Genomic DNA, 57671 nt, shown 5'->3' on the forward strand with positions numbered 1-57671 from the left:
CTCTTTGGTGTCCGCGCTTTGTCCCGGCGTGACTCGCCGAACCAGTGACCGGCCACGCCCTTCACCGAGCAGGTGGACTTTGGTGGTCAGTCCACCCCGGGACAGACCGATCGCCTGCGCGGCACGTGATTCATCCGCGCTGAGCCCCCTTTGCGGGCCCCCGAAGCGTCCTGGTGGGCCCGCACGATGGTGGCGTCGGCCTGGGCCCGCCAGTCCAACTCGCCGGCAGCGTCCGCATCGGCCTGCAACCGCTGCTCGATACGCGCCCAGGTCCCGTCCTGCTCCCATCGGGAGAACCGCTCGTAGCAGGTCTGCCACGGCCCATAGCGTTGCGGGACCTCACGCCACTTCGCGCCGTTGTCGATCCGCCACAGAATCCCGTTGATCACCTGACGGTGATCACGCCACCGCCCACCACGCTGCGGCGCCACAGACGGCAGCAACGGCGCCAGCCGTACCCACTCCGCATCAGATAGATCAACAGCCACGCCGCAGCACACTACCGCCCACAAGATCCGTCAGACAGGCCCTAAGACTCGATGGCCAGCGGTGATCCTGGGCCAAGTTTAGATGGTGGTGAGCTCGGTTGAGGCTTTGCCGCGCTGTCGGTGGGTTGGTCGTCGAAGTCGTGTGCAAGCTAAGGGTTTTCCACGATGCTATCCCGCGAATACGCGAAGGACACTGTCGCAGTCAGTGATCGCAATCGATCTAGCAAGCGGTGCGGGATTGCCCGCGTGTGCCCGCGCCAGGAAGGAGAGTTCATGCACTTTCCCATCCGGTCCAGAGGTATGCGGCATCTATCCGGGATCGTGGTGGCGATCATCGCTGCCGCGCTCCTAGTGCCGTCACCGGCCGCCGCCGCGGCATCGACGTCCACGGCGCTGACGCTGGGAACCCCGAGCCTGTCGGCACGGCCTGGCGAGAACGTCACGCTGCGCATGAGGTTCGATGCGGTGCCGATGAGCGAGGATTATCGGGTCTTTGTGCACTTCGTCAACAGCAACGGTGCGATTGCCTTCGGCGGCGACCACTATTCGCCGCAGGCGCCCACGACGTGGAACGGCTCGGTCAGCTATGACCAGACCGTTGCCATTCCGTCCACAGCGGCGGATGGGCAGTACACCATCCGTGTCGGCCTGTTCCAGGACCATTCACCGTGGGACCGCGCCACCCTGCTGCCCGGAGATGGCGTCACGGTCGACGACGAGCTGCGCTACATCGTCGGAACCTTGACCATCGGCTCCACGCCCCGGGTTCTGACGCTAGGCACCCAGGCACTTTCCGGCCAGGCCGGTCAGAACGTCACGCTGCGCATGAGGTTCGATGCGGTGCCGATGAGCGAGGATTATCGGGTCTTTGTGCACTTCGTCAACAGCAACGGTGCGATTGCCTTCGGCGGCGACCACTATTCGCCGCAGGCGCCCACGACGTGGAACGGCTCGGTCAGCTATGACCAGACCGTTGCCATTCCGTCCACAGCGGCGGATGGGCAGTACACCATCCGCGTCGGCCTGTTCCAGGACCATTCACCGTGGGACCGCGCCACCCTGCTGCCCGGAGACGGCGTCACGGTCGACGATGAGCTGCGCTACATCGTCGGAACACTCACGATCGGAGCGGTCGGAGCCACGAGGGTCCTCACCTTGGGTACGCCGTCGTTGTCGGTTCAGGCTGGGCAGGCTGTGACAATGCGGATCCGGTTTGATGCGGTGCCGATGGCCGAGGACTATCTGGTGTTCATTCACGTGGTCGATACCAGCGGCGCGATCGTCCTCAACGGCGGCTATCATTCACCGCCCACCGGGACGTCTGCCTGGAGCGGTCTGGTCAGTTACGACCGTACTGTGACTGTTCCTTCCACGTTGTCCGCTGGGAAGTACGACATCCGTGTCGGTCTTTTCCAAGACCACTCGCCGTGGGACCGGGTCGCGTTGCAGGCGGGCTCTGGCGTTTCCGTCGACAGCGGCCTGCGCTACCTCGTCGGAACACTCACGGTCGGAGGCGCCACCACCCCCCCTCCCACCACCAGCGGACCCTACGGCCAGAACGCGGCGAACTACCGCGCGACCTTCACCGAAGAGTTCACCTCTGGAGGAGTCGACACCAGCTTGTGGAACGACCACATCTGGTACGAGAACTCCAACTCCACGATCAACTACAAGGTGACCAACGGAGCCCTCAAGATCTGGCCTCAGCGGGACGCCAGCGGCAACTTCTTCAACCGCACCATCGACACCGACGGCAAGTACTACCAAACGTACGGGTTCTTCGAGATGGAAGCGAAACTTCCCGTCGGAAAGGGCGCCTGGCCCGCGTTCTGGCTCCTCAACCACGATGGTGACACACGCCCGGAAATCGACATCATGGAGGCGTATTCCGGCGGCGGCCCGACCAGCGGATGGAGCGACTCCAACCTGCACCCCACGACCTTCGCCGCCACCGTGTGGCCCACCGGAGCCGCAAACCCCTCGGCGGGGCAGCAGAAACTCGCCACTTCTGACCTGTCTGCCGCCTTCCACAAGTACGGACTCAAGTGGGAACCCAACCGCCTGACCTTCTACTTCGACGGGCAGCAGTTCTACACCGTCAACGTCAGCATGTCTAACCGCATGTACATCCTGCTCGACCTTTGGTTCGGCAGTGCCAGCGGACAGCCCGACGGGACCACCCCGACCGGGGAAAGCAATTCATACATAGTGAACTACGTTAAAGCCTGGCAATTCCAGTAACAATCGCTTCAGCCGGGGCGGGGACAACAGGACTGTCCCTGCCCCCGCAGCCCTCTGTGTCATCCTTTGGGAAGGCAGGGTGACACAGAGGGCTGCAACTTTGACCCGTGAGGGCGTGCAAGGAGAATTACCCCCGTGACATCAGGCGCGGCATCGCTGGTCGCTGAGGCCGTTGCCACCACCAAAGCGGTCCTGGCCGACCAGCGTGCGGCCACCCCGCACGCGGCGGCGGCGGGTGAGATCGTGCTGCGCGCGGACTCGGCGTTCTACTCACGTGCGGTCGTCACCGCCTGCCGCCGGGCCCGGGTGCGGTTCTCGATCACGGTCCGCGTCGATGCCAAGGTCCGCGCGGCGATCGCCACGATCGGCGAGGACGCCTGGACCGAGATCCGCTACCCGCAACCGGTCTGGGACGACGAGCAGCAACGGTTCATCTCCCGCGCGCAGATCGCCGAGACCGCTTACACCGCGTTCGAAGGCACCCGGCACGAGGTCACCGCCCGGCTCATCGTCCGCCGCATCCCCGATCTGAAGAAATCCACAGTGGACGAACAGGGTGAACTGTTCACCGTGTGGCGCTACCACGCCGCGTTCACCGACAGCCCGTACCTGCTGGTCCAAGCCGAGGCCCAGCACCGCGGTCACGCCATCATCGAACAGGTCTTCGCCGAACTCATCGACGGACCTCGCGCACCTGCCATCCGGCCGGTTCAACGCCAACAACGCCTGGCTGACCTGCATCGCCATCGCACACAACCTCACCCGCGCCGCCGCCACCCTCGCCGGACGACCACACCACACCGCCCGCGCCGCCACCGTCCGCCGGCCGGATCACCCGACACGCCCGCGAGATCACAATCCATCTGCCGCAACACTGGCCGTGGCAACACAACTGGCGACGTGCCGCGCAGGCGATCGGTCTGTCCCGGGGTGGACTGACCACCAAAGTCCACCTGCTCGGTGAAGGGCGTGGCCGGTCACTGGTTCGGCGAGTCACGCCGGGACAAAGCGCGGACACCAAAGAGCTGGTGGCCCTGCTGGACGCGGTCAAGGTTCCCCGTCCCGGCGGCAAAGGCCGGCACCGCAAGAGACTCGCGCACCTGACCGCGGACAAGGCGTACGGGTCCAAGGCCAACCGCCGTTCGCTGCGCGCCCGGGGGATCCCGCACACCATCCCGGAACGATCAGATGTGCAAGCCAGCCGAGCCCGTAAGGGATCCCGTGGCGGTCGACCTCCGACCTTCAACGCGGTCCGCTACAGAGACCGCAACCAGATCGAACGGGCCTTCAACCGGCTCAAACAGTTCCGGGCGGTCGCGACACGCTACGACAAGCTCAAATCCCGTTACGAGGCAACAATCGGGATCGCCTCGATCATCATCTGGCTCCGCGCGAAACCCGACCGCAAGAAACCATGATCCGTCAGACAGGCCCTAGTAGTGCTTTGTTAGGTTTGTCGATGGTTGTTGCGGCGTAACGGTTTCACCGTTTGGTGGCAGGTGGGGCATGCGCCGGTCCAGGTTGCGAGCAGTAGTTGCAGCTCGTGGATGACCTTGTAGAGGGTCAGGCCGGCGCATCCGCTTTTGGGTCGAGTCGCAGCATGGTGATGAACAGGTGCGCGGCGGTGACGAGGGTGACGTGGCGGTGCCAGCCCAGCCAGGAGCGGCCTTCGAAGTGGTCCAGGCCGAGGCCGGTTTTCAGTTCACGGTAGTCGTGTTCGATCCGCCAGCGGATCTTCGCGGTCCGGATCAGGTCGGCGGGGTCGGTGTCGGCGGGTTGGCTGGACAGCCAGTAGGTGACGGGCTCGGGCTGGTCGTCGGGCCATTCGGCGATCAGCCACCGTTCGGGCAGGGTGCCGTCGGGGTCTGGGGTGATGCGGTGGCCGGCCGGGCGGACGCGCAGGAACACGAATTGTGAGGTGAGGGTGCCTTTGCTGCCTTCGCGCCAGGCGACGGTGATCGCTGCGGCGCGGCCGGCGTCGGTGATGTGCTGGGCCACGCTGATCGCATCGTTCGGGTAGTCCGGGCGGGTGCGGGTCGGTGGGCGGCCGCGTCCGGACCAGGTGCGTGCCACGGGTGTTGCGTCGGCGGGGTGGGCGAGGGTTTCGCCTTTGACCTGGACGTTGTAGGCGATGCCGCGTTCGTCCAGCGCGGCCCGGAACGGGCCGCTGTCGCCGTAGCCGGAGTCCGCGGCCACCAACGGTGGCCGCAACCCGTGCCCGGCGAGCCCGTCGAGCATCTCGATCGCAAGTGTCCACTTCGGACGGTGGCCTTCACCCTCTGGTATCCCGGACTTGCGGCGCCGTTGCCGTGCCGCCTCGGTCGCCGCCTCGACATCGACAGCAACCGCAGCGGGCGCGGCCGCCGCGGCGGCGGCCCGCGGGGCGTTCGTCAACCGCTTGCGCTGCTTGGCGTTGGCCGCCTTCACCGCCGCCGGTCCAGCCTTGACGGCGTCCCACGACTCCGGCAGAAACAACCGCCAATCGAGGGGACACGACGCCGTATCGGTAACCGCGTGGACGCTCACCCCGATCTGGCAGTTCGCGACCTTCCCCAAGGTCCCGGAGTACTGCCGGGCCACCCCAGGCGAGCCGACACCGTCCTTCGGGAACCCGGTGTCGTCGATCGCCCACGCGACCGGCCCGATCAGCTCGACCGCCCGACCGGCCAGCCGGGCCCGCACCGCCGCCGTGTCCCACGTCGAGGTCGTCACAAACTGCTGCAACCCCTGATGATCCACCCCAAGACGTTCCGCCATCGGCTGCATCGACTTGCGCCGGCCGTCCAGCAACAGCCCACGCACATACGTCACGCCTTTCGCCCGCTGGTCCGAACGGGCCAAAGGCGCGAACACGTCCGCCGCGAACGCCTCAAGGCGTTGCCGCACAACCGAAAGCTCGTCAGGGGTCACCAAGGCATGAAACTACCCGCACCGCCCCGACGACCCCACGACACGCCTAACCTAACAAAGCCCTACTAGTCAAGGGGTCCAACAGCGGCGTGCTAGACGTGGCAGCGGTGCCAAGCGATGGACTTGAGGCCTCCGCGAGTCGCTGACCTGTGGAAACCCCCTACGCTGTCGGAACGGCGAAACTCGGACTCACGACCCTTTGACACGCAATCAAGGTGTGGGAGGCGGTGGCGTGTGTTGCGCTCGACGCTGTCTCGCTGCCGCTGAACGCTCGGCGAGTTGCAGCATGTATGCCTTCCGCGCGTGCTGGGCCATGACCGTGCGCACGTCGGCGGGCAGGACGCCTTGGGGGTCAACCTGCCGTTCGAACCGGTCGAGGAACGCCTTGGTGGCGGCAGCGGTGCGGGCGGCGCGGTCGGCGGTGTTGGCCCACGAGGCGTGTGCCGCGATGCGGGCCCGTCGGCGCCGCCGCTCGGGTGTCAATCCGGCCCGTCGCCGTCCCACTCCACCGCCGTCAGACGCCTCGTGGCTGTTCGTCCGGTCAGACACGTTCACCGATCCCCATCCGGGCCTGAACCTGCTGAGCACGCTCCGCCGCCGCGCTGGCTCCGTAGTGGCGGGGCATGTCCTCGGAGGACCAGCCCAGCACGAGCATCAAGTCGCCGGTGTCTCCTCCGGCCAGCTTCCACTCATGTGCGTAGGTGTGTCGCCACCGATGGGCATGCACGTCGCTGACCCCGGCGCGCTGGCCGCGCCGCTTGAGCATCAGCTTGATCCCGTTGGCGGACAGCCGCTGCGCGCCACGCGCGGCCAGCCACAGGTCGGGCAGGCCGAAACCACGGTGGCTGGCGCGTGCCCGCAGGTACCGGCTGACCGCTCGGGCGGTCTTGGGGCCGACGCGAACTCGCCGGTCCTTGGCGCCCTTGCCGTGGTAGCGCACCGTATCGAGCGATAGGTCGACATCGCCGAGTTGCACGTTGGCCACCTCGGACAGTCGGGCGCCCGTGTTGGACAACAACCGGATGATCGCCTCGTCACGGACCTGGACGAAGTCCTTCCCCTTGCAGTTGTCCAGCAGCTTCTTGGTGTCCCCATCGCGGATGATCGGGATCAGCTTGACCGGCGTCTTCGGCTGGCGTACCCGCAGCATCGGAGACTGCGCGATCTCCTCCTCGTCCAGGGCCAGCCATTTGAAGAACTGCTGCAGGGCCTTGTGCTTGTTTAGCGCGGTCGCGGCCGAACGGGTCTGCACCATCCACGCCTGGAACGCTTCGATATGGCGGCGAGTTACCGCTGTCGGTGTGGACGCCGCCTCGCCCGCATCCAACTGACTGGCCTCGTCAGCCAGGTACCGGCCAAGCTGAGCAACACCGAGGAGGTAGTTGTACCGGGTGGTTGGCGGGTAGTTTCCCGATCGCAGCGAGCGGTCCCAGTCCGTGAGGAACGCCGCCCATGCCGGCGGCAGACCCGTTGTCATCTTGGGAAGATCCGACCTCATGGTCGGACACCCTCCGCCTGCGTAACCGCATCGTGTCGGTATGGGCGCCAGTGGTTCGTAAGGTCCGGACGAATGAATACCCAGCTCGATTGGTTCAACTGGGTGTGCCGGCTCCTGGGAGTTTGGTGCCGGGTGATCGGGCGGGCGCGATCGTCGTCAGCAGCAGCGATGTCGGTCGCCCGATTGGTTTTGTCGCGGCTGATCATCGCGGTGGTGCGTTTCTGCGCAGCCAGATCGTGGTGCGTCGTTGTGGAACTGTGCCCAAGGAGTGCTACCGAGTTCGTCTTCATGACCACAAATGGCCTGCCGGAGTGCCAGTCCACGGCGGCTGTGATCAGCAGGCTGCCCAACAGCCACCCAACAGCCGAGAGGCGTGAAGCGGCTTTTACCCAACAACTCCTCGTTGTCCACCGAACACCTCGGCGAATAGCCAACTGCGGACAGCGGAGAGCAGCTCGACGCACGTGTTGGTTGGACAACGGCGCGTCTCCTGAGCTAACCCGGATCGTTCATGAAGGCGGCCGGGGTTCGTGATCGAAAATGAGGTGGGTGCCTTCCATCTGGGAGGATCTGGCTTGTCGAAGGCTTGATCGTCCGTCACGGAAGGCACCCGCCGAGTGCAGGCTACCGGAACACGTCCGAAGATCGTTGTGAGTGCCGACGGGCGGGGTGTGGTCGGTCATGCCGGCGCCCGGCTCCTGGCTGATGTGGCCGAGGTGACCGGGCTGACCGCCCGGTTCGGTGAGGTCCTCGCGGTGTTGCGGCAACGCCGGGGTGGGCACGATCCGGGCCGGATCGCGGTGGATCTGGCGGTGATGCTCGCCGACGGCGGTGAGGCCATCGCCGATCTGGCGGTGTTACGGGACCAGGCCCAGGTGTTCGGGCCGGTCGCCTCTGGCCCGACCGCATGGCGACTGCTGTCCAAACTGGACAGTCGAGTCCTGGGCGAGCTGGCCCTGGCCCGGGCCCAGGCGCGGGAAATCGCGTGGGCGCAACGGATCGAGACCCACGGCGGCCTTCCGCAGACGACGGCGGGCGGCTCGACGGTGCCGGGTCTGGTCCTGGACATGGACGCCACGATCGTGCTCTGCCACTCCGACAAGGAGTCCGCGACCCCGACGTGGAAGTCCACCTTCGGGTATCACCCGTTGCTGTGTTTCCTGGACAACACCCGCGAAGCCCTCGCGGGGATGCTGCGGGAAGGCCGGGCCGGGTCGAACACCACCGCCGACCACATCACGGTCCTGGACGAGGCCATCGCCCAGATCCCCGACGTCTATCGGCACGGCACCCCGGTCCTGATCCGGTCGGACTCCGCCGGCTGCACCCACGGCCTCCTCGCCCACATCCGCAGCCTGCGCGAACACGGCCTGGACACCCGATTCTCCGTCGGAGTCGCGATCACCGAACCGATCCGCCAGGCCATCCTGACCGCCAAACAGCACAGCCAGTGGGTGCCCGCCGTCGATACCAGCGGCGAACCCCGCGACGGTGCGCAGGTCTGTGAGCTGACCGGCCTCGTCCCCGATGACGGCTACCCGGCCGGGACCCGGTTCATCGTGCGCCGGGAACGGCCGCACCCCGGCGCCCAGCTCAGCTTGTTCGACACGATCGAGGGCATGCGTCACCAGGTCATGGCCACCGACACCCCATCCGGCGACCCCACCAACGGCCCGATCCAGTACCTCGAGGCCCGCCACCGCGCCCACGCCCGCGTCGAAGACCGCATCAGAACCGGCAAAGACACCGGCTTCGGCCGGTTCCCGTCCCGCGCCTTCGCGATCAACCAGGCCTGGCTGCAACTCGCGCTGACCGGCATCGACCTGCTCGTCTGGACCCAGATGCTGCTCTTGGACGGCGAACTCGCCGCCGCCGAACCCAAGAAATTGCGTTACCGGCTCCTGCACGTCGCCGCCCGGCTCACCCGCACCGCCCGCCGAACCCACCTGCGCATCGCCGAAACCTGGCCCTGGGCAACCGACCTCGCCGCCGCGTTCGCCCGCCTCGCCGCACTGTCCCAGCCGATCACCTGAACCGCGCACCACAACCCGACGAGCCATCCGGAGCAGCCCGGCCAAGGGCCGGGCCGTCACCGTGCCCCGCGCACGCAGACAACCTCAACGAAGATCAACTCACCGTTGAACAACGTTGATCAACAGCTAGCGAAAGGCCGGGGCTAACAGCCGCCGACGAGCCCGTGCATACGACGGCGCTGGTGCTGCGCGCATGAGTCTGGCCGGCTAGGTCAACCGCAACCCCGGCAGGATCGACCGGCCGGCTGATCGCACATCGGCCTGAGACGGGTGCCAAGCGGTGAATGGCGCCGGAGAGTCGACGCGGCGGAAGGGCTCCGGCGGCAGCACACGCCGCGGCAGCGGCTGCAGGCTGCAGGCTGCAGGCTGCAGGCTGCAGGACCATGGTCTCCGGCACCCCGTACTCGGTCGCGACCCTGGTCCACCTCGCGCCGTACGTCCATACATGCCTGTCGAACGCGGCGAGCTGTGTGGCATCTGCGCTCGATGGGCGCGCAGGGCAGTGCCTGCGGACCCGTCAAGCTGGACGAACCCGATGCGCACCTCAAGCGGTGCATCCTCGGCGAGGCGAGCCGGTGGGGGAGCGGCTGCAGTCCGGCCGGTTGGCGGCGGCAGGGTAGCTCGACTCAGCCGGCACCGTCGACGCCGACTTGTCGCTGTCAGCGGCCTCGTGGTCGCGGGCCGCCCGGCTCAGGTGTGCTGGCCGGGCGTCCACGGGCCGCTCGGGGCCGCGGCTATCCACTGGGATGTGCCTTAGTGAAGACCAACAGATCGACGTGGTAGCTCGGGCCGCTGCCATCGTTCGGCCGGTCCCGTCGCGCCGCCTCAGCCTCGGCTCTCGTGGCGTAGTAGACGAACTCGTCGCCGTGGCCGGGACCGGTGATTGCCACGATTTGTAGGACGTGGGTCAGGCCCGCGGCGCGGGCAGCGGGCAGCAGCTCGCTCGCGTGCTCGGCGTATGTCGTGCCGGGTTTGCCAGGTGCGGCGGAGCTGACGGCGGCGATCGCGCAGGTGTCGGCCGTCATGATGAGCCGGCACGCGGTGAACAGGTCGGCGATGCTGGCCCGGGTTCGGGTGGTGTGCTGTGGCGGCCACCGTAGGACGATGAGGCTGACGGGTGCGGTGAGGGTGTCGAGGTCGGCGACCGTGCTGGGGTCGGTGATGGACAGGTACGTGCGGGACGTGTGGGCGCTGGCGTGCTCCAGCTGCGGGTCGCTGTCGAAGTCGACGACCGCGTCGCCGCGTCGGGTGTACACGAGGACGAGTCGCTGCGCCAACCGCGACGCAAGCCGGGTGCCCGGGGCGGTGACGGTTCCGGCGTCGTCACGGTCGTCGAGCCGCCACACGGCGATCGGGACATCGCCACCGACGAGGACCTCCTCGTCGTCGTGCTGTCGTGCGACGTGATCGGACGGGTTCGGGCGTGCGGCGCCGTTCGGCGTGAAATCGGGTAGTGCTGTCATGTGCGGGTTGGCTCCCGCGCTGACTGGCCGTGTTCGCACCTACGAATGGCCTCGTCGGTGCAGTCGAGAGCATCTCCGCTGATGGCCACGAACCCAACAGCGCCCAACAGGGTTCGGCTCTGTTGGCGTTGTTACCCGACAGTAGGAGGGTGTTCTCCCAACAGCTTCTCAGGTTCGACCCAACAGCTGTCGGTGTTGGCCAACAGCCTCTGTGTTGAGTCGAACAGCAGATTCCGTGTGCGCTGTTGGCTAGCCAACAGCCGGCCTCCTGTGATCGGCGCATCCTGGCGGCGGCCGTGGCAGCGACGGTAGGGCAGCCAGGGCCGACGTCGGTATCAGGCTCGACACGGCGGGCGTTCGCTATGCGAGCGTTGAGCCTCGCGGACGGCTGCAGCACCCGCCGCGTTGAGGTCACGTTTGAGCTTGTAGATGACTGTGGGGCGCCGCGACGACGGCCAGCTCGAGCAGAGAGCCCGCCAGCAGGAACGATTCGGCGATCCAGGCCGCCCAGATCGGCCCGGCAGGCGGCCGGCTCGGGCGCTACGTGCCCGACCACCCAGGCACTGCCGCCTGCCAGGCCGGCGGGGGTCAGGCCGAACCTGCCCATGCCAGCCGTGCGCTTGAGCCGTGCCCGAATGCGGGCGGTGTGGTCTCAGGGTTGTAGATGCGTAGGGAACATGCTCAGTGCGCCACTGCGCCTCCTCCCAGGGGAGCGAACACCAGAGAGGCGGCTCGAGGGACGTCGAGGGTCGTCGGTCTGCGGATCTTCCCACCCAACAGCACCCAACAGGGCTGTGAGCTGCGCTGCTTGGCCGCCGCGCCCGATATTGCCGGGCGCCGTGTTCCTGTTGGCTGTTGGGTGGACATGCCCCCCTGAGCAGGCCCAACAGGCGACCGGCTCCGCTCGCGTGATCTTGGACTGTTCGGTAGGCGTGCGCGGATGGAGGTCTCGCACCGCCGTTAAGGTGCGGTGCCCTTCGGCTCGCAAGGGATGCCATGTCTGCTCGATCCTGGCCGTCGTCGCCGCTGGCCGCGGCCGGCCGTGCCTTCACCCTGCTGGTCCAGCCGCCCACGCAGGTCGGCTTCGACGGCCGCGGGTTCGACGGCCTACCGGATGAGATCCTGCCGCTGGAACGGCTCCGCGCGCTGCTCCTGGCGCCGCACACAAGCGTCGAGGCCCGCGACGCGGTATGGCGTGAGCTCGTCATCCGCGCTCGCCGGGACGGCCCGGCCTGGGTCGTGGCCGCGGTGGGCATCGCCCTGCCCGGCCTGCGACACGTCGCCGGACTGCTCGCGGCGGGATGGCGCGGCGACACCCGCGACCTGGACGCGGAACTGCTGGCCGGCTTCGTTGAACGGCTCAAGACCATCGACCTGCAGCCACCCAGGGTGGTCGGCCGGCTCATCGACGCCGGTCTGCGCGCCGCCCGCAAGGCCCGCGACGCCGAATCCGACGCCCAACTCATCCACACCGACGCGACCGGGCCGATCGCGCCGATCCAGCCATGGGACCACCCAGACCTGGTCCTCGCGCGTGCGGTGGCGGCCGGCGTCATCGACGCCGACGAAGCGAACCTGATCGCCGTGACCCGCCTGGAAAACGCCACCCTCGCCCAAGCAGCGGCACGCATCGGTATCACCGCCAGCCTGGCCTCGTCGTGGCGGCTCAAGGCCGAACGCCGGCTGTTGGAAGCCATCCGCGAGGGCGACCTCGCGTTCGTGCCACTGCGGCCCCGCCCCCGCCGACGCGGCGCCAACGCCGGTGCGACCCGACAGCGAGTCGCTCTCACGGATGGTGCGGCCCAACAGCAGGCCGCCGCGAACCGACAGCGCATGGCAGCGACTCAACAGCGAGTCGCTGCCGCGGGCGCGACGCAACAGCGACGGGCTGTTGGGGCGCTGTTGGGTGGCGCCTCGGAGGCGGACGTCGTGTTGGCCACCCAACAACGGGCCTTCGTGGGCAAGACATCGGACCGAGCAGCGGCCGGTGTCGGCGCCCCGGGGATCGAGGCGGTGCCGGCCTGAGTGGCCGTGTTCGCACCCGATCACCTCATGGCTGGAAGGAGCGACGCTCCCACGGCCCGTCCCGCTCCCCGGTGGCGCACCTCAACCCCAATCGAGCCCCGCACGCCGGGGCGGGAGGTGCCCATCATGTTCCGCCGCACCATCTACCGCATCACCACCGCCACGGCCGTGTTCCTGGCGACCGTGGCCGGCTCGGCCCCGGCGTACGCGGCCGAGCCGCAGATCCTGGCCGCCTACACGCTGCCTGTGATCATCGGCAACATCACGGCCTGGATCGTCGGGCTGCTGGTCGGTGTCGCCACCCTGTTCCTCACCATCGGCGGCCTCCGCCGCCTGGCCGCGGGCGGCGACCCGACCGAGATCGAGAAGGCCAACTCGGCGTTCAAGAACGCCCTCATCGGTTACGCCCTAGCAGTCCTCGCGCCGATCCTGCTCGCGGTCGTGCAGGGCTGGATCGGGGGCTGAGATGGGCGGCTGGCTCGCCGACCAGATCATCGGCCCCATCCTCACCTGGTTCGCCGAGACCGTGATCGGCGCGCTCAACGCCCTGTGGGAACTGCTGTCGGCCACCGCGTTCGTCAGCCCCGACGTGACCGAACTGCCGCAGGTCACTGCGTTCGCCAGCACGTCGCTCGGCATTGTCAACACCGTCTACGTGCTGGCGTTCCTGTGGACGGGCATCCTGGTGATGGGCCGCGACACCATCCAATCGCAGGTCGGGCCGGGCGAGCTGATCCCTCGCCTGGTCATCGGCCTGATCGCCGCCAACTTCGCCATCCCGCTGTGCTCCACCATCATCGGGCTGGCCAACTCGTTCACCGCCGCACTGACCAGCCAGGACATCACCGCGCCCGGCTCGATGCAGCAACTGCGCAACACCACGGTCAGCGCGCTGAGCGACCGGAACGGCGCCAGCCCGGTCAGCTTCCTGCTGCTGCTCATCGGCCTGCTGATCGCGGTGCTCACCGGCACCCTCCTCGTGCAGTGGATCCTCCGGCTCGGGGTGCTCATCGTGGCCGTTGGCATCGCACCGATCGCCCTGGCCCTGCACGGCACCCCGCAGACCGAGGGCGCCGCAAAGCTGTGGTGGCGCACGATCCTCGGCACGCTCGGGATCGTCGTGCTCCAAGCGGTCGCCCTGCACACCACACTGCAGATCTTCCTCAACCCGGACAGCAACCTGCGCGTGCTCGGGCTGCCGATCCCCGGCGGCGAACCCAACGCGATCATGAACCTGTTCATCGTGCTCTGCCTGCTGTTTGGCGTTGTCAAGATCCCCGGACTGATGCGCCGCTACATCACGCAGAGCCGACCGAACGCGATGGGCACGATCCTGCGCGTCGTGCTCGTGCAGCAGCTGACCCGCGGGATCTCCCGCGCGTTCGGCGGCGGTAAGAGCGCCGCGGGGGCCACCAGCCGAGCCGGCCGAGCCGGCGGCGGTACGGGCGGCGCGAATGGGGCCAACCGGCCGTGGCCGGTGACCTCAGGCGGCGGAGGCGGGGGCCGCACGCGCCCCGCCGCGGCCTCTGCGCCGTCCCCGACACCGCGCGCCGGCGGTTCCACGCCCCGGCCGTTGCCGCGGCCGGCGGGTGCCGGTCCCGGCCGGACCGGCATCACCTACCCGACCGGTCGACCCGCACGTCCGTACACCCGCGAGGAGCTCGCCGGCGGCGTCGACCTCTACACCCGCGCCATGAAAGCCCGCGCAGCCGCGCCCGCCCGAAAGGCAACCTGATGACCACCATTCGCCGCACCTCGCGCTCGCACGACGAGATTGCCGAACTGTCCGACGCTCCGCAGGCCACGTCCACCATCGTCGCCATCGCCTGGCCCACCGGTCGGCCGATCCACCGATACACCACCGCTGAACTCGCCGACGGTGTGGACCTTTACACCCGGGCGATGAAGGCCCGTGCCGCCGGCATCGCACATCAGGGGGGTCACGATGCGCCAGAGCGATGAGGTCACCCCGCACGCTCGAATTCCTGCCGACGTCGATACCCCGGACAAGATCGTCTACGGGTTGACCGCCCGGCAGTTGGCCATCCTGGCCGTGGCCGTTGTGATCGGCTACGGCATCTTCCGAGCGGTGGGGACGCTGCTGCCGCAGCCAGTCCTGTTCGCGATCCTCACCCCCCTCGCGGGTGCGGCGATCGTACTGGCCTTGGGTCGCCGTGACGGCCTGTCCATGGATGCCTGGCTGTTGTCGGCGGTGCGGCATACCCGCAGCCCGAAGCGGATGGCCCCGGCCCCGGCTGGCCGGCCCACCGCGGTACCGGCCTGGGCGCCGGCCACTGAGACACCCGCCGCGGCGGTGCCAGTGCTGCGATTGCCGGCCAAGGCGATCAGCGCCACCGGCGTCATCGACACCGGCCTGCAGGCGGTGGCGCTGGTCGCCTGCACCACCGTGAACATCGGGCTGCGTACCGGCGACGAGCAGGCCGCTCTGATCGGCAGCTACGGCCGATGGTTGAACTCGCTGTCCGGGCCGGTGCAGATCGTGATCTCCGCGCAGCGGGTCGATCTGTCCAGCCACGCCCAGCGCATCATCGACAACGCCGAGACGATCGCCAACCCGGCTCTGGCCGACGCCGCCCGGGACTACGCCGACTTCCTCGACGACCTCGCCGCGCGCCGGGACCCGCTATGGCGGACCGTCACCGTCGCGGTCACAGCAGCTGGCGACAAGGGCCGCGACACCGAAGTGCTGCGCCGCGCTGAGCACGCGGCGTCCGCGCTGTCCGCGCTCGGTGCGCAGACCGCCGTGCTGGACGGCGGTCGGGCCGCCGCGGTGCTGACCTGCGCCACCGACCCGTACACCCCGGCCGATCTCACCTGGGCCCGTGCCCTGCCCGACGCGGCCATCACCGGACCCGAAGACTGACAGGAGACTGCCATGCCCCTGCTGCAACGGCGAAAGCCGACCAGCACTGACGCGAGCCCGGCCGATGCGGCCGGACTCGCGGCCGTACTGGGCCCGGCAGCGGTTCAGAACACGCCCCGATACCTGCGCGTCGGTGACGGGTACGCGGCCACGCTGATCGTGACCGGCTACCCGGCCGAGGTCGGCCCAGCGTGGCTGGACCCCTTGCTGGCCTGGCCGGGCCGGCTCGACGTCGTCGTCTACATCGACCCCCTGCCGCCGCAGATCGCCGCGGCCAGGCTGCGTAAGCAGCGGGCCCGGTTGGAGTCCAACCGGCGTACCGACGCGGAGAAGGGCCGCCTGGTCGATCCGATCACCGAGGCCGCCGCCGACGACGCCGCGGAGCTGGCCGACCGGATCGCACGCGGCCACAGCAAGCTCTTCCGGGTTGGCCTGTACCTGTGCGTGCACGCTACCAGTCTCGACGAGCTCGACGAGGCGGTCGCGCACGTGCGGGCCACCGCCGCCTCCGTCCTGCTGGACACGCAGCCCGCGACGTGGCGGCAGCTGCAAGGATGGACGGCCACCCTGCCCCTCGCAACTGACGGACTCGGGATGCGCCGGATCATGGACACCGACGCGATCGCGTCGGCGTTCCCCCTCGCCTCCTCCGACCTGCCGGCGCCGCTGCCGGGTGAGCCGGGCGCCACCGGGGGCATGCTCTACGGCCTCAACCCCGACAGCAACGGGGTTGTGTGGTGGGACCGGTGGGCGCAGCACAACGCCAACAGCGTCGTCCTGGCCAGGTCGGGGGCCGGCAAGTCGTACTTCATCAAGCTCGAAGTGCTCCGCTCCCTCGCCGACCGTGTGCACGTGGCGGTGATCGACCCCGACAACGAGTACATCCGCCTCGCCGACGCGGTCAGCGGCGTCACGATCGCGCTCGGCGCCAGCGGTGTCCGGCTCAACCCCCTCGACATCCCACCAGGTGACCGCCGACCACAGGCACGGACGTACCGGGCGCTGTTCCTCCACACGCTGATCAGCGTGCTGTTGGGACAGCAGCCACCGCCGTCGGAGCGGGCCGCACTGGACAAGGCGATCAACGACGCCTACGACCAGGCCGGGATCTCCAACGATCCCGACACCTGGCGCCGACAGGCGCCCCTGCTCTGCGACGTGGCCACGGCGCTCACCGACCAGCGCACCGAGGCCGCGGACACCCTCGCGGCGCGGCTGACGCCGTGGACGAGCGGGTCGTTCCGGGACCTCTTCGACGGTCCCACGACGACCGTGCCGAGCGGGCAGTTGGTGTGCTGGTCGACGCGGCAGCTCGCCGACGAGCTGCGTGCCCCCGGCATGCTCCTCGCGCTGGACGCAATCTGGCGCGAGGTCGACACCCCGGCCATCCGCTCGGCGCACATCCCGCGGCGGCTGGTCGTCGTCGACGAAGCCTGGACCCTGCTGCGCGACGGCGAAGGTGCCAAGTTCCTGGCCCGCCTCGCCAAGTCCGCGCGGAAGCGGCGGGCCGGACTCGCGGTCATCACCCAGGACGTCGGGGACCTGCTCGGCTCCGACCTCGGCCAGGTCGTCATCGCCAACGCCGCCACCCAGATCCTGCTGCGACAGGCGCCACAAGCAATCGACCTCGTCGCGGACGTGTTCGGTCTGACCGCCGGCGAGGCGCGAGTGCTGCTCGGCGCCCGCCGCGGCGAGGGCCTGCTGATGTCCGGTACGCACCGGGTTGGTTTCCAGGCCGTGGCCTCCAAGAAGGAGCACCGGCTGTGCATCGGTGATCTGGAGTTGCCCGACGACGAGTAACCGCACCACCACAACGTCACAGCCGGGACTGGCGGTGACGTGACCACACCAGTTTAGGGCCGTGGGCCGCCAGCAATGGCGGCCCACGGCCCTTTTTTGTTCTCTGAAAGGGCCCGACCAGTGAACACCAGCCAGGTATTTACGCGAATCGCCGCGTTCTCCCCCACGCCCGCGCCTTCTCCCACCGCACCGCCGGCGCCGCCGCTACCCGGCCCGTCGCAGTGGCTGCTCGACACCGCCACCGCTGCCGTCGACTGGTGCCGGGACCGGCCCTGGCTCGCGCTCGTCGCCGTGCTGCTCCTCGCTGCCGGCTACACCGCGCGCACCGTCGTGGCCGGCCGCCGGCACGCCTGGATGGCCCGGCACGCGCAGCTGATCACCATCAGCCCGCCGCCGGAGGTCGACCCGGACGGCGCCGCCACGCTCTGGGCCACCCTCGCCGAGATCGTGCACATCGGATGGCGAGGCCGCCTGCGTGACGGCCGCCCACACATCGCAATCGAGTACCGGTGGGGCGGCCGGGAACTGACCATCGCGGTCTGGGTGCCACGCACCATCCCGCCCGGGTCGATCCAGGCCGCGATCCGCGGTGCCTGGCCCGGAGCCGCGTGCTCTGTCACCGACGCCGACCCGCCGCTGCCCCTGGAGGCCCTCGACGTCGGCGGCGCGCTCGCCCCCACCCTGCCGGCCTGGTATCCGCTGCAGACCGACCACGACAACGACCCGATGCGCACCCTCATCGCGGCCGCGTCCGGGCTGCACGCCGCCGAGTCAGCCTGCGTGCAGGTCCTGGCCCGACCCGCCACCAACCGACAGATCCGCCGGCTGCGCCGCGGCGTGCAGAGCCTACGCACCGGCCGGCCACCGCGAGACCTGCTCGACCCCGCCACCTGGCTGCGCGTCGTCCTCGACCTCAGCCTGGAGCTGTTCAGCACCGGCCGGCGTACTCATCCGGCCGCGCGGCACACGCCGATACCTGGCAGTGATCCGCAACGCGAGCGTGACGGCCGGGCTGGCGTCGACAAGCTTGCCGGCACCCAGTGGGAGGTGGCGCTGCGCTTCGCCGTCGCGAACACCAACCCCCGTGGCAGGACCCCCGACGACCTCAAACCCCGACTGGTCACCCTTGCCCACGGCATCGCTTCCGCGTTCGGGTCCTGGACCGGCCGCAACCGGCTCCGCCGGCTAAAGATCAAGCATCCGGCCCGGGTTCTGGCTGCCCGGGTGCTGCGCCGCGGGTTCCTGCTGTCGTCCGCAGAGTTGGCCGCGATCGCGGCGCTGCCGCAGGACATCGCCGTGCCCGGTCTGGACCGGGCCCGTGCCAAGCCGATGCCCGCCCCGGTCGCCGTCGCGTCGGGCGGACGCGGCACGAAAGTCCTCGGCAAGGCCGACGTCGGCGGCCATTCCGTCGCCCTCAACGTCGTCGACGCCCGCCAGCACCTGCACGTGCTCGGCTCCACCGGCTCCGGCAAGTCGACGCTGCTGCTCAACATGATCCTCGACGACATCCACGCCCGTCGCGGCGTGGTCGTCATCGACCCTAAAGGCGACCTGGTCCTTGATCTGCTCGACCGGATCCCGGTCAGCCACGCGAAACGGCTGACCATCATCGACCCTGACCAGCCGGCCGGGACCACCCTCAATCCACTGCAGGGCGACGACCACGACCTGGTCGTGGACAACATCGTCAGCATCTTCGGGCGGATCTTCGCCAAGCACTGGGGGCCACGGATCGATGACACACTGCGCGTCGCCTGCCTGACGCTGCTGCGGAAGGCCAACGCCACGCTGACCTTGATCCCGCCGCTGTTGAATGACAAACAGTTCCGATACGCCTTCACCCAGGACCTCGACGACCCCGAGGGCCTGCGCGGTTACTGGGAATGGTTCGAGTCGACCCCGCCGCCGCTGCGAGCCCAGGTCATCGGCCCCGTGCTGTCCAGGCTCCGCGCGTTCTTGTTGCGTGATTTCGTCCGCCGCACCCTCGGCGCGCCGCAGTCGAGCTTCGACATGCGCCGCGTCCTCGACGGCGGCATCCTGCTCGCCCGGCTACCGAAAGGCCAGATCAGGGAGGAGACCGCCAGGCTGATGGGCAGCTTCGTCCTCGCCTCAGCCTGGCAGACCGCGACCGGCCGGGCACGGCTGCCCGAACCGGACCGGCGAGACTCTTTCGGATATATCGATGAGGCCCACAACTTTCTGAACCTGCCGGGCAGCGTCGGGGACATGCTCGCCGAGGCCCGCGGATATCACTTCGGCCTGGTCCTGGCCCATCAGAATCTGTCGCAGATGCCGCGGGAGACGCAGCTGGCCATCTCCGCCAACGCCCGGAACAAGGTGTTCTTCTCCTGCGCCCCGGAGGATGCCCACCAGCTGGCCCGACACACCATGCCCGAGCTCGACGAGCACGACCTCAGCCACCTGGACGCCTACCGGGCGGCCTGCCGGCTGGTCGTCAACAGCCGCGAGACCGCGGCGTTCACCCTGCGGACCAATGAGTCGAGGACGCTGGTCGGGGAAGCGACGGCGGTTCGGCAGGCCGCCGTGGCCGTATCCGGCCCGTCCAGGAACCGTACGGCAATCGCCCAGTTCGCCGGCGTGGCCGACTCACCGAGCGGTGACGGCCCGGAGCCGGGCAACCCAACAGCCGCCCAACAGGACGTCGCGTAACCCAACAGCCACGTCAAACAACGCTCGGGTTCGCGACCGCCGGCGGCCTACACGGCGACAGGCGCCGCCCACGCAGCACGACGGCGGACACGCAACATCCCTCAGCGGCCACGGGGGAGCGGCTGAGGGACGTCGTCAGCGTATGTCCCGCCACCCGGCGATCACCAGATCGACGCCGCTCGTGACGCCGACAGGTCCCGCCACCGTCTGCTGGCTCAGCCAGGACCCGGTTGCCGCAACAGCCACCGACTCGGCCGGCACCCGGCGCCGTGCTGCCGAGGCCAGGCCGCCCAAATCCATCCAACAGCCCAGGTAGGAGCCGTCATGTCCGCGAACATCGAATCCCGACACTTCCCCCAGGGGGAACTCTCCACGGGGGACACGCCCCGTGTCGTGCTCCGCACCACCGACCCACGTCGCACCTCCGCTCATACCCTCATCGACATCTCCCACCGTCTCCGGCCTCGCGACTACACCATCGCCTCGCTTCTCGACGAGCACACCACCCTGACCACCGAGCACCTCAGCTCGATCCTGTTCGCCAACCCCACCACCTGCCGGCACCGCCTCCAGCTGCTGCGCCGCCTCGGCTTCATCGACCGGTTCATCCGCAACCGGCCTGGCGCACCCAACCCAGTCTGCTGGCTGCCCGGCCTGCTCTCGTCCCGGTACGCGGCGCTGGCCCGCGAGGAGAGCCCACCCTCCGCCAGAGCCGTACGGGATCGCCAGGACCGGGTCTACTCCAGTCCCACCCTGGAACACCTCCTTGCCGTCAACCAGTTCTTCGTCGGCCTGCTCGTGCACGCACGCCGGAGACCGGCGGCGGCGTTGACCCGCTGGTGGTCCGAACGCACCACGGCGGCGGCGTTCGGCCACCGGATCAAGCCCGACGGGCACGGCGTGTGGACCGACGGCGACCAGGAGACGGGGTTCTTTGCAGAAGTCGATCGCGGCAGCGAGCCGATTGGCCGCCTGGTCGACAAGCTGGCTTCCCATCGGAAGCTGCGTGCCGAGGGCGGCCCGCAGTACCCAATCCTGTTCGTCCTGCCCAGCCGGCTGCGGGAGCAGAACCTGCACCGCAAGCTCGCTGACCGGCCCGAGCCGACCCTGGTCGTCGCGACCACGTCGCCGGAATCCGGGCTCGATCCGGCTGGCCCGGTGTGGCGGCTGGCCGGCAACGGCCGCCACCGGCTCGCCCTGGCCGATCTGCCCAGCAGCCACGGCCAGCCCGGCCCCCTCACGCCCGGACCGACACGGCCAGAGGACGATCCGCTCCGGCTGGTCCTCGACTCCACCAACTGACGCCCGGCGGCGTGCTCACGCCCCCGATGCCACCGATCTCGAGTCCGTCTGCCAGCGCCGGGCGCCGTGGATACGGACCCGAGGTCGTGCTCGTCCTGCGGGCAGCTCGACGCCGCGGCGACCACGGCTGCGGGCGGGGCGGCACGCCCGGCGTTGGAATTCACGCTCGGCAACCCGAATCGACCCCAGGCCGAACGTGCCGCCCACCGCCGTCGACACCCAACAACCACGCGCTGGCTGTTGGTGTTGGCCAGCAGCGCGTCGCGCCAACCCAACAGGGTCTTGCCCGCCAGCACCGTCACGCGTGCGGCGCACCCAACAGGGCAGTTCAGCAGGGGTTTCCGGCGGATACGCGCGGTCGGTGGCGTGTTGGGTGATCGGGCTACGGTGAGGGCTCAATTTCATTGAAACCCCCTATGCACCACCATCCGGGCCACGCCGCCCACGACCGCGGTCGCAACCGCCCACCCGCCATCCGGCCGGTCGGCCTGCCCCGCCCGTGGGCGCCTCGCCCACCCACAGCACCACCTCGCGCCTTCCAGGCGCCAACAACGGGTTCTTCCCGCGTGCCGCTGGCCGCTTTCGTGGTCGAGCCCTTACCTCCCTTTTCGCGGGAACCCGACTTCGGCATGCCCCGTGTCCCGCCACGTCCGTTGCGGAGGAGACCGTGCTCAACATGTCCCTGACCATCGTGTGCCTGCCCAACGGCACCCCCACCGACCAACTGGCCGCCACGGCCGCAACTCGCCTCTCGGCGACGCCGCTGACCAACCTCGGCAGCGCCGGGCACTTCATCACCACCACCCGCTTCCACCGCGGCAACCTGCTGCAGCCATGGAAGTACACCGCCGCCGGTGGGCCCGTCCGACTCCTGGACCTCGACGCCATGCGCGCCGCCGCCCACCGGGCCTACTGGTACCGCTGGCACATCTGGGACAAGGTCGTCGCCGGTACCCGGCCCGCCCAGCCCTTCTGGACCTTCCTCGACCGGCACCGCGATACGCCGTACAAATACCCGCTCGCCAAGGCTCACCGGCACTACCGCGCCCAACCCCGCATCGCGACCATGCTCACCTACAACGCCCTGCCGAACAGGATCATGGAGTTGCCTACCAGCCATCTGGAGGCATTCCAGACCGGCGCGCACGGCTACGCCAACTACGGCTACCTCTGTGCCGTCCCGGGCAACCACCTGCTCTGCCTCGACGGCACTCACCTGGCGGCCACCAGCGACCAGTACGCGCTACACCTGGCCTACCTGGCCGAAGCCAACCACCGCATCACCGCATTGAACCACCGCGACGTCCTCGTCGCCCTGTGCACGAGCTGACCCGGCAGCACCGCCACCGGCCGCCAGCGTTGACGCGATCGCCTACCTGATCCCACCCACCGGTCCAGGCCACGGATAGTTCGTGCGGGTTCACCACGGGACCCGTGGGATCGACTTCCCGCTCTACCGCCCCGGCGGTGCCCGTGCCGCCTCGTTCGGCACCGCCCGCGAGGCCCTCGACGCCGCCTTCCAGGCGCTGCGCATCGAGATCGTCAGCGCCGGGCCATCGCTGACCGGCCACTCACCGGCCCACCCCAACCTTCATAGGCCGCTGCCCGGCCTCCTCGAGCGCACCCGCGCACACCGGGCACGGCCGCACCGCCGTGCCCGGTTTCCGACGTATCGAAAGGAACCGACATGACCGCACCGCTGACACCGCTGACCACCAGCGACCAGCAGCCCAGTCGGCACAGCCGTCCCGCCCACCCGCCGTCGACGATGGATACGCGCGCCGTCATCACCATCACCGAGCAACGGGGTACCACCCGCGCGTTCCCGGCCACCTGGGCCAGCCCGGAGTACCTGATCCCGCTCGTGGCCCACTTCCTGGCCTGGGTCGACGAGGGCCAGCACCGGCTCGCCGTCCAGACGTGGCTCGCCTACGCCGACACGTTCCCCGGCACGCTGCCCCGCGAGGACGTCACCGACGCCGAAGCCGCCGACGACACATTCGGTGACCTCGACTACCGGTACCAGCTGTACCTGCACGAGGACTCCGGCGCGATGCTGCTGCGCGCCTACAGTCTGCGTGAACTGCGACGCCTGCCGCGGCCACGGCTGGTGTTCGAGCTGACCCGGGCGAACCTGTTCACGGAGGCGGCGGTGCTGTGCGAGGTGCTGGCCGACCGCGCCCAGCAGTGGGCCGACAGCCACGGCGGAACCCCGCCACCCGGCAACGATCCCGCCGTGTGGCGCCGCCACGAGGCGCGATTCCGCCGCATCCACGCCTCGACACCGGTGACCGCCCTCGGCTCGAATGCCACCGCCCAGTTCGTACCAGCGTCGTTCGACGCGCCCTACCCGGCGATCCAAGTGGCCGGCACGTGGGTGTTCGCCTACGTCGACCGGAACGGGACGCTGCGGATCGCCGCGCACCTCGAACAGACCGAGCGGTGGCTACAGCGACCCGACGGCACCGTACCGATGCGGGTCAGCATCCAAGACACCGTCGTCTTCGAAAGCTGACCGCCGGACCAGGCACGACCTGACCACCGGCCCAGGCCCGCGGGCACAGCGCCGGCCCGATGTCCCGAATCACCAGTTCTCCTGGCCGATGCCCGGCCGCCGTCTTCTCGCCGGGCGTGGCCAGACGGCCATGCTCGGCGACTCCAACGATTGGAGTCCCATGCCCCACACGCCCTTCACGTTCCTCGTGGTCGCCGAGGACGGCACCAGCCACGAACACCGCACCCGGCTGCGCACCGGCGCCGTCGACGAGCTGCTGCGCCGCGCGGTCGGCGGGTGGCTGGCACCGATCCCGATCGGCACCCCGGACCTGTCCGCGTGGTGTGACGAGGACGCCCCGTCCAGGAGCCGGCGCCCCAACCCCGTCGCCAGCCTGCTCGTCGCCCGCCTCGGCGGCGGCCGAATGCCGCTCGTCGGACCGATCGTCGTCACCGGCCGCCGCGGCAGCACCGCCATCGGTCTCACCGCCGCCCAGGTCGACGCGCTGCTGGCCGCGCTCACTCACGGCCGCTGACCCCGGATCGGCGGCCTTCGACCGCCGGTCGACTCCTGATCACTTCCAACGTGCCCTGTCTCCATCTGCTCATCCAAGGAGGACCCAGCTGTGGTCGCATCCGGCAAGCTTCTGCTCACCAGCCGCGAGGACGTTGTCGTCGCGGTGCCCTACCTCGTCGGCTTCCACCCGGCCGACAGCCTCATCTGCATCGTCCTGGACCACCAGCGGATCCAGCTCGTCTCCAGGCGCGACCTTCCCCACCTGTCCGAGATCGAGGAGCTGGCGGCACCGGCCGCGCAGACCGCCGCGATGATCGCCCAGTACGGATCGGCGGCGATCCTCATCGGATACGGACCGGCCGAACGGGTCGAACCCGCCGCCGCCGTGCTCACCACCGCGCTGCGCGCGGCCTCGATGGAGGTACGCGACGTGCTGCGGGTCGCCGACGGCCGCTACTACTGCCTGTGCGGCGACCCGGACTGCGGCACCGACGGTGTGGCGTACGACCCCGCGGCCAGTATCGTCCCGGCCGAGGCGGCCTACCTCGGCATCGCACCGCTGCCGGACCGGGCCGCGCTGGAACACCTGATCACACCGGTCACCGGACCGGAACGCGGCCGGATGCGCACCGCAACCACCGCAGCGCTGCGTCGGCTCATCGACCTGCTGGCCGACGGCGGCGTCGCGACCACCACCGGCAGGAGGCCGTCCCAGCCCGAACAGGCCGTACGTGCTGGGATCACAGCGGTGCGGCAGGCGTACGAGGCCGCCGCCCGCGGGGAGATCCTGTCCGAGGATGAGGTGGCGTGGCTGACCGCCGTGCTCATGGTGCCCGAGGTCCGCGACCACGCCTGGATCGCCTGTGACGGCAGCGACGAGCACCGGCGGCTGTGGATCGACGTGACCCGCCGCGCGACACTTCGCGCCAGCGCCGCCCCGGCCTGCCTGCTGGCCGTCACCGCCTACCTCGCCGGTGACGGCGCGCTGGCGAATATCGCCGTGGACCGGTCCCTGCACGCGGACCCGGACTACCGCCTCGCCCAACTGCTCGGCCAGGCCATGCAGGCCGGTGTACCGCCTCGCTTGTGGCGGGCCGCCACCACCGACCAGTAACGCACACCAGCCGGTGCCCGCACGGGCGCCGCCGGCAGCCCCGCGAATCCCCGCGAACGCGGGGTTTGTGCGCCACTTGAGGTGAGGGCAGCCGGTGGCATCCGGCTGCCCTCGACACCTCCTCAACCTTGGATTGGAGGTGTGGGCAGCAGTGTCCACCATCCCCGCAGTCCTCGCGGCGATCGCGATCACCGCCGTCATCACCTACGTCGTATCTCGGCGCCGCACGGCGGCCCGAGGCTGCACGGCGATCATCAGCGCCGGACATGCGGTGCACCGCGACGACCTCACGGGACTGGGCAACCGCGCTGGCTTCGACGCGGCCCTGGCCGACGTCGCACGCCAGCGCCGATCCGTCGCCGTGATCCTGGTCAACCTCGACGGCGCCCGGGCGTTCGTGAGCCGCTTCGGCCATCGCGCGCTCGACCAGTTGCTCGTGCTGACCGCCGGCCGTCTCCAGCACGTCGCGGCCGCTGACGCCTCGGCGTTCCGGCTGCGCCGCGACGAGTTCGCCGTCGTCCTCGCTGACCCTGCCGACGCCACCGGCCACGCCGCTCGTGTCGTCGCGGCCGTCGGCGAGCCGACCGAGATCCACCTCTGCGGGCGGCCGATCACCGTCGGTGTGACAGCCTGCGCCGGCATCGCCACCATCGCCCCGCATACCGACAGCGACCGGCGGCTGGCACTCATCCGCGCCAACCGGGCCATGCGCGCGGCGAAAGCGTCCGGCCGCGGCCAGACGGCCCGCTTCGACGCCGCCGTTATATGCGGCCTCGACAGCGGGCAGGAGCGATGAAGACCCGCAGGTTGATCATCTGCCGGGTCGGGGAACGTCCAACGACGGCGGTCGGCGACGAGGACGTGTACGGGCTGATCGACTGGGACGACGCACCGGTCCTGATCGTCGGGTCCGGCGCCGAGGCGGTCAAGCGGGAGGCGATCCGGGTCTTCGCGCAGACCGTCGCTGGCGTCGGGAACCTGGCCGAGGACGACCCGGATTTCGTCGTGCGTCACCCGCTGCCAGACCCCGACGGGCCGGTCGTCGTCATCGACGGCTGGCTGGACCTGCTGCGCCGGGCGACGGCCATCCCGTGGTTCGCCGTCCTCGACGACGAGGTGGTGATCGCGAGGTGACCAGACCCAACCTCGACAGCCTCGGCAGTCTGGCCGGGTTGGCGCTCCCGCCGCTCACCGATCACCCCGTCCAGCTGGGTCGGCTGGCGGTCGACGCGCACTGGGTCACCGTGTGGGCGGACCGGCCGGCACGCGGACTGACCCGGATCATGCTGGTCGACGAGGCCGGACTTGGCTGCGGCGACGCCACCCTGCAAGGCGACACGCTCACTGTGACCGTGCCGGGGACCTGGGCTGCAGTTGATCGGGCCTCCGCGATGTGCCTGATCGCCGGTCTGGTCTATCAGGGCGGAGTCCGCGGCTGCGACCGCTGCGGCCACTGCCAGCGGCACGCCGAGCAGTTCCCGGCCGGCGAGGCGCCCCACGGCCCGGACATCGTCGAGCTTGGCTCGGCCCGCCACGCCGAACTCCTCGCCGATCCGGACAACCGAACCGGCTAGTTCCACCAGCCTGACCGCCTGCTCCCGCGGCGGTGGCCTCACCTCGTGCCTACGGGCAGGTTGGGGCCGCACCGGGTCCCAACCTGTCCGCCGCCACGAGGCGGGGATAGGAGGGCCACACCGATGGCCAAGCACAACCCCAGGGCCACGAAGGCCAGGGCCGAGCACACCCCCAGGGCCGAGAAGCCCAGGATCCAGGACACTGCGCGGGCCGAGCGGTCCAGCCGCAGCGACGACGATCGAGATGCACTGCTGGCGAAGATCAAAGCCGACTTCGGCGCCCGGCTGGCCCGGATGGCGGCCGACCCTGCGCAGTGGATCGAGTTCATCGACCACGTCGCCACGTTCGGCGCCCGCTACGGCCTGGGCAACCAGATTCTGCTGCTGGTCCAGGCCGAGCAGCGCGGCATCGAGCCCCGCTACTTCCTGCCGTTCGGCCGCAAGGACGGCTCGACCGGCTGGAAAGCCCACCAGCGCTACGTGCGCGCCGGCGAGACAGCGTTCAAGATCTGGGCGCCGATCAAGCGGCGGCCAACCGAGGAACAGGCCGCCGAGTGGGAGGCCGCCGGCCGCAAGGTCCAGCGGGAACCGTCCGGCCGCCCCGCTGTCCAAGTGGTCGCGTTCCGGCTGGCGAACACCTTCGAGCTGAGCCAGACCGACGGCGAACCGTTCGAGCCGCCGACGGTGCTGGCGCGCCGGCGGGTCCAGCAGCGCGGGAACCGCCCGCAACTGCTCGTCGGCGACGACCCGACCGGTGTCTTCGACGACCTCGTCAAGCTCGTCAAGGATGAGGGGTACACCTACGAGCTCGTCGCGCCGCGGACCGGCGACCTGGGCGGCGCGAACGGGGTCACGGTCCGGCGCCGGGGCGTCCGGCTCGTGCAGGTCCGTGACGACGTCGACCCGGCGCAGCGGACGAAGAGCACTCTGCATGAGCTGGCGCACATTCGCTGCGGGCATCTCGACGCCGGGGCGGCCGGGGAGGACGTGCACCGCGGCCGGGTCGAGACCGAGGCCGAGAGTGTCGCGCACATTGTGCTGCGGGCCCTGGGCATGGACAGCGCCGCCTACTCCGACGCCTACGTGTTCGGCTGGGCGGGCGGCGACCTGGACCTGGTCAAGGACTGCGCCGAAACGGTGCTGCGGGTGGCCAAGCAGATCCTGGCCGACCTCACCCCGGCCGGCGACGCCACCGACGATTCCGACCCGGCGCAGGCCGGACCCAGCGACCCGGATCCGGTCGCGTTCGAGCTGGCCGGCGTTCCGGCGGTCGGGCTGGTGGCGGCGTGATGGACATCTACGCCGACGAGCGGTTCGCGCGGGCCACGCTCGGCTGGCTGTGCGAGCCCGGCGACGCCCGGCTGCGGCAGCTGCTGGCGCAGCACGGACCGGTCGACACCGTCGACATGCTGTCCGGGGTCGGTGTGCCGTTCGTGCCCCGGCACGAGATCCGGCACCTGCCCGCGAAACGGTGGTGGGGCGAGGCGGCCGTCGTCGTCGAGGAAGCCCAGCGGGGCGGCGGCCGGGTGGTGATCCCAGCCGATCTCGACTGGCCGACCGGGCTGCGTGACCGCGACGGCGGTGAGCCGGTGTGCCTGTGGGTACGTGGGCCGGCCCAGATCCCGCAACAGGCGGCGTCGGTCACGATCGTCGGGTCGCGGGCCGCCAGCAACTACGGCATCACCGTGGCAGCGGACCTCGCCGCGGAGCTGACTGGCCGGCACTGGACGGTGGTGTCGTCTGGCGCGCTCGGGATCGACGGCACGGTGCTGCGGGCCGCGCTGGCCGCCGAGGGTGACGCGGTCGCGGTCCTGCCCGGCGGCCTCGACCAGCTCCACCCGCACCAGCATCGCGGGCTGTTCGACCGTCTCGCCGAGGACGGCCTGCTGCTCAGCGCGTGGCCGCCAGGCGCCCGCCCGACCCTGGAACGGATGCTGGCCAATCAGTCGCTGCTGGCCGGACTCACCGCCGGCACGGTCCTGGTCGAGGCGTCGCTGCGCAGCCGCGCGTTGCAGGTCGTGCGGCACGCCGTCGACCTGGGCCGTGTCGGCATGGTCGTGCCCGGCCCGGTCACCTCGGCCGTGTCGGCCGGCTGCCACGAGCTGCTGCGCGCCGACCCGCGTGTGCGGCCGGTCGCCCACGCCGGCCACGTCCTGGCTGATCTCACGCCGCAGACCGGCGGCGAGCCGGGCGAAGGTGGTGGTGCCTGGTGACGGCGACGCCTGACATCCCGGAGCACCTGGCCGGGCGGCCGCGATCCGGCGGCCTGGTCGTGCCGTGGATCACCCCGGCCACCCGGGCCGGGCTGTACCTGTTCGGCAAGGTCACCGATCTGGCGCAGTCCCAGTGCCTGAACCGGCGCCGGTGTCAGGTCTGCGGCCAGCGGCTCGGCGTGCGGGCGGTGCTGTTCGCCCGGGAATCCGACCTGGTCTACGCGTGCACGGCCGAGCCGGCGGTCTGCCCGCCGTGCGCGGCCTACAGCCGCCGGGCCTGCCCGATGCTCGCCGGCCAGCGCTCCCGGTACCGGGCCAGTGAACACCCGGCCCTGGCCGGCATCCCGCCCGCCGCCGATCAGGTGCTGCGGCAGGCCGCGCCCGCGGAGGCCTGGTACGCGGTGTGGGTCCGCGACTACGACGTCATCGAGCACCCGGCCCAGCCCGGCACGCTCGCCGCGTCGTGGCAGCGGATCCCGCCGCTGCGCATCCGGCCCCTCGCGGCCACCGCCTGACGGCATAGCCGGCGCGCCCCGTTTCCGGCGCGCTTGCTCCTACCGGCACCACCTTCCGGCCGATGCCCGGCCACCGCTGTGCGACCCCGCACACCCCGGGCACGGCCGCCAAGGCCGTGCCCGGGTTCCCCAACTCCCTGTTCTGGAGGAACCCTGACATGCGCAACCCACACCACCAGCAGCACACCAACACCCAGCCCGGCCGGACGCACCGGACCAACCGGCACAGCACCGCCGGGGCACCTGGCGGACCCCGGATCGCCGTCGTCGGCGGATCGCTCACCGGTCCCGTCGTGGCGCTGCTGCTCACCCAGGCCGGCTTCGCGTACGTCACCCTCTACGAGGCCATGCCCGCCAGCACCACCCTCGGCGGCGGCCTGATCTCCCTGGAACACTCCAGCCTCGGCATCCTCGACCACCTCGGCATCGGCCAGGACGAATACGTCCACATCCCGTCGGAGACCATCTGGCAGACCCCGGTCCACCGCCGAATGCTCGGCGAGCCGACCCGCCGCGCCTACCCCGGCCGGTTCACCACCTGGACCCAGCTCAACCAGGCCCTCACCGGCCGGCTCCCCGACGGCATGGCGCAGACCGGCGCCCGGGTCACCGGGCTCACCGCACACGGCCAGTGTGCGCTGCTGCACTTCGCCGACGGCCGCACCGAACCCGCCGACCTGGTCGTGTTCGCCGACGGGCGGGCGTCCACCGGCCGCAGCCTCCTCGACCCGGACCGGCAGCTGCACTACGCCGGCTACGTCGGCCATCGCGGCGCCGTCGCGTGCAACCCCACCGGCATGGTCGACTTCTGGCGGCTCGAACCCGGCCCCGGCGTCCAGTTCAACATCGCCCCGATCCCGGGCGGTGTCGACTGGACCTTCTACCTCAACGCCACCCCGGCGGAGTACGCCGAGTGGTTCGGCGTGGCCCCGCACCGGCGGCTGTTCGCCCAACACCGGCACGTCAGCGACATCGCACGGGCGCACGTCGACGGCAACGCGGTCTGGCACCTGCCCGAGCCGTACGCATCCGCCGTGCACTGCACCACCACCCGGACCGCGTTCCCCGTCATGGACATCGACCCACCCACCCGCATGGTCTGGCCCATCGGTGACGGCTTCGCCGTCCTGCTCGGCGACGCGCTCGCCCCGGTCCGGGCGCACACCGCCCGCGGCGCCAACAACGGCCTCGAACAAGCAGACGGCCTCGTCACCGCCCTGTGCCAGCATCACCGGCACGGCGCCGACCTCGGCACCGCACTGACCGGCTGGCAGCGCCGGCACCTGCCGGCGGCCGTCTCCGCGGCCCGGCTCGGACCGGTCATCGGCGCCCGCCTCGGCCTCGGTACCACTGCCGCCGCCCTGCCTGCCGCGCGCGGCGCCGTGGAGCGGGAGCCGGCCCTGGCCGGTGCGCGATGACCCGCCACATCGGCGACGTCGACATCATCCGCGAACCACGCGGCAGCGTCAGCCGGGCCTCGTCCCCGCAGCAACTGCAGCGACGCCACGAAGCAGCGGCCCACCCGTCGACGGGAGGTCGGCGTCGATGACCGCGACCGAACCGCAACCGAACCGCGCCGCGGACGTCGCCGACGCGTTCCGGCAGTACGTGGCGCTGTTCGGCACGCCCACCGACGCGCTGCTGGACCTGGCCTCACGGGCCGGGATCGCCGTGGCATGGCTGGACCGCGAGTCCATCGAGCTCGAGCGCGACGGCCCGCTCAGCGACACCGAATGGGAAGGCGTCGCCATGGGCCTGGACAGCTACGACGAGCACTGCTGCTACAGCACTGAGCTCAACTCGTCGTTCCTCGACCAGATCTTCGCCGGGGCCGGCGTGCCCCGCTACGTCCCGGTCGGCGACGACAGTTCGCCATCCCCGGCCCGGTAGCTCGCCGAGCCTGCCGGGGCCCATCAGCCTGTTCCGACACCACCGCACGTCGCCGCGATACCGACGCCACCTGCCGGTACGGCCAGCAGGCCGCGCCGTCGTCCTGCAACGGATGGCGACGTGCTGATGTTCCAGGCCGACCAGGTCGGTGATCTGCCCGCCTGGGCCTGGCAACCGCCGGCCCAGCAGCCCAACCCTTTGACCCTTCCGGGATCGTGCTGGCCGCGTGCCGCAACCCGGGGGCTGCCCCGGGGTGGGTACGCGGCCCGGTGCGGTGTCCCGGTGACCAGGAAGGACGCCATGTTCGAGCCATCCGCGCAGATCGAGTCCCTGCTCACCGCCGTCGCCGTCAAGGAACCCGCCGCTGCGGGCATGCAGGCGATGATGCAACGTGAGCAGGAATTTCCTAGCCCGACGCAAGCCAGGCTCACCGGTATCGCCTTGGACCCGTACGGCCGCGAATACGCCGACCAGATCCTGGACGCCTACTGGTCGGACGAGCAGCGGCAGCAAGACCTGCTCACCTCCAGCAGCGACCGTGAGGTCATCATCGGCAGCGGTGTGCACGCCGCGACGTACGCGGCGGTCCGCGTCCTCGCCGGCCAGCCCAAGCCGCTGGTGCTCGAGCGCAACGCGCGGGTGGGCGGCAGCTTCGCCATGACCCCGCGGCCGACGTTCTACCTCAACTCCCGAAACCGCAGGGGACCCGCCGGCTTGGCGGGCGACCAGGGCGTAAGCCTGAACTACCTGCCCGGCGCCCCGATCCAGGCCGCGAACGTGTCCATGGCCGAGTATCTGACGAACACCGACATGGCGTTCGTGGTCCGCCTCGCGCTGGCCCAGTTCGCCGACGTGATGACCAACGCCAATGTCGTGTCCGTCACCCGGAACGACCTGGGCGTGCAGATCGAGATCGACGGTTCCGCGTCGCTGCTCGCCGGGCGGGTCATCGACGCCCGTGGCCTGGGCGACCCGGATGACCAGGGCGTCGCTGACGGCGTCACGATCCTCACCTTCACGCAATTCATGCAGCGGATGGCCGGCATGTGGCCGCTGCGCGGTGTGCGTCGCGTCGCGGTGATCGGCGGCGGCGATTCCGGCAAGTGCGCCGTCGAAGCCTGCCTGGGCATCGCGCCGCAACCGTTCATGGCGGCGGTCGCCCTGGACCAGGTGGACCGGATCGACTGGTACGCCACCGACCTGCCCACGACGTGCGAGGCGTGGCAGGAGCAGATACGGGGGCGTTACCAGGCCATCGGCCGCTACCTGCGGCCAGATCGGTTCGGCGTCCGCCGACTCAACGTGCTGCGCCGCCGAGCACGACCCATCGCGCTGCCCGGGGCGGGACTCGTCGACGGCCGCACCTACGGCCTGGTCGTCATGTGCACCGGTAATCGGGAGGCGGACATCGATGGCCTCAATTTCGGGTCCGTCGAGGAGTACACCACCGCCGACGGGTACGTCGTTGCGCGCGAGCATGACGACCTGCCCGCGTTCCGCGTCGGCCCGCACGCGCGACTGCCCTTCACCGCTCAGGAGCGGGCCGACGGCGTGGCGGACATCGCCGCGAACGCGGTCTCGATCTTCCGGACCACACTCAAGACCGCCGCGTTGGCGGCAACGCTTCCCGTACCGACGCGGAGCTGACCCGCAAACGTCGCCCAACCATCCGGCGTCAACATCGAATGGCGATCGAGTCGCTCCGGCGAGATCGGTGACCACACCACGGCCTGCCCGACCGCGCCATCACCAACAGCAGCACCGCGGGCGGCATCGTCGTCTGCCGCCGCCACCGCTTGTCCTGACCCGCTGCAGCGTCGCAGCCCAGCCCTGCGACGCACGCCTGCGTCGCCGGTATCCCGCGACCACGGGACGCGACGCGGCTGTGCGTCGCCAACCCACGAACCCGAGGCGCGGCGCCGCCACGCCGCTCGTTAACCACGAAAGGACCCAAGAGATGGGCATCGTCACCTCCAAGCAGCAGCCGGACCCGACTCAACCCGAGCCGACCTGTCCCCATCGGCCAGAGGACAACACCGGCGTCAACGTCATCACCGTCGCCGCCGAGACGAAGGGCGACAGCATCCCCTCGGACGGACCGGCGGGCCGGCTGGTCGTTGACGGTGAACCGATCGAGGTGTGGGCCGAGCCGCTCGACGGCGGCCTGGTGCGGATCGACCTGTGCACGACCGGCGGCATGGGCTGCGGCGAGGCCGAGCTCGCCAACGGTTCGCTGCACATCGACCTACCCGACGCGTGGAGCCCGGCGGACAAGGCCACCGCCGCGTGCCTCATCGCCCGGATCGCATACCTGGCGGATGCCGCATGACCAACTCGGGGAGGCGGCCGCCACTCCCGGCGGACGCTGGTGTTCAGCCACGACGGCCCTGTCCGTCAGCGGCATTCGGCCGGCGACCACGACACGACTCATGGGCTCCGCTATACCGCGGGGGTCGTCGGGGTCGCGGACGCCGAACCGGGTGTCATCCGGTTCGGCCGCGGTGTCGTCGAGGCGACGCAAGCTGCTGCGCCTGGCTGAGGCCGGTGCGGTGACCCGTACCCGGCAGCGGCCCGCCCGGTTCCGTATCACCACCTGACCCGCCACACCCGCTCGCCGACGGACACCCGTTCTGGGGCTCGTCCCGGCGGGATGCCTACGCCCATCCGGGCCCAGCGTCCCGCACCGGGGCGCTGGGCCTGCGTCATTTCGCAGGAGGACCCGATGCCCCTTACGTCCGCGACCACCACACCGGCGGGTGAGCGATGAACCTGACCGCCACGCCCGGCGACGGCCCGCTCGGCCGGGCCGCCGAGCACGCCGCCTGGATCTTCTACGTCATCGCCGCCCTCGGCTCGACCATCGGCCAGATCTGGGTCGGCGTGCAATCCGCGCCCTGGCCCGACGGCCTCGACTGGTGGTGGCGGGCGCTGCTCGTCGCCCCGTTCGCCGCCGTCATCGACCTTGGCGGTGTCGTCACATCTGCGTTCGCCGACTGGCGGCAGCGGCTTGGTGAGGGCGCCTACGGCTGGCGGGTGCTGTCCGCCGGCTCGGTCACGATCGGCGTCGTCATTAACGTCCTCGGCCACTACGACGTGCCCTATTTGGCCACGGTGTTCGGCGGTCTCGGCATCTTCGCGTACGCGGTGTGGCTGATGCACAGCGCCGCCCGCCGCCGCGACGCGCTGCGCGCCGCCGGGAAGCTCGCCGACACCGCCCCGGTCTACGGTCTCGCCCAGTGGTGGCGCGAACCGGCGGTCACCCGCCGCGCCCGCTCCCTCGCCCTCGCGCACCGGCTCGCGCTGCACGAGTCCCTCGACGCCGCCCGGCAGCAGCTCCGCGATGAGCGGCGCCGTGCTGCGCTCGCCGCCCACGTGGAGACGCTGATCCGGGCCCGGCACGACGACCCGGTCCGGGCCGACATCGCCGCGACCACCCTCGATCTCGATGCGGTCGCCGCCGAACTCAGCGCCCAGGCCGACGTGCCGGGCTGGGCCCACGTCATCGGCGCCGACCTGCTGCCCCCACCCCTGCCGGACACCGATGCCGACCCGGACGCCGAGCGGGGAGCCGCAGGGCTGCCCGCGTTGGCCGGGCCAATGCCGCCCGCCGACGTGCTGCGGCGGGTACCGCAGGACCAGGCGTCCTACGACCGGTGGCGGCACCTGTGGGCCGAGCTCAAAGCTGACCCGGACATCGAGCCGGCCGAGTTCGCGCAGCGGCACGGCATCTCGCTGCGGCAGGTCCAGTTGATCCGCCGCACCGGCATCAGCGGCCTGCTCGACTCGCCGCTCACGTTGATCGACCGGATCGCCTATCTGGCCGGCAGCAACGGCCACGTCGCGCACCAGCCGACATCCGCCTCGTAGGTCCATCCACGGCCGGTGGCGGAACACTCCCGTGTCCCGCCACCGGCGCATCCCTTCGAGGCTCGTGCCGGAACCGTTCGGCAGCCCGCCCGCCCGGCAGGCCGCCGTGGGCACGCCAACCTCGAAGGGAACCGATCATGCCTGCACACACCCGGCGGCTGCTGTGACCAGCCGCGCCATCGCCCTCGTCGTGTCCGTGGTCCTCGGCGTAGCGTTTCTGTGCGTCGCCGGGCTGTTCGCCCTCACCGGAGCCGTGTCGGCGTGCTCGGTCATCACCACCCCGAGCGGCACCATTGGCCGCTACGACGCCGAACAGATGCACTACGCCCAGGTGATCGTCACCGTCGGCGTGCAGCACGGCGTTCCTGTCCGCGGCCAGGTCATCGCGGTGGCCACCGCGCTGCAGGAGTCCGGGCTGCGTAACCTCGGCAACCTCGGTGAACGCAACGACCACGACTCGCTCGGACTGTTCCAGCAGCGGCCGAGCCAAGGCTGGGGCACCCCCGCACAGCTGTTGGATCCCGAGTACGCGGCGGGCGCGTTCTACCGCAAGCTGGTCACCGTCGGCGGCTGGCAGACGATGCCGCTCACTGTTGCTGCGCAGCGCGTGCAGCGTTCCGCCTATCCCGATGCCTACGCGAAGTGGGAGGGCGACGCGACTGTTCTCGTCGGGCTCGTTTCCGGCCAACCGGCCGGTTCTGGCGGTCCCGGTGAGCAGTGCATCAGCGTCGGTGGCTGGATGAAACCGGTCCAGGGCCCCGTCGTGTCCGGGTTCCGGACCGCAGACCGGCCCGGCCACGACGGCGTCGACATCGCCGCGGCCAAGGGCACCCCGATCCACGCCGCCGCGTCCGGTCTGGTCATCCGTGTGGAGTGCAACGCCCACCTGGTCAACGCAGGCCCGTACTCCTGCGACGTCGACGGCGATCCGGACCGGGTGCGGGGCTGCGGCTGGTACGTGGAGCTGCTGCATCCCGACTCGACCGTCACCCGCTACTGCCACATGGTCCAACGCCCGGCGGTCGACGTGGGTCAGCAGGTCGCCGTCGGCCAAGTCATCGGCCAGGTCGGCAGCAGCGGCCACTCATCCGGACCGCACCTCCACCTGGAAACGCATACCGGCCAGCCCGCGACCGAGTCCAATGCCGTTGGCCCAGTTGAGTTCTTCGCCATCCGCGGCATTGATCTGGCTGCCACGTAAGGAAATCGGTCGCTGATTCCCGCCAATCATCTTGCCAGTGGAGCGTTTCGGCAGCGCCGAGACGGTCCACATCCCTTTCTGAGCCGATTGCGGCCAACGCGAAAGGAACATCATGTTGACCGTCACCATCTACCACAACACCGGCGCACGATTCACGCACTACCGCGACGGACACCGGCTTGTCGCGGTCACCTCCCACCGGCTCCCCACCGGCGCCGAGTGGGACCCGCACGCCGTCGCTGACTGGGCCTTCCACGCCTGCAACGCCGACCTCGACCAGTTGGAGACTGGCCGCGGCACCGCCCACGGCGAGATCACCTTCCTCGCCGCCTGCGTGTACCGGCTGCTCGGACACCGGGCATTGTCCGTGGGCGACGTCATCGAGATCAGCACCGGCCAGCAGACCTGGTGGCTGGCCTGCGACTCGTTCGGCTGGCAGCACATCAATCAACCTTCGAACCTGCGCGGGCAGCCGTTGACCGCCGCGAAGGTCTACCAGCACATCCGCGACCACGGGCACAACCGGTGACCGGAGAGCATGAGGCGCCCGGCGCGGAGCTGCAGCTGCACCGGCTGTGCGTGTTCGACCTCTCGCTGAATTGCGGACACATCGTCACGCTCGCCATTGACGGCTGGTACCCGGGTGTCGGTGTCCTGCTGTGACCGGCTCGGCGGCACCGTGCTGCGCGGCGTGTACCAGCCGTTCGACTCCCACGTCGAGTACGCCAGAGTGCTGTCCGAACGCTACGAACACCGGCCCCACGGCACCCCGCCCGAACCCACCCGGCTCCTCAGGCGCCGTCCCCGCACCGACGAGCCTCACCAGCACGACCGGCCCCACCACCGCTGGGCCGAGCCCAGCGCCGGGCGGCTCCCCGCCCGCGTCGGCGCGGCCTGGGACCTCGACGCCGCCGCCCCGCCGGCCGCGCAGCCCTGACCCTCAGGGCAGATCCACTGCTCCTTGAGGACGACCAACGCCCACCTGTCCGCGTCAGCCACACCCGGCGACGCGCAAGCAGAAGAACGGCCCGCCAACAGGCGGGCCGTCGTCGCATCAGGACCCGGGACGCCCGCCTCGACAACGTCGCGTCCCGGGTTCTCCAATGACATGGAGGACCCCAGTGTCCCTATCCCTGACCATGATCGCCACCGCGGTAGTGGCGTTCGCCGGGGGCGGGCTCACCGCCTGGCCCACCATCCACCGCCTGCGCGCCCGGCTCGCCGAGGCCACCTGGAGGCTGCTGCACGACCCACTCACCAGACAGTTCAACCGTGACGGCCTGCAGGCCGCGCACGCCGCCATCGCCCAGACCGGCGACCCGCAGCCCATCATCGCCGTCCTGATCGACCTGGACGACTTCAAACCCATCAACGACACCTACGGCCACGACGCCGGAGATGACCTGCTCATCGAAATCGGCGACCGCATCAACGACACCGCCACCCTCTACGGCGGTGTCGCGGCGCGCCTGTCCGGCGACGAGTACGCAGCCCTGCTACCCGCCCGCCAGCATGACTTCGTCCGCATCGCCGACACCTTCGGCACCCTGATCTCCCAGCCCGTCGAACTCACCATCGACGGCAACCCGGTCACGATCACCCCCACCGCCAGCGTCGGCCTCGCCCTAGCCGAAACCACCGACGCGCTCGAGGACGTGGCCCTGCACCGCGCGGACATCGCGATGTACCACGCCAAACACAACGGCCGGAACCGCCACGCGATCTACGAGCCGGGCATGACGATGCCGACCAGCCAGCCCCGTCGAGGACCGCGGCTGCGCGACCGTCGACAGCATGACGGTGAGGCGACGGCATGACGGCCACGCGAGAAGAGATGGCCTGCCAGATCTGCCTCTCCCCACTGAACACCCTCGGTGCGCCGCCCAGCTACATGCACCCGATCCAACTCGTCACCGACGGACACGAGCCGGTACCCGTCCCGGTCAACCAACTCGACACCGTGCGCCGCTCGTGTGACTTCTGCGGGGACCAATACCCAATGTGGACGCTCGTCGGCGGTGAGGTCGCCGCCGTCGCGATCGGCCCGACCGCAGGCCTGGTACAGAACTTCGGCCAGGCATGGGCGGCGTGCGCGACGTGCCAGCGCTACATCGACGACGGCAGAGACAACAAAGTGGTCGACCGAGCCGTGCGGGCACTCGGCCTCGGCAACCATCGACCAGCGCGAGAGCGTATCGAGCAACTCCACATGGCGTTCCTGAACGCCCGGCAACCGGGACGCACGCTCATCACGACGACCGCCTGGCCGGCAACCGCCATCACCGCACGAGAGTTGCCAAAGGTGCGCGACCGGCTCGCGCACTTTTACCGGGGCAACGACGGCCTTCCAGCCGTGGTCGCGATGGCCGACGCACGTCAAGCTATCGCCGCCGGCCTGGACCGATCACGCCTGTTCTGGATCGACAGCGACTTCACCGACCTGGCCGAACACGCCGCAGCACAGCTGCCTGCCGTCACGATCAGCCGCGACCTCATGCCCGCGACGGACGGACTGCTCGTGTGGTCCCGGCCAATGACACAACGACAGATCGCCGCAGCGTCCTGGACCGGCACCAGCGACGGCTGGCAGGTGGTCAGCTACCGCACGATCGGCGCTGGCCTTGACGACAAATCCCTCCAGCGACTACGCGAACAGGTCGGTTGGCTCACCCCGATACGCGCTGCCCACGTTGACGATCAGCAACTGCCGCCCGGCAACCATCCAACAGCAGCGCTGATCGCAACCTGGCTCCTGATCGCGCAGCAGGCCGCCGACATCACCACCGCGGCAATCGACAAATCTATTCGGAAGACCTACGCGCGCACCAACCGACCCGCACCCGAGGTGCGGATCGTGCGTATCCGCGCCAGCCGCAACACCACGCCGCCCGGTTCACCATCGGCGCAGGGCAGCCCAAGACGCTCCCAGAGCAGCCGGTTCTGGGTCTCCGGCCACTGGCGCAGCCAGGCATACGGACCCGGCAGGGCGTTGCGCCGTCCCGTCTACATCAACCCGTTCCTCAGAGGCCCGGACGATGCACCGATCAAGCTCAACACGACCGTGCGCATGCTCAGCAGCCGTAAACCCAAGTCTGAAGATCATGAGTGAGTAGCGCGGCCAGGCGGTGGCGGGGACCTTGTCCCCGCCACCGCTGACATCGAGACCGTTCCGGGTGAGCTCGACGGACTCGTGAGCATCGACCGGGGCTGCTACCGCGCCAGCGCCTCGACGCATACAACGGGCGTGCCCGCGGGCCAGGCCGCGCACCACCCGATTCGTGAGGAGTCACACGTGTACTACCATCTGCCAGGCGACCAGCCACCGATCGGCGTGGTCGGGCCGGACGACACCGAATTCTGGACTGCGCTCGGCGAACCAGCCGCGCACCGGCACGCCCTCGTCATCGGCGACCGGGCCGAGCCCGCCACCGCCACCGTGATCACCGGCAAGCTGGTCGAACTCGCCCGCTACCTCGATCCCATCCACGGCCCACTGCACCACGCCGTCGTCGAACTCGCTGCGAACGCCCGCCGCGGGCTCACCCACGACCAGCTGGACCAGCTGCACCCCGCACCCGCCGTCGAGCCCAGGCTCAGCCATCCCGGTGAGGATGCTGACCCGGTCGAGCGGATCACACTGCCGCACAGTAGGCTACGCATCCCGGCCGAGCTCCGGGGACTGCGGGTCACCTCCTACCGGGCCTTGGATACCCGGGATGGTCAGGCATTCAACGCGGTCCTGCGGCTCGGACGCGACGCGGTCGGCGCCATCCGCAACGCCGGCGACGGCGGGGCGTCCAGCTACGACCCGAACCTTCCGTCGCGGTTGGGGTATCGGGAGCTTCGGGCGTGCGTCGCCGCGTGTCGCACCAGGTCCGGGCGGCGACCCAGCGAGGAAGAGTTCCTCGACGCCTTGGTCGAGGAATACCAGGGCACGCGGCGCGTCAGCCAGGCGACCCGCGCCGGGCTCAGCGCGCTGCGAATGCTCGCCCCGCTCGGTGACGGCTTCTACACCCTGGCCGTCGCTACCGCTCAGCCTGTCCGCAACGACGCCGACCGCGCCGAACTGGCCCGCCAACTCGACGCCAACATGCGCGCCGACGACGGCGGCCATTGGCAGATCTGGACCGGTGACCGATGGGACGACCTCATCATCACGCCAACCATGCCATCCGAATCCGAATAGCACACTGGGCGCGGCCCGTGTGGCGCCCGTGCCACGAAGACTGTCTAACGGACCGAAGGTATCGACGAATGGCTATCACCTGCTGTGGAGAGCCCGCAATGGTCTGAAGAAATCGACAGGGGATGCAACCATCGGCAGACCAGGCGGGCCACGGACGCGCCTGCCACGCTTGATCGAACCCAAAGCATCACGCGCTGGCCGACCAAATCCGGCAGACGCGCACCACACCCACCCCGCAAAAATAGAAGGGGCGCCGCACCCATCAGGGTCCGCTGCCCCCACCTCGGAACGGCGGAGCCCGACCATGGGCGCGGTGCCTCTGGCGGACGCAAGCAGGCCCTGCTGTGACAACACTCGCCAGTGCCTGGGCGTCGGTGCGGTCCCGGTGCCGGCCGGCAGCTACCCCGAGATGAACTACGTCTGCGCGGACGGCCACGCTCAGGGCGCGGTCAGCCTGGCGATGACCCGACGCGGGGCCTCGGTGTCGGAGATCGCCTGACAGCAGAGTTCCTCGGTGATCGTAAGCCGGTGCCCGATCCGTGTCGTGCTGGACGGGACCTTCGTCAGGAAACGTCGCGTCGACCAGTCCGTCGTTGTAGCTGAACACGTGCCGGGTCGCCCGAACTCGATCAGCCGCTGCCACCGGTCCGGATCGACGCGGCACGCAGGTCAAGGTATCCGGCATCGACGAACAGTGGGGCGGTGTGGTCCAACCGCTGGAAGGCGTTGCCGTATCCGTTGAGCCGCTGCTCCGCGTCGCGGAACGTGGCCGAGCCGAGTGCCTCGCGACCGGACCGGGTCACAGGCAAACCCGTCCGGCGTACCGCGCGTCGACGGGCTGCCGCGGCGCAACCCGGGCTGGCACATCGGCGACGCGCCCGCATGGCGCGACGGCCCTTTTCTATATCCAGCCCGACTACTTTCAGTGTCCCAACAGTTGCGAATCGTGTTCACCGGTCTGTGCAATGCGTTGGCGGTTGTGGCGGCTCCGGCTAGAGCCCGTATCAAGGTCGGTCATGGCCGCGGCGTGGCGGCGGTTCGCGCTAGGGTGCCTCAGATGCCGTGGGTGAGCGCGGCGTGACTCAAGGTGGGTGGGGTCGGTGGACGACGCGCGTTCGGTCGGCCGGGACGCGGTCATCGTGCTGCCCGGCATCATGGGCAGCGAGCTGGTCGACGCCGAGACGCAGCGGGTGCTGTGGGGAGTCGCCGACATCGGGTGGTATGTGCGGGCCTGGACCTCGGGTGCCGGGCTTGACGCGCTCGCCGTGACCGAGGACGAGCTCGCCGGGCGGATCGGTCGGGTCCGCGCGACCCGCGTGTTGCGGGTGCCGGCGTTCGCGCCGATGCTGCGCGGGGTGGAGCCGTACACGGCGCTGCTCACGGGCGTCCGCCGGGCCGCAGCCCATCCGGACGCGGTGTTGGAGTTCGCCTACGACTGGCGGCTGCCGGTGCCGGTGAACGCGGCCGTGCTGGCCGACGCCGCCGAGCGGCACCTGCGCCGCTGGCGCGCGCACCGCGAGGGGAGCCGCTCGGCCCGGCTGGTCCTGGTCGCGCACTCGATGGGCGGCCTGGTCGCCCGGTGGTTCACCGAGCAGCTGCACGGCGACGGCGAGACGCGGTACACCGTCACATTGGGCACGCCGTTCTATGGCTCGGCCAAGGCGGCGGTCATCCTCAGCACCGGGCGGGGCGGCCCGTTGCCGCTGCCGCGGGCGCGGCTGCGCCGGCTGGTCGCCGGCATGCCGGGGCTGTACGCGCTGCTGCCGGCCTACCGTTGCGTCGAGGAGGGCCCGGCGGCGCGGCCGTTGACCGCGGACGACGTGGCCCGGCTGGGCGGCGACGCGGATCTGGCCAAGGCGGCCATGGCGATGCAGGCCGTCCTGCGGGCCGACGGCGGCCGGGGCCTGCGCCCGCTCGTCGGCGTCGAGCAGCCGACCGTGCAGAGCATCGTGCTCGCGGACGGGGTCGCGGAGGGCCGGGAGTACACCCTCCTGCCCGGCGACGACGGGCCGCCGCGGCGGGTCGACCGCGGTGGGGACGGGACCGTCTACCGCGACGCCGCCGCACCGGTGGGCGCGGAACCGGTGTACCTGCCGCAGACCCACACCGCGATCGCGAAGACGCGGGAGGCGGTCGCCCACGTGCGTTCCGTGCTCACCGAGAATCCGCTCGGGCCGCCGCTGGGCGAGACGGCCATCGGCCTGACGCTGCCCGACGTCGTGACGGCCGGCGCGCCCTTCGAGATCGGGATCACCGGGACGGACCCGGCCGTGGTGACCTGCCGGGTGCTGGACGTCGGCAGCGAGCGGCAGGTGGATCGCCCGGCGGCCGGACGGCGCGACGGGCGGCTGTCGGCGACGGTCACGCTGCCGGAGCCGGGCGTGTACCGGGTGGAGCTCGACGGTGGTGGCGCGTCACCGGTCAGCGACCTGGTCATGGCCGTGCCCGCGGACGACCGCGACGAGCCGGCGTCGCGAGCGCACCGGTGACCCCCGGCGCGGACGGCCCGCTTTTCGACGTGGTCCCGGTGACGTTCAGCGAGTTCCGCGACTACGCGCGGCTGGACGGCATGGAGGAGGAGTTGCACCGGGTGGTCGGCCTGCTCCGCGCGCTCGGCGGCGCGGAGCTGCAGTGGGAGGCCCCGGCCCAGGACCGCACGCTCAGCGCGGTGATCGAACGGCTGGACGGCTGGGCCGATCCGGGCCGCCCGCGCAGCTCGGTGCTGCTGTGGATGGGGCACGGCGAGTCCGACGGCAACAAAGCCTGGCTCGCGGCGTACGACAGCCGGCGCGGTCGAAGCGGCACCGCGGTGAACCTGAACACCCTGGCGGACGCGATCGGGGAGGAGTGGCGCAGGCGGCTGCACTCCGACACGTGGAGCCTCGTCGTGGTCGAGGCGTGCCGGGCCGAGGCGGTCGCCGCGGGCCTCACCGCGTTGCTGGCCGGCCAGCGGCCCTTGCCGCGCCGGCTGGCGGTCATCGGCGTCGGCGGGGACGGGCCGACGTACCTGGGTGAGCTGCACGCCGCCCTGAGCAGCACGATCGGCGCGTACACCGTCAACGACGAGACCATCGACCTCGAAGACCTGGTGACGGAGCTCAAGAAGAAGCTGCCCGGCGGGGCCGTCTGGTCGTTCTGGCTGCACGAGGCGCCGCCGCTGGCCAGGCCCGGGCTCCCTGCCGGACCGGTGACCGCCCCCGTCGACGTCTACCACGACCTGATGGCGTTCATCGGCCGTCTGCAGGCCGACCTGCGCGCGCACTTCGTCCCCAGCGCTCAGGGTGGCGCGGAGGGGGAACGGTCGTGGTTCTTCACCGGCCGGCGCCGCGACCGTCGACGCATCGCCACCTGGTTGCGGACCGCGACCGAGGGGATGGCGATCGTCACCGGCCCGCCCGGATCGGGCAAGTCCGCGTTGCTGGGCAACCTCGTCGCCTACGCCGACCCGGTGCTGCGCGAGCTGCTGATCGGCGCCGGCCAGCTGGAGCACCTGCCGGAGAGCGAACGCCCGCCGGACGGCGTGTTCGACGCGGTGATCCACCTGACCGGGCTGGACGTCAGGGATGTGCTGTCCCGGCTGGCCGCCGCTGCCGGGCTCGCCGAGCCCAGCGCCGACGCCGACATCGGCGAGCGGGTCGAATCCCTGCTCGGCCGGCTCCGCGACCGTGACGCACCCCTCACCGTCCTGGTCGATGCGGTGGACGAGGCGGTGCTGCCGCTGACCGTGGCCGGCTCGCTGCTGCGACGGCTCGCCGGCCTCCCCCGCACGCGGGTCGTGGCCGGCACCCGCTCCTCCACGAACGAGCGGCTGGACGGCCCGGTCCCCGCGGACCAGAACGTGCTCGACGCGCTCGGCGGCGCCGAGCACTGCAAGGTCTTCCGGGTGGAGCGGGAGCCCGGCGCTCTCGCGGACTACGTGGTGCGCCGGCTCACGGCGGCCCGCGCGGAGGGCACCTTCGCGGCCGACGACGCGACCATCGACGATCTCGCCGAGCAGATCGCGAACCGGCCCGGGCAAGAGTTCCTCTACGCCCGCCTGGCGGTCCACAAGATCCTCAACCCGGAGGATGGATACCCCGGCGCCCCTGGAGACGGCCGGTGAACCCGCTGGCGGGCGACGTCGGCACGCTGTTCGGCGCCGCGGTCGACCGGCTCGCCCGGCAGCATCCGGACCTGCCGGACCTGCTGCTCGCCCTCGCCCTGGCCCAGGGCCGCGGGCTGCCCCGGGTGGACGGCACCTGGGTCACCGTCGCCGAGGCCGTCAGCGGCCGGCAGCCGATCGACGAGGAGATGGTCGGCCGGTTGCTGGCCGCCGCCGCCCCGTACGTCATGCTCGACACCGAGCACCGGCAGGCCGTCTACCGCCTCGCCCACCGCGCGTTCGTCGAACGCTTCCAGGACGAGCGGGCCGATCCCGGCCGGCATCGGCGCATCGTGCGCGCCCTAGCGGCCGCCGCGCAGGCCCGGCAGCCCCGGCCGCCCCGCCCCTACCTGGTGCATCATCTCGCCGACCATGCGGCCATCGCGCAGGCGTGGGACGACCTGCCGCGGTGGCCGTGGCTGCTCGACCACCTGGACCCCGACGGGCTGGCCGGCGCCGTGCTGCGAACCGCCTTCGGACGTCTCGACCTGCCGCCGGAGCTGGCGGCGGTGCTCGCCGCGCGCCACGCTCTGTGCGCGGCGGCGCCCGGCGATCGGGCCGCCATCCGGGCGGTGGCGAGGGCGCGGATGGTGCCGCAGCCGGAGTTCGTGGCGACCAATCCGGACGCGCTGCTGCCCCGCTTCGTGGTCGAGGACCGCTTGGCCAGGTACGAAAGGTCGCAGACCACCGACGGCGTGACGATCCATGAGTCCTGGGTGGCCGGGAGCCGCCCCCTCACCGTCGTGCACCGGGCCCGGTCGGCGCGCGCCGGCCGCCCGCGGCGGGCCGGCGCCCAGCCATCGGTCAGCGGCGGCGCGCTGCGCTGGGCCCGGCTGCAGCCCAACCCGCTGCACGTGCGGCTGCCGGCCCACGCGGGGCCGGTGCGGGCCCTCGCCGCGGTGCCGGTCGCCGACGGCCGAATGCTGCTGGCCAGCGGCGGCGACGACGGGACGGTGCGACTGTGGAACCCGGCAACGGGCCAGGCGGTCGGGGATCCGTTGCGCCGGCACGAGGGCCCGGTGCTCGCGCTGGCGCCTGTCACGCTGCCCGGCGCGCCGGTCCTGCTTGCCAGCGGCGGCGACGACGGGACCGTGCGACTGTGGAACCCGGTCACCGGGCAGCCGGCCGGAGCATCGCTCATCGATCGGGCCGGAGCAGTGCGTCACCTGGCGGCCGTGCCGCTGTCGGACGGGCAGGTCCTGCTGGCCGTCGGCGGGAACAACCGCAGCATCCGGTTGTGGAACCCGGCAACGGGCCTGATCGTGAGCCGGCTGGACCCGCCGGACCGGCACGGTACGCCTATCCTGGGCCCGGTCCAGTCCATGACCGCCGTGCCGATGCCGGAGGGGCGCACCGTTGTCGCGGCCTTCCTCGCGCAGCCGTTCCGGCCGGACCTGCAGGTGCACCTGTGGGGCCCGTTCCGGCTCGAGGACCCCGTGTCGGCGGCGCTGCCAGGCCTTTCCCTCACCGCCAAGGCGGCAATGGTGGCGGCGGTACCGTCGGCCGACCGGCCGACGCTGGCTACCGTCGAGGAGACCATCGACGGCGATTGGCCGCTGCGGCTGCACGACCTCGCGACGCGCCGGGAGCAGCGTGCCACCATCGCCGGATCCGGCGGGCGTCGGGTCGAGCGCTGGGCGGTGCTGCGGGTGCGGGACGAGACGCTGCTCGCCGCGGTCGTCGAGCGGGTCGTGAAACTGTGGGCGATACAGCGCGGCCTGTTCGGGCTGCGCGTCACACCGTACGGCGACCCGCTGACCGGGCACGCCGGCGCGGTCCGCGACGTCGTCGCCCTGGCGATGCCGGACGGCCGCTCGCTGATCGCAACTGCGGCCGACGACGGCACGATCCGGCTGTGGAGCCCGACCCCCGACCGGCAGGAGGCCGCGCCGCCCGACAACGAATGGTTCTCAACCAGCCGGGGCGTCGATCCGGCCCTCGACGTCACCTCCATCGCCGCCGGCGCCCTGCCCGACGGCCGGCCGTGGCTGGCCACCGGCAGCCGCGACGAATGGTTCCGGCTGTGGGACACGGAACGGGGCACGCTCGCCCGGCCGCCGGTGGAGTCGCAGGTCGACCGGACCACCTGGTTCACCGGGTCGGCGACCGTGGCGGTCGTGCCCATGCCGGACGGTTCGACGCTGCTTGCGGCCGGGAGCGGGCACGTCGTACGCCTGGTCGACCCGGCGACCGGATCCTCGGGCCCCGCCGCCGAGCTCGGCCGGATCCCATGGGGTCGGTGGAGCTCCAGCGGACCGGACAACGCGCGGCTGCTGGGCGACGCGCGGATCGCGGCGTTCGCGCCGGTCGTCGCCATGGCCGTGGTGCTGGCACCTGGCCAGGGAACGATCCTGGCCGTCGCCGGAGGCCGGACCGTGCAGCTCTGGACGCCCACGGCCGCCGGTCTCCGCCTGCGCCGGCTGAGCGTGCAGGCGGAATCGGACCAGGACATCAGGGCCGTGGCGTTCGTGCGGCGCTCGGCCGGGGGCGCCCTGCTCGCGATCGCGACTGCCGGGCAGCTGGAGCTGCGGGAGGCGGACACCGGGTCGCCGCTGTCGGTGCAGCCCGTATCGGTGGCGGCGATGGCCGCCGTGCCGATGCCCGGCGGCTCGACGATGCTCGCCGTCGGCGAGGATGACGGCGCGGTCCGGCTCTGGTCGCCCGACACCCTGTTGCCGGTCGGCGGACCGATGCTCACGCACCGCGGCCGGGTGCGCGCGATCGCCACCAGCCGCGGCGCGCTGGTCAGCGGCGGCGACGACCAGACATTGCGCTGGTGGGACCCCGTTCGTGGCACCGAGGTCCGCGTGCTGCCGCTCGGCCTGCCGATCTCCGGCCTCGCCACCTGGGGATCGATGGTGTTCGTGGCCACTGGCGAAGGCCTGCTCCGGCTCGACCTCGACGAAGGCGGCGGCGCGCCGAGCTAGGGAATGCGGGCCACCGCGCAGTCCGTCGCGGTCTCCGACTCGTCGGGGCGGGGCTGCACCTCGTGCTCGGTGCGCCAGTTGGAGATCGACACCACGCCCGGGTCGAGCACGTCCAGGCCGTCGAAGAAGTGCACGATCTCGTCGTGGCGGCGGAGGTACACCGGGATCGCCCCGGTGCGGAAGGCGTGCACCGCCTCCGGGGTCGGGAAGTCGCCGCTCGAGTGGGACAGGACAAGGTAGCTGCCCGGCGGCAGGGCGGCGACCAGCCGGCGGACGAGGCCGTGCGGGTCCTCGTGGTCGGCGATGAAGAGCAGGACCGCGATGAGCATCAGCCCGATCGGCTGGCTGAAGTCCAGGGCCTTCGCCGCCTCCTCGAGGATGCGCTCCGGGTCGCGGACGTCGGCCTCGATGTGGTCGGTCGGGCCGGCGCCCGGCGCCGCGGTCAGCAGCGCGCGGGCGTGGACCATGACCAGCGGGTCGTTGTCGACGTAGACCACCCGGGACGACGGTGCCAGGCGCTGGGCGACCTCGTGGGTGTTGTCGGCCGACGGCAGGCCCGTGCCGATGTCGAGGAACTGCCGGATGCCCCGCTCGCCGGCGAGCAGCGTGACCGCGCGGCGCAGGAAGTAGCGGTTCTCGATGACGGCGGTGCGAATCGACGGGAACAGCTTGACGACCGCGTCGCCGGACTCCCGGTCGGCGGCGAAGTAGCCCGGCCCTCATCGCGTAGCCGCCGTTGAGGAATGGCCGCGCGCGAGAACGAGTACGACCGGGAGCAGGCCGAGGGCGGTGGCGGAGCAGCGGTCGGCGCAGGCCGCGTGTGGAAGTGTCGTCTATAGCAGACGTATGTCATTTGTGCCCCCAGGGTTGGCCTTCGACTCGTCCCGAGGGCCTGTCTGGTTCGGTGTCGAGCCAGGGGTAGTCGTAGTCGTTGGCGATCCGTGCGCGTGCGGCGTTGACGGCCGCATCGGTCGCCGAGGGTGTGCCGGTGTGTTGGTCGTCGAGCAGTTGCCACCAGTCGGCGGTGACGATGGTGGGGTTGAGGTGGTAGTGGCCGCCGGTGTTGACGATGGGCTCAGGCCGTGGACTGGTAGCGGTCTCGAGGTCCGTGGCTCCCAGGATGTCGCGGAGGATGCCGCGCAGGTTGCTCAGGCAGGTCGAAAGCCGCTGGTTCGCCTTTTGCCTAGTGATGTCTGGCCATATCGTGTCGAGGATGTCGGCGAGCGCGGCGCCGTCTCGGCGGACGACCAGGAATACCAGCAGTTCGGTGCTCTTGGCGCGCAGGCCACGGACCGGTTGGCCAGCCGCGTTCAGGATGGCTGGTTCGCCGACGACGTTGACGCGGACCCGCCGCTGCGGCGGCCGGCTGCCCGCTCCGAAAGCCCCGGTCGTGGTGGTGGCCGGCGGCGCGGGTGGCGGAGCGTCCGCTTGGTCGAGTCCGCGGCTGTTCTCGGGCTCCTCTTCGACCGTGGCCGTGATGCTGCCGGCGTTCGACGGCGACGCCGGCAACAGGCTCGGCCAGGCGCCCGACCGGTGGAACACCGCGCGGCCGTTGACCGCTGCGCCTGTTGGCGGCCACCGCCGGTCGACGGCGAGCGTCGCCTGCCGCGTCGCGTCCTCCGCGGCCGAACCGTTGTGGTCAGCGGTGCCCTGCGGCTCTGTCACATTATCGGTGATCTCGCCGAGGTCCGCTGAGGTCGGCGGCTCATCGTGGTCGGCGGCGGTCGCCCCGAGCGGCAGTGTCGTCTGGGCCTGCCGGGCGAGGAAGGCACGGGCCGCGATCGCGGCCCGATCGTCGCGGCCGTGGAGCATGTGTTCAGCGGTCAGTTCGCTGCCGAGTAACGCGGTCAGGCCGTCGTAGTCGGCGTTGGTGCGGAGCCGGTGGGCGACTTCGTCCATGTCGTAGGTGAGTACGGCGATGTCGGCCATCTGTTTGCCGGCGGCGGCCCGGATGCGGGTGCGGAGGGCGTCGGCGAGGGCGGCGTCGCGTTGTTCTCGGCGGCGGATGATGCGTGCGGCTTGCAGCGAGCCGTACAGGCCGAGCTGCGGGTGCGCTTTGGCGAGGCCGCGGGCTTGGGCGGTGATCATTGGGTGGCGGATCCAATGTGACAGTTCGTACTTCGGTGTCGGCGCGGGCAGCAGGCCCTTGGCGCGGAGCCGGTCGCGGCGTTTGTTCTCCACGTCGAGCCACCAGCTGACGAAGCCGAGCGCGCTCATCAGGGCGTAGAAGCCGCCGAGCAGCCGGCTGCTGTGGGTCGCGACGTTGAATGTGGCCGCTGTGGCGGCGATGAGCGCGCCGAGCAGCCGGGAGGCGGTGGCGTGCTCGCCGAGGCGGCGGCGGACGTCGGCGTTGGACAGGAACGTCACGCCGCCGAGTTCGAGGGCGAAGATGCCGCTGATCGCGATCCACCACGGCAGGTCGAATGCGGTCACCGCGCCGGTGGCCGTGCCGTAGAGGGCGACGACGAGGACGGCGGTGTAGAACAGTCGCCGCATGAGCGCGGTGTGCCGGACCGCGGCGGCAAGGTTGTCGTCCAGTTGCTCCGCTACGGCGGTGGTCCGGGGGTCGTCGAGCCGGGTCAGCCGTTGCAGCAGTTCCGGGTCCAGCGAGATGATCATGCGGGAGCTCCGGCAGCTAGCCCGCGGCCGTCCGCGAACATCTGGGTTCGGCCTCTGGCAGCCGGGTGCCGGGATGTGAGCGGCATGGCGGGGTGTTCCTCTCGTCCGCGGCGATGGTGGGCGCTGGCATTGGGCGGACCAACGGGTACGGCTTCGGTGTGGCCCACGGGGGATTCAGGTGCTGGGGCTCGGGACGTGTGGCTGGCAGAGGTCGGTGGCGAGGGTGATGGTGTCAGTGCTGGGGGTTTCGCCGATCGTGGCGAGGGCGGCCCTGAGGTGGTCGAGGCGGTGGGCCACGGCGGCGGTGTCGCCGATCGTGGCGAGGGCGCGCATGGCCCGGCCGGCCAGGTCTTCGTGGAGCGGGTCGAGGTCGGCGGCGGCCTGCAGGAGGTCGGCGGCGGTCCGCGGGTCGGTGGGGGCGAGCAGGCCGGCGAGGCGGACTCGGGCGTGGATGCCCTGCCGGAGGGTGTGTTCGCGGAATTGGTCGATCCAGTCGTAGTCGTAGCCGTCGGCGAGAGCGCCGGTGTGGGCGTGCATGGCGTCGCGGAGCCGCTCGATCTGGGTGTGCGGGTCGGTGCTGGCAGCGGCGGCGTGCAGTGCATCGTCGAGGTGCCAGAGGTCGACGTCGGCAACGTCGGGGTTGAGGTGGTATCGGCCGCCGGTGTTGACTACCGGCTCGATCTTGTTGTGGTTGGCCGCTGCGTTGCGGCGGGGTTGTCCGGCCGCGTCGCGGAGGTGGCGGCGCAGGTCAGCGGTGTCGGTGGACAGCCGTTGCGCGGCGCGGCGCATGGTCGCGGTGGGCCACAGCGCTTCCATGATGTCGGTGAGGTCGGCGCCGCCGCGGTGCACGGCCAGGTAGACGAGCAGCTCGCGGGCGTGCTGGCGCATCCCGGTGACCGGGTGCCCGTCCCGGTGGACGATGGCCACTGCGCCGAGCAGCCGGATCCGCACCGGCAGTGTCAGCGCCGACCCGTCACCGCTCGAGCTGCCCGGTGTTGGCGTGGCGCCGGGCAGGGTCGCGGACTGGTGCGGGGTGGCCGGGTCGGGGCGGAGAACGGACGGTGTGGGAACCGGGTCGGTTTCGGCCGCGGGATGCCGGTCGCCGCGTGCCGCGGCCGCGGCGGTTGCTGCCGGCGGTTGTCGCAGGTGGACGGCCTGACCGGTGGGCTGCGCCGCCGCCCGGTTCGGCCGGTCGGCGGCGGTCTGTGGCGGTTCGTTGGGGGACGGCGGCGTGGAGGTGTCGAGCAGGTGCCGGGCGGTGGTCGGGTCGAGCAGGAGCAGGTGCTGGCCGGGGTGGTCGGTGTGGCCGTCGGCGTGCACGGTCCAGGGTTCGGCGTCGGGCCAGGGACCGAGGACGACGGCGGTGATCTGCAGCGGCGCCCCGAGTTGGAGCACAGCGCGCAGCCGCGCCCGATGGTCCGGCTGTGGCGGGTGGGTCACGAGTAGCACCGGAGCGTTCGCTGGTGTGGTCGGCGTGGTCGGGTCGGGTGTGCCGGTGTCGCGGTCGTCCTGGTGCCGGTGTCGTCGGATCAGCAGTGTCTCAAGCACGGTGACCGCTTCCGGAAGCGACGCGGTCACGTGCAGCCGCGGCTGTGCCGCGATCCGGTCGGTGACGTCGGGGAAGAGCGCGGCGAGGGTTTCGGCGGGCACGACAACCTGCCCGTGGTCGCCGAGGTCTCCGGTCGCGGTCAGGGTGGTGACGAGCAGGCCACGGGCCGCGTCGTGCGCGCCCGGCCCGGTCAGCACCCGGGCTGCCGGTTCCGGCCAGCCGACGGCCTGGACCAGGCCAGTGTCAGCGTCGCTGCGAGACTGGTGTTCACGGTTTGGATGCACCGGGCCGGGGCGCCCGTCGTCGGGCTGGCTGCGGTCGGCCGGTGCCGGGTCAGCGTCGTGTGGCGTGCTGCGGCGGCGCAGTGCCGGCGGCTGGTGCTCGGTGCGGCGGTCACCGAGACCGGCTCGTCGGCCGGGTCGGCGCCGGCGCAGCCATACCGTGGCAGCGGCGACCCCGGCGATGATCGGCAGACTGAGCCAACCGCCCGGCAGTCGACTGGAGGCCCGCCCGGCCTGCTGTTGTGCAGCGGTCGCCGACCCGCTTGGGCTCGGTGGCGTGCCGGCGGGGCTGGCAGTCGCTGTACCAGGTTGTCCTGACGGCGCTGGCGTGGCAATGGCCGTGCTGGGCGGCGCGGTCGTGCCGGGCGTGGCGATGTCCGCCGCTTGACCGCCTCCGGCGGTTGTGGCTTCGGTACCGGTCGCGGTGGTGCTGGTACCGGTGGCGTGCCGGCGCGGTCCGCGGTCGACGGCGTCGGCGGGCAGGATCAGCCGCCATCCGGCTTCGATGTGGTCTGGGCCGCGCCGGCCCGCGCTGTCGCGGATGAGGCCGGGGTTGAGTCGTTGCAGCTCGGGGTAGCGGTCGAAGTCGCCGAGGTACCGGTCACTGATCGCGCCTAGCCAGTCACCGCGCCGCACCTGGTAGGAGGCCAGCGGGTTGCCGAGCGTCGGCGCGGCCGCGTGCCCGGCGTGGGCGGCATCGGTCGCGGCCGGACGGGCCCAGGTGGCGGGGTCGGGACCGGCGACCGCCTGCGGCGCTGCGGTCGTGCCGCCGGTGGCCGCGGCGGGGGCGTGGACGGCAGCGGCCGGTGCCGCCGCCGCGTGTGCTGCGTCCGGTCCGGTTGCGGTGACGAGGATGCCGGCCATCGATGCCAGTGCAGCGTGTAGCGGTGCGGGCAGCAGTCTGGGCGTACCGTGTCGGCGGACGGCACGGGCGACGTCGAGCACGGTTGCGGTGACCAGCCACAGCCACAGCAGCCACCCGCCGGCCACGCCGAGGACGGCCAGCAGCGCGGCACTCATCGGCTGGGCCACCACCGCCGCCAGGTCGAACCCGTCCAACAGGGGCCGCTGTAGCAGCAGCAGGGCGATCGGCAGCCCGGTAACCGCCGCCAGGAGCAGGACCGCACCCGCCGCCGCGCGAGCAATGGCCCGCGCCCTGGCGATGCGGTACTGGCGCCAGACGCCGCCGCTGCTGTACAGGTCCGACGCTGCCCGGCGTCCCGCCGACACCACCCGCATGATCACCATCAGCCTTTCTCGTCCATCGACATCGGCGACGGTAAAGGCGGATCGGCCGCAGTGGCCCTGATCGCGGCGTCACAGCGCATCACACCGGATCACACGCGGTAACACCGCAGCCCAGCGACGATGTGGCGACATGCTGGCAGCTCCCGGAACGAGGGCAGCAACGTGGTCCCACCGAGATGTCCCGAGGTACGACGTGGCCTATCGGCTCAGGCTGGTTGCCATTCGGGGGTGCCGTTCGGTGCGGTGACCTGTCCGGTGACGGTGAGGTCGATGGTGTCGGTGGCGTCGGTCCAGGTGCGTGGTTCGGCGACGCTGGTGGTCCACCGGTAGCGGATGGCGGCCTGGCCGGGGTTGGTGGTGGTGACGGTGATCGCGCCGTCTGCGGCTGGTTCCAGGTGCAGGGTTGGGTAGCGCTGCACCGTCCAGGTCGGGTCGTCGGTGATGGCGTACTGCTCGAGGTAGGTCATGGGGCAGCTGTGCCATCCGCGGGCGGTTGCGTCCAACGTGGGGGAGAAGCTGTGCTTGGTGGCGCAGGCGTCGATGCGGTCGTGGACTAGCCGCTCGACGGTCTCGGTGATGCCCGGTGCGAGGGTGGTGCCGGGGTTGAGGGTGATCGGCGGGCCGCTGGTGACCGTGACTTGCTGCTGTACCGCCAGCAGCAGGGTGGTAGCTGGGCGGGTCAGTGTGTACTCCCCGGGCGGTGCCCACATTGTGGCGGGGCGCGGTTGAGGTTGGCGGGTCGGCAGCTGCGCGGCGGCGAGGGTGATCGGCGCCGGTGTTTGGTCGGGCAGTGTCAGTGTGGCGCCGGGCCAGCTGGTCATGAACCAGTCCCGACCGCCGAAGGTGCCGCGCCGGGTGCTGCGCAGGTCGACGAGGTCGGTGAACCGGCGGCCGCCGAGGGTGTAGGTGACGGCAACGTTCCGGTCGGTGCTGGTGCCGGTGTCGTTGCCGATGGTGACGTCCTGTGGCGCCTGGTAGCCCGCCCGGAGCGCGTCCGGTCCACACAGCGGGTTGTCCTGGCACGGATCGGCCAGGAGCCGGGTCGGGTCGTGCGCGGACAACGCCGCGAAGAACTCCCGCACCACGTCGTCTGGGCCGGGCCCGGACGATGCGCGCACGACGAAGGCCGCGGCGATGGCCAGGACGGCGACCGCGGCGACGGTGGCGGTGAGCACGACCCGCCGCCGCGTCCCGCGCGGCCCGTCCGCTCCTGACGGTGCGGTCGTGGCCGGCGCACGAAGGTGCGCCGGCACGATCGGAATGGGGACGCGGCGGCCGGTGGGCAGCGGCGGCTGGTGCCCGGCCGAGAACGGCACGAGGACCGCGCGCCGCCAGCCGCCGGCGGGCGGCGCGCCGCCGGTGCCGGGTCCGGCCGTGAGGGCCGCCGCGGGCCCTCGGATGTCGGGACCAGCGGGTGGGCCGATCGTGTCGGGCGGCCGCGGGGGAGGGGGTGGCGTGGGCGTGCTCATCGGCTGGTCCGTTCGGTCGCGGCCGGCTGGTCGGCCTGGGCTGAGCCGGTCCGGTGGCTCGACGGGTGCGGCCACGTAGTGGGGAGGCGAACGTTTGACGGTGCGGGCGGCCGGCCCTCGGTGCGGCGGTGCTCGGTCAGGGTCGCGGTGGCCAGGCGGACGCCGTCGGGGTCGCCGGCCTGCGCCCGCCGCTGCAGAACCCGGTGGTAGACGGCCTCGTTGCCGGGTGCCAGCAGCAGCGCCCGGTGCAGCAGCCGCAGCGCGGCGGTGTGGTCCGGCTCGGTATCGGCGAGGTCGGCGTAGATGTCGAGCATGCGCCGGGCGAGGCGTTCCCGGTCGGGCAGCAGCCAGGCATGGTCCCATCCGGCGGCGAGCTCACCACCGTCCAGCGCCGCAGCCTCGCCAAGCAGCGCTCGGCGGGCGGCCGGATCAGCGCTCGTCACCGCGGCGGCGAGCAGGTCCTGCAGCTGCCAGATGTCCACCTGGGCGGCGGCCGGGTCGAGCCGATACCGGGCCGGGACGACGTTGGCGGCGGGGTCGTCGTGGCGCAGCACCGGTTGGCCGGCCGCGTCGTGCAGGGCACGGCCCAGCTCGGACATCGTGGTGAGGAACCGCCGGTGTGCAGCGCTGGACGGCACGTCGGGCCAGATGGCCTCCTTCAACACGTCGGCGCCGGCGCCGTCGCGGTGCAGCGTGAGCAGGACCAATAGCTGCCGGCCGGCGCTGCGCCGGATCCGGATCGGGCTGTGGGTGCCGTCGGGGTGCGGGCGCAGGACCTGCGGCTCGCCCAGCACCCGGACCTGCAGCCGTCGCGGCTGCCCCGCCCCGGCCGGCGGCGGATCGGGCCAGGCAGCAGGTTCCGCAGCCGCCACGGCAGGATCGCGGGTGGCAGCGGCTGCGTGCGCCGGACCGCTGCCGTCCACGCTGTCCGGCTGTTCGAGCAGGCCGAGGCTGGTCAGGATGGTCGTCGTCGCGGTCTGGTCGAGGACTGGCAGGCGCCGCATGCGTGGTGCGGCACCGGCGACGGCGCGCGTCGTACCGTCGTCGTCAACGTGCCAGCTGCTGCCATGGCCGGTCGCCGTGACCTGGATCGTGAAATCGGCGCGCAGGGCCGTCGCCGGATCGAGGGCGACCGCGCTGCCCCCATCGCCGGCAGGCGCGGTCAGCGCGGCCGCGCCAGCCAGCTCCGGGCCGACGGCGAACAGCACCGTGCCAGAACCCCCGTGCGGGCCTGGATCGTTGGTCGACGGCACGTCGATTGCTTGTTGGCCTGTCTCGAGGACGGTCGCAGCGAACAGGGAGCTGCACACGATCCGCGGCCGAAGGTCCGGGGGCTGGACCAGCAACGCGATCAGCAACCCCCGCGCGGTGTCGTAGCGGCCTGCGCCGACCAAGCCGAGCACCCCGCTGGGCAGCCACGCCCCGACGAGCTCCCGCGGCCCTCCTGTGCCATTCGTCTGGCCCAGTGGCAGCCGGGGATCGGCGTCGGCGGAACCCTCAGCTGGCCACGATGGTGTGCGCGTCGTATCGCCGGGCTCCGGGCCGTGGTCGGCGGCCTGGTGCGTGACGCTGAGCAGGTGGAGTTCGGCGGCGCCGGGCGTGGGCAGATCGGGGTCATGATCCGGCCGGCTGGCCGGCGGGCGCGGCGTGTACCAGCGTCGGCGATGGACCCAGACCAGCGTGAGCGCCGCGCTGAGCGCCGCTGCGACGGGCCACGGTAGCCAGCCGCCCGGCAGGCTCACCCCGGCGTCGGCCCAGATGGTGCCCGGCCGGACGCCCTCTGCCGCCGCTGGGGCTGGGGGTGGGGTCGTGGTGGGAGCTGCGGTCGGCGCTGCCGCGGGCGGCGCCACCGCCGCCATCGTGGTGCCGCCACGTGCGGCGTGCAGCGCGAGCAGCACGCCACCGACCGCCGCGGTCACGGCGGTGTGCAACGGCACCGGCAGCCGCGCCACCCGGCCCGGGCCAGCGCGCAGTGCGGCAACCACATCCGCCGCCACCGCCCAGACCGCCGCCAGCCACACCAGCCATCCCGCACCGACCAGCACCGCGACCACGCCCAGCGCCGACATCGGCTCCGCGACCAGCGCACGCCAGTCCCAGTCGACGGCCCGCATGATGACGACGAGCAACGTCGGCAGGGCTGCCAAGACCGCGAGTAACAGCGTCCCGCCCACGAGGCCGGCCAGCAGCCGTCGCAGTATCCTCACCGCTGCCCAGCCTCGTCACCGTCCCACCCGCCGCGGTCCGCATCCGGCCGCGCCCCTGCGGGGAAACCGGCCGGGCTCCCCGCGTACGGGCCACGCTGCGGGTCGTCACCGGCAGCCGCCGGCGCGCCCCGGCCGTCGGCAGCGGCGGTCGGTCGCAGCAGCAGCGGCCGCAGCACCGGCACCACCGCCCGCACGGCCCACCACGCTGCGACCGCGACAGCGAACCCGACCGCCACCGTTCCTGTCACTCGCCACGACAGCACGACCGCGACCAGCACCGCCAACGGCAGACCCAGCGCCAATCGCAGCAACGGCCGCCGCACCACCAGTAGCGCCACCGCCACGC

At 71.2% G+C, this 57671-nt stretch carries 49 protein-coding genes and 1 pseudogene (1 of these 50 running past the window's edge); 39 read left to right on the plus strand and 11 right to left on the minus strand.

Annotated elements, in window-relative coordinates; translation table 11 throughout:
* Positions 1-86: 86 nt before the first annotated feature.
* Positions 87-488, minus strand: a complete 402-nt coding sequence (locus ABD901_RS43120) for an IS5 family transposase (protein WP_345136814.1) — start codon at positions 486-488, stop codon at positions 87-89.
* A 273-nt stretch (positions 489-761) separates the two neighbouring features.
* Between ABD901_RS43120 and ABD901_RS43125 the strand changes: the two genes are divergently transcribed.
* From ABD901_RS43125 to ABD901_RS43135, 3 genes are all read left to right on the plus strand, one after another.
* Positions 762-2729, plus strand: a complete 1968-nt coding sequence (locus ABD901_RS43125; RefSeq protein WP_345136816.1) for a glycoside hydrolase family 16 protein — start codon at positions 762-764, stop codon at positions 2727-2729.
* Positions 2730-2972: 243 nt separating this feature from the next.
* Positions 2973-3668, plus strand: coding sequence for a hypothetical protein (locus ABD901_RS43130; RefSeq protein ID WP_345136818.1), 696 nt, complete (start codon positions 2973-2975; stop codon positions 3666-3668).
* A 14-nt stretch (positions 3669-3682) separates the two neighbouring features.
* Complete coding sequence (locus tag ABD901_RS43135; protein WP_345137011.1) at positions 3683-4147, plus strand: transposase; 465 nt, start codon at positions 3683-3685, stop codon at positions 4145-4147.
* Positions 4148-4292: 145 nt separating this feature from the next.
* Here ABD901_RS43135 and ABD901_RS43140 read toward each other — a convergent pair whose 3' ends face one another.
* Both ABD901_RS43140 and ABD901_RS43145 read right to left on the minus strand, forming a co-directional pair.
* Positions 4293-5639, minus strand: coding sequence for an IS701 family transposase (locus ABD901_RS43140; protein WP_345136821.1), 1347 nt, complete (start codon positions 5637-5639; stop codon positions 4293-4295).
* 541 nt (positions 5640-6180) lie between these two features.
* Complete coding sequence (locus ABD901_RS43145) at positions 6181-7116, minus strand: tyrosine-type recombinase/integrase (RefSeq protein WP_345136823.1); 936 nt, start codon at positions 7114-7116, stop codon at positions 6181-6183.
* A gap of 638 nt (positions 7117-7754) precedes the next feature.
* Here ABD901_RS43145 and ABD901_RS43150 point away from each other — a divergent pair.
* Positions 7755-9170: an IS1380 family transposase gene (locus ABD901_RS43150; RefSeq protein WP_345136825.1), complete on the plus strand. Its 1416-nt coding sequence runs from the start codon at positions 7755-7757 to the stop codon at positions 9168-9170.
* Between the two features lie 734 nt (positions 9171-9904).
* Here the strand turns inward: ABD901_RS43150 and ABD901_RS43155 are convergent.
* Positions 9905-10633: a hypothetical protein gene (locus ABD901_RS43155; protein WP_345136827.1), complete on the minus strand. Its 729-nt coding sequence runs from the start codon at positions 10631-10633 to the stop codon at positions 9905-9907.
* A 996-nt stretch (positions 10634-11629) separates the two neighbouring features.
* Between ABD901_RS43155 and ABD901_RS43160 the strand changes: the two genes are divergently transcribed.
* From ABD901_RS43160 to ABD901_RS43315, 32 genes are all read left to right on the plus strand, one after another.
* Positions 11630-12658, plus strand: coding sequence for a hypothetical protein (locus ABD901_RS43160; RefSeq protein WP_345136829.1), 1029 nt, complete (start codon positions 11630-11632; stop codon positions 12656-12658).
* Between the two features lie 126 nt (positions 12659-12784).
* Positions 12785-13123, plus strand: coding sequence for a pilin (locus tag ABD901_RS43165; RefSeq protein WP_345136831.1), 339 nt, complete (start codon positions 12785-12787; stop codon positions 13121-13123).
* Between the two features lies 1 nt (position 13124).
* Positions 13125-14393 carry a conjugal transfer protein TrbL family protein gene (locus tag ABD901_RS43170; RefSeq protein WP_345136833.1) on the plus strand — a complete coding sequence of 423 codons (1269 nt, stop codon included), beginning with the start codon at positions 13125-13127 and terminating at the stop codon, positions 14391-14393.
* Positions 14393-14620, plus strand: coding sequence for a hypothetical protein (locus ABD901_RS43175; RefSeq protein ID WP_345136835.1), 228 nt, complete (start codon positions 14393-14395; stop codon positions 14618-14620). The genes ABD901_RS43170 and ABD901_RS43175 overlap by 1 nt, the downstream gene beginning before the upstream one ends.
* On the plus strand, positions 14604-15542 hold the full coding sequence (locus tag ABD901_RS43180) for a PrgI family protein (RefSeq protein ID WP_345136836.1): 939 nt from the start codon (positions 14604-14606) through the stop codon (positions 15540-15542). Before ABD901_RS43175 ends, ABD901_RS43180 begins: the two co-directional genes overlap by 17 nt.
* Before the next feature lie 12 nt (positions 15543-15554).
* Positions 15555-17342 (plus strand): VirB4 family type IV secretion system protein, encoded by a 1788-nt coding sequence (locus ABD901_RS43185; RefSeq protein WP_345136838.1) that lies wholly within the window; start codon positions 15555-15557, stop codon positions 17340-17342.
* 120 nt (positions 17343-17462) lie between these two features.
* Complete coding sequence (locus ABD901_RS43190; protein ID WP_345136839.1) at positions 17463-20012, plus strand: helicase HerA domain-containing protein; 2550 nt, start codon at positions 17463-17465, stop codon at positions 20010-20012.
* Between the two features lie 324 nt (positions 20013-20336).
* A complete protein-coding gene (locus ABD901_RS43195; protein ID WP_345136840.1) occupies positions 20337-21314 on the plus strand; it encodes a replication-relaxation family protein in 978 nt (325 codons plus the stop codon).
* A 676-nt stretch (positions 21315-21990) separates the two neighbouring features.
* Positions 21991-22644, plus strand: coding sequence for a hypothetical protein (locus ABD901_RS43200; RefSeq protein WP_345136842.1), 654 nt, complete (start codon positions 21991-21993; stop codon positions 22642-22644).
* Between the two features lie 82 nt (positions 22645-22726).
* Complete coding sequence (locus tag ABD901_RS43205; RefSeq protein ID WP_345136844.1) at positions 22727-23005, plus strand: hypothetical protein; 279 nt, start codon at positions 22727-22729, stop codon at positions 23003-23005.
* On the plus strand, positions 23002-23829 hold the full coding sequence (locus tag ABD901_RS43210) for a hypothetical protein (protein ID WP_345136845.1): 828 nt from the start codon (positions 23002-23004) through the stop codon (positions 23827-23829). The genes ABD901_RS43205 and ABD901_RS43210 overlap by 4 nt, the downstream gene beginning before the upstream one ends.
* A gap of 160 nt (positions 23830-23989) precedes the next feature.
* Positions 23990-24343, plus strand: a complete 354-nt coding sequence (locus tag ABD901_RS43215; RefSeq protein ID WP_345136847.1) for a DUF3846 domain-containing protein — start codon at positions 23990-23992, stop codon at positions 24341-24343.
* 90 nt (positions 24344-24433) lie between these two features.
* Positions 24434-25438: a DUF4192 domain-containing protein gene (locus ABD901_RS43220; protein ID WP_345136849.1), complete on the plus strand. Its 1005-nt coding sequence runs from the start codon at positions 24434-24436 to the stop codon at positions 25436-25438.
* A gap of 151 nt (positions 25439-25589) precedes the next feature.
* Positions 25590-26234: a GGDEF domain-containing protein gene (locus ABD901_RS43225; protein WP_345136851.1), complete on the plus strand. Its 645-nt coding sequence runs from the start codon at positions 25590-25592 to the stop codon at positions 26232-26234.
* On the plus strand, positions 26231-26572 hold the full coding sequence (locus ABD901_RS43230) for a hypothetical protein (RefSeq protein WP_345136853.1): 342 nt from the start codon (positions 26231-26233) through the stop codon (positions 26570-26572). The genes ABD901_RS43225 and ABD901_RS43230 overlap by 4 nt, the downstream gene beginning before the upstream one ends.
* Positions 26569-27012, plus strand: coding sequence for a hypothetical protein (locus ABD901_RS43235; RefSeq protein ID WP_345136855.1), 444 nt, complete (start codon positions 26569-26571; stop codon positions 27010-27012). The genes ABD901_RS43230 and ABD901_RS43235 overlap by 4 nt, the downstream gene beginning before the upstream one ends.
* A 123-nt stretch (positions 27013-27135) precedes the next feature.
* A complete protein-coding gene (locus tag ABD901_RS43240; RefSeq protein WP_345136858.1) occupies positions 27136-28302 on the plus strand; it encodes a hypothetical protein in 1167 nt (388 codons plus the stop codon).
* Entirely contained in the window at positions 28302-29225 is a 924-nt protein-coding gene (locus ABD901_RS43245; protein WP_345137012.1) for a DNA-processing protein DprA, read from the plus strand. Before ABD901_RS43240 ends, ABD901_RS43245 begins: the two co-directional genes overlap by 1 nt.
* Positions 29222-29740, plus strand: a complete 519-nt coding sequence (locus ABD901_RS43250) for a hypothetical protein (RefSeq protein ID WP_345136860.1) — start codon at positions 29222-29224, stop codon at positions 29738-29740. The genes ABD901_RS43245 and ABD901_RS43250 overlap by 4 nt, the downstream gene beginning before the upstream one ends.
* 158 nt (positions 29741-29898) lie before the next feature.
* Entirely contained in the window at positions 29899-31158 is a 1260-nt protein-coding gene (locus tag ABD901_RS43255) for a Rossmann-fold NAD(P)-binding domain-containing protein (RefSeq protein WP_345136862.1), read from the plus strand.
* A 127-nt stretch (positions 31159-31285) separates the two neighbouring features.
* Positions 31286-31630, plus strand: coding sequence for a hypothetical protein (locus ABD901_RS43260; protein ID WP_345136863.1), 345 nt, complete (start codon positions 31286-31288; stop codon positions 31628-31630).
* A 282-nt stretch (positions 31631-31912) separates the two neighbouring features.
* Positions 31913-33277 carry a Rossmann-fold NAD(P)-binding domain-containing protein gene (locus tag ABD901_RS43265; protein WP_345136865.1) on the plus strand — a complete coding sequence of 455 codons (1365 nt, stop codon included), beginning with the start codon at positions 31913-31915 and terminating at the stop codon, positions 33275-33277.
* Between the two features lie 310 nt (positions 33278-33587).
* Positions 33588-33959 carry a hypothetical protein gene (locus tag ABD901_RS43270; RefSeq protein ID WP_345136867.1) on the plus strand — a complete coding sequence of 124 codons (372 nt, stop codon included), beginning with the start codon at positions 33588-33590 and terminating at the stop codon, positions 33957-33959.
* Positions 33960-34393: 434 nt separating this feature from the next.
* Positions 34394-35497 (plus strand): hypothetical protein, encoded by a 1104-nt coding sequence (locus tag ABD901_RS43275; protein ID WP_345136869.1) that lies wholly within the window; start codon positions 34394-34396, stop codon positions 35495-35497.
* A 163-nt stretch (positions 35498-35660) separates the two neighbouring features.
* Entirely contained in the window at positions 35661-36698 is a 1038-nt protein-coding gene (locus ABD901_RS43280) for a M23 family metallopeptidase (RefSeq protein ID WP_380132048.1), read from the plus strand.
* A 112-nt stretch (positions 36699-36810) separates the two neighbouring features.
* Positions 36811-37227, plus strand: a complete 417-nt coding sequence (locus ABD901_RS43285; protein WP_345136874.1) for a hypothetical protein — start codon at positions 36811-36813, stop codon at positions 37225-37227.
* On the plus strand, positions 37224-37361 hold the full coding sequence (locus ABD901_RS43290) for a hypothetical protein (RefSeq protein ID WP_345136876.1): 138 nt from the start codon (positions 37224-37226) through the stop codon (positions 37359-37361). The genes ABD901_RS43285 and ABD901_RS43290 overlap by 4 nt, the downstream gene beginning before the upstream one ends.
* Complete coding sequence (locus ABD901_RS43295; RefSeq protein WP_345136878.1) at positions 37348-37635, plus strand: hypothetical protein; 288 nt, start codon at positions 37348-37350, stop codon at positions 37633-37635. Before ABD901_RS43290 ends, ABD901_RS43295 begins: the two co-directional genes overlap by 14 nt.
* A 184-nt stretch (positions 37636-37819) precedes the next feature.
* On the plus strand, positions 37820-38515 hold the full coding sequence (locus ABD901_RS43300) for a GGDEF domain-containing protein (protein ID WP_345136880.1): 696 nt from the start codon (positions 37820-37822) through the stop codon (positions 38513-38515).
* A complete protein-coding gene (locus tag ABD901_RS43305) occupies positions 38512-39807 on the plus strand; it encodes a hypothetical protein (protein ID WP_345136882.1) in 1296 nt (431 codons plus the stop codon). Before ABD901_RS43300 ends, ABD901_RS43305 begins: the two co-directional genes overlap by 4 nt.
* Positions 39808-39990: 183 nt before the next feature.
* A complete protein-coding gene (locus ABD901_RS43310) occupies positions 39991-40884 on the plus strand; it encodes a hypothetical protein (RefSeq protein ID WP_345136884.1) in 894 nt (297 codons plus the stop codon).
* A gap of 313 nt (positions 40885-41197) precedes the next feature.
* Positions 41198-41383: a hypothetical protein gene (locus ABD901_RS43315; RefSeq protein ID WP_345136886.1), complete on the plus strand. Its 186-nt coding sequence runs from the start codon at positions 41198-41200 to the stop codon at positions 41381-41383.
* A gap of 130 nt (positions 41384-41513) precedes the next feature.
* On the opposite strand, the gene ABD901_RS43320 is transcribed toward ABD901_RS43315, so the two are convergent.
* Positions 41514-41687, minus strand: a complete 174-nt coding sequence (locus ABD901_RS43320; protein WP_345136888.1) for a hypothetical protein — start codon at positions 41685-41687, stop codon at positions 41514-41516.
* Between the two features lie 297 nt (positions 41688-41984).
* Between ABD901_RS43320 and ABD901_RS43325 the strand changes: the two genes are divergently transcribed.
* Genes ABD901_RS43325 through ABD901_RS43335 form a run of 3 tightly spaced genes read left to right on the plus strand, consistent with a single transcriptional unit; the run spans position 41985 to position 47952 of the window.
* A complete protein-coding gene (locus ABD901_RS43325) occupies positions 41985-43373 on the plus strand; it encodes an esterase/lipase family protein (protein ID WP_345136890.1) in 1389 nt (462 codons plus the stop codon).
* A gap of 38 nt (positions 43374-43411) precedes the next feature.
* On the plus strand, positions 43412-44986 hold the full coding sequence (locus ABD901_RS43330; protein WP_345136892.1) for a hypothetical protein: 1575 nt from the start codon (positions 43412-43414) through the stop codon (positions 44984-44986).
* Positions 44983-47952, plus strand: coding sequence for a WD40 repeat domain-containing protein (locus tag ABD901_RS43335; RefSeq protein ID WP_345136894.1), 2970 nt, complete (start codon positions 44983-44985; stop codon positions 47950-47952). The genes ABD901_RS43330 and ABD901_RS43335 overlap by 4 nt, the downstream gene beginning before the upstream one ends.
* Here ABD901_RS43335 and ABD901_RS43340 read toward each other — a convergent pair.
* The 6 genes and pseudogenes from ABD901_RS43340 to ABD901_RS43365 all read right to left on the minus strand — a co-directional run.
* Positions 47949-48653: pseudogene (locus tag ABD901_RS43340) on the minus strand (SAM-dependent methyltransferase); the annotation flags it as partial. The gene ABD901_RS43335 and the pseudogene ABD901_RS43340 overlap by 4 nt on opposite strands.
* Before the next feature lie 148 nt (positions 48654-48801).
* Complete coding sequence (locus tag ABD901_RS43345; RefSeq protein ID WP_345136896.1) at positions 48802-50571, minus strand: hypothetical protein; 1770 nt, start codon at positions 50569-50571, stop codon at positions 48802-48804.
* Positions 50572-50745: 174 nt separating this feature from the next.
* On the minus strand, positions 50746-53649 hold the full coding sequence (locus tag ABD901_RS43350; RefSeq protein WP_345136899.1) for a BTAD domain-containing putative transcriptional regulator: 2904 nt from the start codon (positions 53647-53649) through the stop codon (positions 50746-50748).
* 206 nt (positions 53650-53855) lie between these two features.
* Positions 53856-55118, minus strand: a complete 1263-nt coding sequence (locus ABD901_RS43355) for a hypothetical protein (protein WP_345136902.1) — start codon at positions 55116-55118, stop codon at positions 53856-53858.
* Positions 55115-57325: an AfsR/SARP family transcriptional regulator gene (locus ABD901_RS43360; protein ID WP_345136904.1), complete on the minus strand. Its 2211-nt coding sequence runs from the start codon at positions 57323-57325 to the stop codon at positions 55115-55117. Before ABD901_RS43360 ends, ABD901_RS43355 begins: the two co-directional genes overlap by 4 nt.
* Positions 57322-57671, minus strand: partial view of a hypothetical protein gene (locus tag ABD901_RS43365; protein WP_345136907.1) — the end only. It continues 1465 nt past the right edge of the window; the window shows 350 of its 1815 coding nt (coding positions 1466-1815); its start codon lies beyond the right edge, outside the window; the stop codon is at positions 57322-57324. Before ABD901_RS43365 ends, ABD901_RS43360 begins: the two co-directional genes overlap by 4 nt.

The organism is Dactylosporangium darangshiense (genome assembly GCF_039537565.1).
In the GTDB taxonomy this organism is placed as follows: domain Bacteria; phylum Actinomycetota; class Actinomycetes; order Mycobacteriales; family Micromonosporaceae; genus Dactylosporangium; species Dactylosporangium darangshiense.

Coding starts and splice junctions, on each gene's coding strand:
- ABD901_RS43170 (WP_345136833.1), top strand. CDS start 13,125: ATGGGCGGCTGGCTCGCCGACCAGATCATCGGCCCCATCCTCACCTGG.
- ABD901_RS43160 (WP_345136829.1), top strand. CDS start 11,630: ATGTCTGCTCGATCCTGGCCGTCGTCGCCGCTGGCCGCGGCCGGCCGT.
- ABD901_RS43245 (WP_345137012.1), top strand. CDS start 28,302: ATGGACATCTACGCCGACGAGCGGTTCGCGCGGGCCACGCTCGGCTGG.
- ABD901_RS43285 (WP_345136874.1), top strand. CDS start 36,811: ATGTTGACCGTCACCATCTACCACAACACCGGCGCACGATTCACGCAC.
- ABD901_RS43305 (WP_345136882.1), top strand. CDS start 38,512: ATGACGGCCACGCGAGAAGAGATGGCCTGCCAGATCTGCCTCTCCCCA.
- ABD901_RS43255 (WP_345136862.1), top strand. CDS start 29,899: ATGCGCAACCCACACCACCAGCAGCACACCAACACCCAGCCCGGCCGG.
- ABD901_RS43155 (WP_345136827.1), bottom strand. CDS start 10,633: ATGACAGCACTACCCGATTTCACGCCGAACGGCGCCGCACGCCCGAAC.
- ABD901_RS43180 (WP_345136836.1), top strand. CDS start 14,604: ATGCGCCAGAGCGATGAGGTCACCCCGCACGCTCGAATTCCTGCCGAC.
- ABD901_RS43355 (WP_345136902.1), bottom strand. CDS start 55,118: ATGAGCACGCCCACGCCACCCCCTCCCCCGCGGCCGCCCGACACGATC.
- ABD901_RS43230 (WP_345136853.1), top strand. CDS start 26,231: ATGAAGACCCGCAGGTTGATCATCTGCCGGGTCGGGGAACGTCCAACG.
- ABD901_RS43215 (WP_345136847.1), top strand. CDS start 23,990: ATGCCCCACACGCCCTTCACGTTCCTCGTGGTCGCCGAGGACGGCACC.
- ABD901_RS43125 (WP_345136816.1), top strand. CDS start 762: ATGCACTTTCCCATCCGGTCCAGAGGTATGCGGCATCTATCCGGGATC.
- ABD901_RS43175 (WP_345136835.1), top strand. CDS start 14,393: ATGACCACCATTCGCCGCACCTCGCGCTCGCACGACGAGATTGCCGAA.
- ABD901_RS43195 (WP_345136840.1), top strand. CDS start 20,337: ATGTCCGCGAACATCGAATCCCGACACTTCCCCCAGGGGGAACTCTCC.
- ABD901_RS43275 (WP_345136869.1), top strand. CDS start 34,394: ATGAACCTGACCGCCACGCCCGGCGACGGCCCGCTCGGCCGGGCCGCC.
- ABD901_RS43260 (WP_345136863.1), top strand. CDS start 31,286: ATGACCGCGACCGAACCGCAACCGAACCGCGCCGCGGACGTCGCCGAC.
- ABD901_RS43240 (WP_345136858.1), top strand. CDS start 27,136: ATGGCCAAGCACAACCCCAGGGCCACGAAGGCCAGGGCCGAGCACACC.
- ABD901_RS43210 (WP_345136845.1), top strand. CDS start 23,002: ATGACCGCACCGCTGACACCGCTGACCACCAGCGACCAGCAGCCCAGT.
- ABD901_RS43145 (WP_345136823.1), bottom strand. CDS start 7,116: ATGACAACGGGTCTGCCGCCGGCATGGGCGGCGTTCCTCACGGACTGG.
- ABD901_RS43165 (WP_345136831.1), top strand. CDS start 12,785: ATGTTCCGCCGCACCATCTACCGCATCACCACCGCCACGGCCGTGTTC.
- ABD901_RS43350 (WP_345136899.1), bottom strand. CDS start 53,649: ATGGTGATCATGCGGGTGGTGTCGGCGGGACGCCGGGCAGCGTCGGAC.
- ABD901_RS43270 (WP_345136867.1), top strand. CDS start 33,588: ATGGGCATCGTCACCTCCAAGCAGCAGCCGGACCCGACTCAACCCGAG.
- ABD901_RS43185 (WP_345136838.1), top strand. CDS start 15,555: ATGCCCCTGCTGCAACGGCGAAAGCCGACCAGCACTGACGCGAGCCCG.
- ABD901_RS43200 (WP_345136842.1), top strand. CDS start 21,991: ATGTCCCTGACCATCGTGTGCCTGCCCAACGGCACCCCCACCGACCAA.
- ABD901_RS43345 (WP_345136896.1), bottom strand. CDS start 50,571: ATGATCATCTCGCTGGACCCGGAACTGCTGCAACGGCTGACCCGGCTC.